At 53.3% G+C, this 56,646-nt stretch carries 52 protein-coding genes and 1 tRNA gene; 25 read left to right on the top strand and 28 right to left on the bottom strand.

Features of this window, described 5'->3' with window-relative positions; translation table 11 throughout:
- Window positions 1–27: 27 nt before the first annotated feature.
- Window positions 28–918: a LysR family transcriptional regulator gene (locus AC9UEO_RS01320; protein ID WP_509528866.1), complete on the top strand. Its 891-nt coding sequence runs from the start codon at window positions 28–30 to the stop codon at window positions 916–918.
- On the opposite strand, the gene AC9UEO_RS01315 is transcribed toward AC9UEO_RS01320, so the two are convergent.
- Window positions 908–1,342, bottom strand: a complete 435-nt coding sequence (locus tag AC9UEO_RS01315; protein ID WP_509528863.1) for a MarR family winged helix-turn-helix transcriptional regulator — start codon at window positions 1,340–1,342, stop codon at window positions 908–910. The genes AC9UEO_RS01320 and AC9UEO_RS01315 overlap by 11 nt on opposite strands.
- Window positions 1,343–1,467: 125 nt before the next feature.
- Between AC9UEO_RS01315 and AC9UEO_RS01310 the strand changes: the two genes are divergently transcribed.
- The 8 genes from AC9UEO_RS01310 (at window position 1,468) to AC9UEO_RS01275 (ending at window position 9,745) form a co-directional block, all read left to right on the top strand.
- A complete protein-coding gene (locus AC9UEO_RS01310; RefSeq protein ID WP_509528861.1) occupies window positions 1,468–2,631 on the top strand; it encodes a substrate-binding domain-containing protein in 1,164 nt (387 codons plus the stop codon).
- A gap of 135 nt (window positions 2,632–2,766) precedes the next feature.
- A complete protein-coding gene (locus AC9UEO_RS01305) occupies window positions 2,767–4,284 on the top strand; it encodes an amidase (RefSeq protein WP_509528859.1) in 1,518 nt (505 codons plus the stop codon).
- A 76-nt stretch (window positions 4,285–4,360) separates the two neighbouring features.
- On the top strand, window positions 4,361–5,587 hold the full coding sequence (locus AC9UEO_RS01300; protein ID WP_509528857.1) for an urea ABC transporter substrate-binding protein: 1,227 nt from the start codon (window positions 4,361–4,363) through the stop codon (window positions 5,585–5,587).
- A gap of 42 nt (window positions 5,588–5,629) precedes the next feature.
- Window positions 5,630–6,496, top strand: coding sequence for an ABC transporter permease subunit (locus AC9UEO_RS01295; RefSeq protein ID WP_509528855.1), 867 nt, complete (start codon window positions 5,630–5,632; stop codon window positions 6,494–6,496).
- Window positions 6,493–7,509: an ABC transporter permease subunit gene (locus AC9UEO_RS01290; protein ID WP_509528852.1), complete on the top strand. Its 1,017-nt coding sequence runs from the start codon at window positions 6,493–6,495 to the stop codon at window positions 7,507–7,509. Before AC9UEO_RS01295 ends, AC9UEO_RS01290 begins: the two co-directional genes overlap by 4 nt.
- The gene (locus AC9UEO_RS01285) at window positions 7,506–8,228 is read left to right on the top strand and encodes an ATP-binding cassette domain-containing protein (protein WP_509528849.1); all 723 of its coding nucleotides are present in this window, start codon (window positions 7,506–7,508) and stop codon (window positions 8,226–8,228) included. The genes AC9UEO_RS01290 and AC9UEO_RS01285 overlap by 4 nt, the downstream gene beginning before the upstream one ends.
- A 14-nt stretch (window positions 8,229–8,242) precedes the next feature.
- Window positions 8,243–8,953 carry an ABC transporter ATP-binding protein gene (locus AC9UEO_RS01280; protein ID WP_509528847.1) on the top strand — a complete coding sequence of 237 codons (711 nt, stop codon included), beginning with the start codon at window positions 8,243–8,245 and terminating at the stop codon, window positions 8,951–8,953.
- Window positions 8,954–8,983: 30 nt separating this feature from the next.
- Window positions 8,984–9,745 (top strand): SDR family NAD(P)-dependent oxidoreductase, encoded by a 762-nt coding sequence (locus AC9UEO_RS01275; protein WP_509528844.1) that lies wholly within the window; start codon window positions 8,984–8,986, stop codon window positions 9,743–9,745.
- Here AC9UEO_RS01275 and AC9UEO_RS01270 read toward each other — a convergent pair.
- The 13 genes from AC9UEO_RS01270 to bchF are packed head-to-tail and all read right to left on the bottom strand — an operon-like array spanning window position 9,736 to window position 22,708.
- Window positions 9,736–10,797, bottom strand: a complete 1,062-nt coding sequence (locus tag AC9UEO_RS01270) for a phytoene/squalene synthase family protein (protein ID WP_509528841.1) — start codon at window positions 10,795–10,797, stop codon at window positions 9,736–9,738. The genes AC9UEO_RS01275 and AC9UEO_RS01270 overlap by 10 nt on opposite strands.
- Window positions 10,778–12,313 carry a phytoene desaturase family protein gene (gene crtI, locus AC9UEO_RS01265; protein WP_509528838.1) on the bottom strand — a complete coding sequence of 512 codons (1,536 nt, stop codon included), beginning with the start codon at window positions 12,311–12,313 and terminating at the stop codon, window positions 10,778–10,780. The genes AC9UEO_RS01270 and crtI overlap by 20 nt, the downstream gene beginning before the upstream one ends.
- A complete protein-coding gene (gene puhE, locus AC9UEO_RS01260; protein WP_509528836.1) occupies window positions 12,310–13,146 on the bottom strand; it encodes a putative photosynthetic complex assembly protein PuhE in 837 nt (278 codons plus the stop codon). The genes crtI and puhE overlap by 4 nt, the downstream gene beginning before the upstream one ends.
- Before the next feature lie 12 nt (window positions 13,147–13,158).
- Window positions 13,159–14,271: a magnesium-protoporphyrin IX monomethyl ester (oxidative) cyclase gene (gene acsF / locus AC9UEO_RS01255; RefSeq protein WP_509528834.1), complete on the bottom strand. Its 1,113-nt coding sequence runs from the start codon at window positions 14,269–14,271 to the stop codon at window positions 13,159–13,161.
- Between the two features lie 3 nt (window positions 14,272–14,274).
- Window positions 14,275–14,751, bottom strand: coding sequence for a photosynthetic complex assembly protein PuhC (puhC, locus tag AC9UEO_RS01250; RefSeq protein WP_509528831.1), 477 nt, complete (start codon window positions 14,749–14,751; stop codon window positions 14,275–14,277).
- A complete protein-coding gene (gene puhB, locus AC9UEO_RS01245) occupies window positions 14,748–15,419 on the bottom strand; it encodes a photosynthetic complex putative assembly protein PuhB (protein WP_509528828.1) in 672 nt (223 codons plus the stop codon). The genes puhC and puhB overlap by 4 nt, the downstream gene beginning before the upstream one ends.
- Window positions 15,416–16,177, bottom strand: coding sequence for a photosynthetic reaction center subunit H (gene puhA, locus AC9UEO_RS01240; RefSeq protein ID WP_509528826.1), 762 nt, complete (start codon window positions 16,175–16,177; stop codon window positions 15,416–15,418). Before puhA ends, puhB begins: the two co-directional genes overlap by 4 nt.
- 37 nt (window positions 16,178–16,214) lie before the next feature.
- Window positions 16,215–17,633, bottom strand: a complete 1,419-nt coding sequence (locus tag AC9UEO_RS01235; RefSeq protein ID WP_509528823.1) for a BCD family MFS transporter — start codon at window positions 17,631–17,633, stop codon at window positions 16,215–16,217.
- A complete protein-coding gene (gene bchM, locus AC9UEO_RS01230; RefSeq protein WP_509528821.1) occupies window positions 17,630–18,355 on the bottom strand; it encodes a magnesium protoporphyrin IX methyltransferase in 726 nt (241 codons plus the stop codon). Before bchM ends, AC9UEO_RS01235 begins: the two co-directional genes overlap by 4 nt.
- Window position 18,356: 1 nt before the next feature.
- Window positions 18,357–19,268, bottom strand: coding sequence for a ferredoxin:protochlorophyllide reductase (ATP-dependent) iron-sulfur ATP-binding protein (gene bchL / locus AC9UEO_RS01225; protein WP_509528819.1), 912 nt, complete (start codon window positions 19,266–19,268; stop codon window positions 18,357–18,359).
- A gap of 20 nt (window positions 19,269–19,288) precedes the next feature.
- A complete protein-coding gene (gene bchB / locus AC9UEO_RS01220; RefSeq protein WP_509528817.1) occupies window positions 19,289–20,902 on the bottom strand; it encodes a ferredoxin:protochlorophyllide reductase (ATP-dependent) subunit B in 1,614 nt (537 codons plus the stop codon).
- A 10-nt stretch (window positions 20,903–20,912) separates the two neighbouring features.
- Window positions 20,913–22,199, bottom strand: coding sequence for a ferredoxin:protochlorophyllide reductase (ATP-dependent) subunit N (locus AC9UEO_RS01215; protein WP_509528815.1), 1,287 nt, complete (start codon window positions 22,197–22,199; stop codon window positions 20,913–20,915).
- The gene (gene bchF, locus AC9UEO_RS01210; protein ID WP_509528813.1) at window positions 22,196–22,708 is read right to left on the bottom strand and encodes a 2-vinyl bacteriochlorophyllide hydratase; all 513 of its coding nucleotides are present in this window, start codon (window positions 22,706–22,708) and stop codon (window positions 22,196–22,198) included. The genes AC9UEO_RS01215 and bchF overlap by 4 nt, the downstream gene beginning before the upstream one ends.
- A gap of 178 nt (window positions 22,709–22,886) precedes the next feature.
- On the opposite strand from bchF, the gene AC9UEO_RS01205 reads away from it, so the two are divergent.
- The 4 genes from AC9UEO_RS01205 to AC9UEO_RS01190 all read left to right on the top strand — a co-directional run bounded on the left by AC9UEO_RS01205 (window position 22,887) and on the right by AC9UEO_RS01190 (window position 27,429).
- The gene (locus AC9UEO_RS01205) at window positions 22,887–23,699 is read left to right on the top strand and encodes a cobalamin B12-binding domain-containing protein (protein ID WP_509528811.1); all 813 of its coding nucleotides are present in this window, start codon (window positions 22,887–22,889) and stop codon (window positions 23,697–23,699) included.
- Window positions 23,700–23,820: 121 nt separating this feature from the next.
- The gene (gene ppsR / locus AC9UEO_RS01200) at window positions 23,821–25,212 is read left to right on the top strand and encodes a transcriptional regulator PpsR (protein ID WP_509528809.1); all 1,392 of its coding nucleotides are present in this window, start codon (window positions 23,821–23,823) and stop codon (window positions 25,210–25,212) included.
- A 53-nt stretch (window positions 25,213–25,265) separates the two neighbouring features.
- A complete protein-coding gene (gene chlG, locus AC9UEO_RS01195; RefSeq protein WP_509528807.1) occupies window positions 25,266–26,246 on the top strand; it encodes a chlorophyll synthase ChlG in 981 nt (326 codons plus the stop codon).
- Window positions 26,227–27,429 (top strand): geranylgeranyl diphosphate reductase, encoded by a 1,203-nt coding sequence (locus tag AC9UEO_RS01190; RefSeq protein WP_509528804.1) that lies wholly within the window; start codon window positions 26,227–26,229, stop codon window positions 27,427–27,429. The genes chlG and AC9UEO_RS01190 overlap by 20 nt, the downstream gene beginning before the upstream one ends.
- On the opposite strand, the gene bchO is transcribed toward AC9UEO_RS01190, so the two are convergent.
- Genes bchO through AC9UEO_RS01170 form a run of 4 tightly spaced genes read right to left on the bottom strand, consistent with a single transcriptional unit; the run spans window position 27,389 to window position 35,010 of the window.
- On the bottom strand, window positions 27,389–28,270 hold the full coding sequence (gene bchO / locus AC9UEO_RS01185; protein ID WP_509528802.1) for an alpha/beta fold hydrolase BchO: 882 nt from the start codon (window positions 28,268–28,270) through the stop codon (window positions 27,389–27,391). The genes AC9UEO_RS01190 and bchO overlap by 41 nt on opposite strands.
- A 1-nt stretch (window position 28,271) precedes the next feature.
- Window positions 28,272–30,134, bottom strand: coding sequence for a magnesium chelatase subunit D (locus tag AC9UEO_RS01180; RefSeq protein ID WP_509528799.1), 1,863 nt, complete (start codon window positions 30,132–30,134; stop codon window positions 28,272–28,274).
- Entirely contained in the window at window positions 30,131–31,159 is a 1,029-nt protein-coding gene (gene bchI / locus AC9UEO_RS01175) for a magnesium chelatase ATPase subunit I (protein WP_509528796.1), read from the bottom strand. Before bchI ends, AC9UEO_RS01180 begins: the two co-directional genes overlap by 4 nt.
- A gap of 53 nt (window positions 31,160–31,212) precedes the next feature.
- Window positions 31,213–35,010: a magnesium chelatase subunit H gene (locus AC9UEO_RS01170; RefSeq protein ID WP_509528794.1), complete on the bottom strand. Its 3,798-nt coding sequence runs from the start codon at window positions 35,008–35,010 to the stop codon at window positions 31,213–31,215.
- A gap of 148 nt (window positions 35,011–35,158) precedes the next feature.
- Here AC9UEO_RS01170 and AC9UEO_RS01165 point away from each other — a divergent pair, with 148 nt between their 5' ends.
- The 6 genes from AC9UEO_RS01165 (at window position 35,159) to AC9UEO_RS01140 (ending at window position 41,155) form a co-directional block, all read left to right on the top strand.
- A complete protein-coding gene (locus AC9UEO_RS01165; protein WP_509528791.1) occupies window positions 35,159–35,719 on the top strand; it encodes a TspO/MBR family protein in 561 nt (186 codons plus the stop codon).
- Window positions 35,720–35,812: 93 nt separating this feature from the next.
- Window positions 35,813–36,118: a high-potential iron-sulfur protein gene (locus AC9UEO_RS01160; RefSeq protein WP_509528789.1), complete on the top strand. Its 306-nt coding sequence runs from the start codon at window positions 35,813–35,815 to the stop codon at window positions 36,116–36,118.
- A 201-nt stretch (window positions 36,119–36,319) separates the two neighbouring features.
- Complete coding sequence (locus AC9UEO_RS01155) at window positions 36,320–37,450, top strand: SMP-30/gluconolactonase/LRE family protein (protein ID WP_509528787.1); 1,131 nt, start codon at window positions 36,320–36,322, stop codon at window positions 37,448–37,450.
- Window positions 37,451–37,618: 168 nt separating this feature from the next.
- Window positions 37,619–39,517, top strand: a complete 1,899-nt coding sequence (dxs, locus tag AC9UEO_RS01150; protein WP_509528785.1) for a 1-deoxy-D-xylulose-5-phosphate synthase — start codon at window positions 37,619–37,621, stop codon at window positions 39,515–39,517.
- Between the two features lie 42 nt (window positions 39,518–39,559).
- Window positions 39,560–40,639, top strand: coding sequence for a TRAP transporter substrate-binding protein (locus AC9UEO_RS01145; protein WP_509528783.1), 1,080 nt, complete (start codon window positions 39,560–39,562; stop codon window positions 40,637–40,639).
- 9 nt (window positions 40,640–40,648) lie between these two features.
- Window positions 40,649–41,155 carry a DUF1993 domain-containing protein gene (locus AC9UEO_RS01140; protein WP_509528780.1) on the top strand — a complete coding sequence of 169 codons (507 nt, stop codon included), beginning with the start codon at window positions 40,649–40,651 and terminating at the stop codon, window positions 41,153–41,155.
- Window positions 41,156–41,205: 50 nt separating this feature from the next.
- On the opposite strand, the gene AC9UEO_RS01135 is transcribed toward AC9UEO_RS01140, so the two are convergent.
- The 3 genes from AC9UEO_RS01135 to AC9UEO_RS01125 form a co-directional block, all read right to left on the bottom strand.
- Complete coding sequence (locus AC9UEO_RS01135; RefSeq protein ID WP_509528777.1) at window positions 41,206–42,162, bottom strand: cyclase family protein; 957 nt, start codon at window positions 42,160–42,162, stop codon at window positions 41,206–41,208.
- Entirely contained in the window at window positions 42,159–42,818 is a 660-nt protein-coding gene (locus AC9UEO_RS01130) for a DUF1007 family protein (protein WP_509528775.1), read from the bottom strand. Before AC9UEO_RS01130 ends, AC9UEO_RS01135 begins: the two co-directional genes overlap by 4 nt.
- 115 nt (window positions 42,819–42,933) lie before the next feature.
- Window positions 42,934–43,008 (bottom strand) — tRNA-Arg (locus AC9UEO_RS01125).
- Between the two features lie 167 nt (window positions 43,009–43,175).
- Between AC9UEO_RS01125 and AC9UEO_RS01120 the strand changes: the two genes are divergently transcribed.
- Window positions 43,176–44,381: a porin gene (locus tag AC9UEO_RS01120; RefSeq protein ID WP_509528773.1), complete on the top strand. Its 1,206-nt coding sequence runs from the start codon at window positions 43,176–43,178 to the stop codon at window positions 44,379–44,381.
- Window positions 44,382–44,604: 223 nt separating this feature from the next.
- Entirely contained in the window at window positions 44,605–46,746 is a 2,142-nt protein-coding gene (locus AC9UEO_RS01115; protein ID WP_509528770.1) for a tetratricopeptide repeat protein, read from the top strand.
- Window positions 46,747–46,822: 76 nt separating this feature from the next.
- On the opposite strand, the gene AC9UEO_RS01110 is transcribed toward AC9UEO_RS01115, so the two are convergent.
- From AC9UEO_RS01110 to AC9UEO_RS01100, 3 genes are all read right to left on the bottom strand, one after another.
- A complete protein-coding gene (locus AC9UEO_RS01110) occupies window positions 46,823–48,877 on the bottom strand; it encodes an alkaline phosphatase PhoX (RefSeq protein ID WP_509528767.1) in 2,055 nt (684 codons plus the stop codon).
- 72 nt (window positions 48,878–48,949) lie between these two features.
- On the bottom strand, window positions 48,950–50,134 hold the full coding sequence (locus tag AC9UEO_RS01105) for a vWA domain-containing protein (RefSeq protein WP_509528764.1): 1,185 nt from the start codon (window positions 50,132–50,134) through the stop codon (window positions 48,950–48,952).
- Window positions 50,135–50,142: 8 nt separating this feature from the next.
- Window positions 50,143–50,997 (bottom strand): AAA family ATPase, encoded by an 855-nt coding sequence (locus AC9UEO_RS01100; protein WP_509528761.1) that lies wholly within the window; start codon window positions 50,995–50,997, stop codon window positions 50,143–50,145.
- A gap of 89 nt (window positions 50,998–51,086) precedes the next feature.
- Between AC9UEO_RS01100 and AC9UEO_RS01095 the strand changes: the two genes are divergently transcribed.
- On the top strand, window positions 51,087–51,749 hold the full coding sequence (locus tag AC9UEO_RS01095; RefSeq protein ID WP_509528758.1) for a c-type cytochrome: 663 nt from the start codon (window positions 51,087–51,089) through the stop codon (window positions 51,747–51,749).
- A gap of 51 nt (window positions 51,750–51,800) precedes the next feature.
- Here the strand turns inward: AC9UEO_RS01095 and AC9UEO_RS01090 are convergent, their stop codons facing one another.
- Window positions 51,801–52,235 (bottom strand): DUF1841 family protein, encoded by a 435-nt coding sequence (locus AC9UEO_RS01090; protein ID WP_509528756.1) that lies wholly within the window; start codon window positions 52,233–52,235, stop codon window positions 51,801–51,803.
- A gap of 27 nt (window positions 52,236–52,262) precedes the next feature.
- Here AC9UEO_RS01090 and pcaF point away from each other — a divergent pair, with 27 nt between their 5' ends.
- Complete coding sequence (pcaF, locus tag AC9UEO_RS01085) at window positions 52,263–53,465, top strand: 3-oxoadipyl-CoA thiolase (RefSeq protein ID WP_509528753.1); 1,203 nt, start codon at window positions 52,263–52,265, stop codon at window positions 53,463–53,465.
- Window positions 53,466–53,468: 3 nt separating this feature from the next.
- Here the strand turns inward: pcaF and AC9UEO_RS01080 are convergent, their stop codons facing one another.
- A complete protein-coding gene (locus AC9UEO_RS01080; protein ID WP_509528750.1) occupies window positions 53,469–54,242 on the bottom strand; it encodes a ferredoxin--NADP reductase in 774 nt (257 codons plus the stop codon).
- A gap of 110 nt (window positions 54,243–54,352) precedes the next feature.
- On the opposite strand from AC9UEO_RS01080, the gene AC9UEO_RS01075 reads away from it, so the two are divergent.
- Entirely contained in the window at window positions 54,353–54,808 is a 456-nt protein-coding gene (locus AC9UEO_RS01075; protein WP_509528747.1) for a MaoC family dehydratase, read from the top strand.
- Here AC9UEO_RS01075 and AC9UEO_RS01070 read toward each other — a convergent pair.
- Complete coding sequence (locus AC9UEO_RS01070; protein WP_509528745.1) at window positions 54,805–55,278, bottom strand: tRNA (cytidine(34)-2'-O)-methyltransferase; 474 nt, start codon at window positions 55,276–55,278, stop codon at window positions 54,805–54,807. The genes AC9UEO_RS01075 and AC9UEO_RS01070 overlap by 4 nt on opposite strands.
- 35 nt (window positions 55,279–55,313) lie before the next feature.
- On the bottom strand, window positions 55,314–55,802 hold the full coding sequence (locus AC9UEO_RS01065; RefSeq protein WP_509528742.1) for a ComF family protein: 489 nt from the start codon (window positions 55,800–55,802) through the stop codon (window positions 55,314–55,316).
- A 197-nt stretch (window positions 55,803–55,999) separates the two neighbouring features.
- On the opposite strand from AC9UEO_RS01065, the gene AC9UEO_RS01060 reads away from it, so the two are divergent.
- A partial coding sequence (locus AC9UEO_RS01060; protein ID WP_509528740.1) for a class I SAM-dependent methyltransferase occupies window positions 56,000–56,646 on the top strand: 647 nt, incomplete at its 3' end.

The raw sequence follows: 56,646 nt of genomic DNA, 5'->3' as shown, positions 1-56,646 counted from the left end.
TAAATTTGTTTGTATAGGTAAATATCTATGAATATCAGCTTTCGTCAAATGAAACTTTTCTTGGCGCTTGCTGATACGGGCAGTGTCACTGCAGCAGCGCGAGCAACGCATGTCACCCAGCCCACTGCATCTATGCAACTCAAGGAAGTAACCCAATCCGTGGGACTGCCTTTGTATGAAGTGATTTCAAAAAAGGTTTACCTGACCGATGCGGGTCTGGCCTTGGCGCAAACCGCCAGAGATATGTTGCGCAGTTGGGATGCTTTCGAGCAAACTGTCGATGGCACCAAAGGCATGACGCGAGGAAAATTGAAAGTGGCGGTTGTCAGCACCGCCAAATACTTTATGCCCAGAATGATTGGTGGATTTTGCAAAAAATACCCAGACATCGATGTGTCATTGGAGATTTTGAACCGCGATGGCGTTGTGGCTCGAATGAGAGACAACTTGGACGATCTCTACATCATGTCGCAACCGCCGTCAGACAGAGATATATCAGACGAGGTATTGATGGTTAATCCTGTGGTGTTGATTGCTTCCACCCGAGACCCCTTGTCTAAAAAGCTTTCTCAATCGCTCGCCAATCTCTCTGATCATCGATTTATTTTGAGAGAAAAAGGTTCAGGCACACGCATGTGCGTGGATCAACACTTTAAAAAGCAAAAATTCAGCCCGGATATTCGCATGGAGTTAGGAAGCAATGAAGCTATCAAGGAGGCTGTGGCTGGAGGCTTAGGAATTGGTGTGGTGTCTCAGCATGCTTTGCATGGCTTGAAAAAAGAGCATGGGGTGACCGTCATCAATATCAAAGGCTTTCCGCTGGTTTCTTATTGGCACATGGTGCATCCAGCTCAAAAGAAATTGACACCAATCGCTCTTGCATTTAAAAAGTATTTACTTAGCAGCGTCAGTGAGTAGCGCTGTCTTTGACGAAGTCGTCCAAAAGTTTTTTCAACTGCTCGGTTTTACGCAAACCCAGTACTTTGTGGATAGATTGATGGTGAGCATCGACTTGGGCTGTCAGGCGTTGCACCATGGCCAAGCCTGTGTTGGAGATAAAGACCAGCACTTTGCGACTGTCTTCTGGTGATGTTTTGCGCATGACCAAGCCGCGGCTCACAAGTTTGTCAATGTTTTTGGTGAGCGCTGGATGGTTCATCAGCACCTGTTCGGCCAATTCCCCCATGGCGCGTCCGTTTTCATCTGACAACACTTGCAAGATACGCCAGTGTTGTTCGGTCATTTTTTCTTGGGCAATGGCTTTGCCCAAACCCATGCTCATCGTACGGTTGGCAGAAGCCAGCAAGTAAGAGAGGTAATGATTGAGGTCGGGACTAGGCATATATCCTGCTTACATTCTGTTGAATTTCTGCTAGTCTAAAGAACTTCTTTTCCAAGGACAACATCTTTGTTGCATCTTGGATCATTCTTTGTTGGGTTGCACGTGAAAAGATCGACTTAGGCACCATGGGCAGACATTGGAGTGGTCAATATCGGGGAACTGATGCACGTATTTCATGCACGCATCACCCCAAAAAAGTGCGTGCATGGCAGGCGCACCGTGCTCTTGCGTTGCCCGACGATTCGCAATTCATCTCCATAGGTTTATGCATGGCGCAAGATGGGGCGGCCGGTATTTGGTCACCCTCAGCATTGGCCAGTGCCGAGTTAGCTGTTGCTGAACTTAACCAACGCAACGGCATCGCAGGGCGTCAGGTGCGCTTGGTGTGCCTAAACGCAAGTGATGAATCCTCTAACTTTGAAGATGAATTGCTGCGAGCCATCGATACTCACAGCATCGAAGCCTTGGTGGGTATGCACACCAGTGCTGTTCGCGAGCGCATTGTTCAAAGCGTGGGCGGTATGGTCCCCTATGTTTACACACCCTTGTATGAAGGGGGCGAAGTCACCCCTGGGGTTTTCACGCTTGGCGAAACGCCGGCTCAGCAGTTGCGTCCCGCCATCGATTGGCTGAGTCGCCATGAAAAAACCAAGCGCTGGCTGTTCGTGGGCAACGACTATGTGTGGCCGCGGGTCTCGCACCGCTTGGCTCAAAACTATGTTGAACAAAGTGGCGGCAGGGTCTTGGACTCTGTGTATTTACCGATTGGCACCCAAGATTTTTCAGCCGTACTCGACAGCTTGCAAAGCTTGCAAGCCGATGCGGTGTTGGTGTCTTTGGTGGGTCAAGACGCCATTACGTTCAACCGCCAGTTTGGTCATGCGGGTTTGAATCGACGTGCGGTTCGTTTGTCGTGTGCCATCGAAGAAAACGTACTCATGGGCATAGGCTCTGACAAAACCGAAGGTTTGTATGTGGCGGCCAGTTACTTTGCCAACTTGCAAACCGACGCCAACTTGTCCTTACAAGAGCGCTTCAGTGCTTGCCATGGTGTGAGGGCGCCCGTGCTCAATGCCTTGGGTCAGTCGGCATACGAAGGTATGCATTTTTTGGCTGCCATGTTCGACAACAACCTGCATCTGCCCGAACATTGGCCGCATATCGCCAAACGCAACTTGGCTTACCAAAGCGCCCGAGGTGCCAGTTATGTTGGTAACCAATTTAAAAACGCGCCTATTTATTTAGCGCGTGCTAATGGCCATCAGTTTCAAGTCGTTACAAGGTTCTAATTTTGTGTCGAGATATTCCCAACTACACTACGAAATGCGTCCCTTTTTATTTTCCAAAGCAAACAAATCCATTGACGCATTTGAATTTTGATGAAACACTGTTACATCGATTTAACAACACCCTAGGAGATATGCATGGCTGTCAAACGTCCCACCCTCGATCAGTTGCAAGAAGTTGCCTATAGCTTGGGGATACACCTCTCCGAGGAGCAAGCTGAAACTTACAACACCTTGTTGCAAGGCAACTTTGATGCCTATGACATTGTTGACGCCTTGCCCGACTATGTGCCTGAGGTCAAGTACCCCCGTACGCCTGGCACCTTCCCCTCACCTGAGGAAAATAAATACGGCGCTTGGTATGTCAAGTCCACCATCAAGGGTGCAGCATCAGGCAAATTGGCTGGCAAAACCGTTGTCTTGAAAGATAACGTCTGCGTGGCTGGCGTCCCCATGATGAACGGTGCGTCTACCTTGGAAGGCTATATGCCCAATATCGACGCTACCGTGGTCACGCGCTTGCTTGACGCTGGAGCTACCGTGATGGGTAAATCGGTGTGTGAATATTTCTGCTTCTCTGGCGGTTCACACACCAGCTCTACCGGTCCTGTTCATAACCCTCACAAACATGGTTACTCTGCAGGGGGCTCTTCTTCTGGCAGCGCGGCATTGTTGGCGGCTGGCGAAGTTGACTTGGCCATCGGTGGCGACCAAGGCGGCTCCATCCGTATGCCTGCGTCTTACTGCGGCGTGTATGGCATGAAAGCCACGCATGGTTTGGTGCCTTACACCGGCGTCATGCCCATTGAACTCACCATCGACCACACCGGCCCCATGACACGCAATGTCACCGACAACGCCGTCATGCTGGAAGTCATTGCAGGCCCTGATGGTTTGGATCCCCGCCAATACGCCGAGCAACACAGCAAAAACTACTCTGAAATCATGAAGCAAGGCATCAAAGGCTTGCGCATCGGTGTGGTCAAGGAAGGCTTTGGTTGGCCCAACTCTATGGCCGCGTCTGACGCCAAAGTCAAAGCGGCTGCAGCTGCGTTGGCCAAAGCTGGTGCTACCGTGGAAGATGTTTCCATTCCCATGCACTTGGTGGGCCCCGCCATTTGGTTGCCTATCGCGGCCGAAGGTGCAACACAGCAAATGATGAAAGACAACGGCCACGGTTTCAACTGGAAGGGCTTGTACGTCACTAGCATGGTCGACTTCCACGCAGGTTGGAAAGCCCGTGCCGACGAGTTATCTGAAACATTGAAACTGACCATGGTGTTGGGCGAGTATTTCATTCAACACTACCGTGGCCATTACTATGCCAAGGCGCAAAACCTGTCACGTCAACTGCGCAAAGCCTATGACGATGCGTTTGCGAAATACGATTTGTTGCTCATGCCCACCCTGCCATTGACTGCCACCCCACTGCCCAAGCCTGGCGCAGAAGTGGGAGAAGTGGTGCAACGTGCGTTTGAGATGCTGGCCAACACTTGCCCGTTTGACGTCACTGGCCATCCAGCCATGTCGGTGCCATGCGGCTTGGTGGACGGTTTGCCTGTTGGCATGATGCTGATAGGTAAACATTGGGATGAGGGCACTATTTACCGTGGTGCTTATGCTTTCGAGCAACTCGGCGACTGGAAAAAGATGTAGGAAAAGTCAGGGGCCTTTGAAAAGAGGTCCTCAACTGGTAAGCGTTAGTTTTTTCAACACACAAGAGGAACACAACATGGACCGCAGAAAGTTTATTCAAACCACCGCTGGTGGCATTGCAGCTGGCACCGCTGGCATGTATGGCAGTTCGGCACTGGCCGCTGACGACATCAAAGTGGGCAGCATCCACGATTTGTCTGGTGGCTTGGACATTTACGGCAAACCCATGGTCGACGCCTTGACCTTGGCCATCGAAGAGCAAAACGCTGCTGGCGGCTTGCTGGGCAAACAAGTGGCTTTGATCAACTATGACTCACAGTCCAATATGCAAAAGTACACCGAGTACGCCCAAATGGCAGCGTTGAAAGACAAAGTTGCCATGGTGCATGGTGGTATTACGTCTGCCTCACGCGAAGTGATTCGCCCCGTGCTGACCAAAAACAAAACCCTTTACTTTTACAACACACAGTATGAAGGCGGCGTTTGTGATCGCAACACTTTCTGTACCGGTGTGACACCAGCTCAGACTGTGCAAAAACTGATTCCTTACTCCATGAAAAAATGGGGCAAGAAGGTTTATGTCATCGCAGCTGACTACAACTATGGCCAAATCACTTCACAGTGGGTTAAGAAGTACGTCACTGAAGGCGGCGGCAGCGTTCAAGCCATCGAATTTTTCCCCTTGGATGTAACCAATTTTGGCCCCACCATCGCCAAAATCGAAGCAGCCAAACCCGACTTCGTGGTGTCTGCTTTGGTGGGTGGCGCACACATGTCCTTCTATCGCCAATGGGGCGCAGCAGGTATGTTGAAGAAGATCCCTATGGCTTCTTCCACCTTCGCCGTGGGTAACGAGCAAGTCGTGTTGGCGCCTGAAGAGTGCAATGGCATGGTCTTGTCTTACAACTACTTCGAAAAAATCGCCACGCCACAAAACAAAGCTTTCTTGGCTGCCTTCCACAAGCGTTTTGGCGCAGACTATCCCAACGTCACCGAGTTGGCCATGGGCACTTACCAAGGCTTCAAGTTGTGGGCCGAAGCTGTTAAGAAAGCCGGCAGCATAGACCGCATGAAAGTGATTGAAGCACTGGAGAGCGGCATCAGCATCGACGCTCCCAGTGGCAAGGTCACTGTCGATGGTGCTTCACACCACTGTATTTTGGATGTGAGCTTGGCCGAAGTGAAAAACAAAAAACTCGACATTCTGCAGACGTTTGCCCAACAAGCGCCTTCAGACACCAGCGCTGTGTGTAACCTCAAGAAAAACCCTGCTGACAACCAGCAGTACGTGATCAAGGTTTAAGCACTGCTGATTGTTTGATAGATTGAAAGAGAGAAGGCGTACATGGATCTGGCACTCATAGTTTCCGTACAGGTCCTGTACGCAGTCGCCACCCTGGTGATCATTTCATCAGGGTTGGCGGTGATTTTTGGCATGATGCGCGTCATCAATTTGGCGCACGGCGAGTTTTTGATGTTGGGCGCTTACAGCGCTATTTTTGCGACCAAAGCGGGCGTCAATCTGTGGATTGCCATGCTGGTGGTTGCGCCTATTTGTGTAGGGCTGTTTGGCATCGTGGTCGAACGGCTCATTATTCGTCACCTCTACGGCCGTATGGTTGACACCATGCTAGCTACTTGGGGCTTGTCGCTGTTGTGCGTGGGTTTGGTGACCTCTGTCATTGGCAACACCACCTCGGGCGTGTCTACCCCTGAGGGCAATTTCTCCATTGGCGCTTATTCGGTGAGTTTTTACACCACGTCCTTGATTGTCATTGCGGTGCTGTTGTTGTTTGCAATTCGTTGGGTCTTGCGCAGCACAGACTGGGGCTTGATTGCACGCGGCACCATGCAAAACCCCGCCATGGCCGATGTATTGGGTATCAGTCCCACGCGGGTTTATTCCATCACTTTTGCCGTTGGTGCGGCTTTGTCGGGCTTGGCTGGCGGTTTGCTGGCACCCGTGTCGGGTGTGGTGCCGACCATGGGCGCGTCTTTCATTGCCAAGGCCTTTATCACCGTCATTGGCGGGGGTAGTGCGATTTTGGCGGGTACAGCATCTGCCTCTGCCTTGTTTGGTCTCATCAACCAATTGGCCACCTTCATCACCACACCTGTGTTCGGTGAAGTGGCACTCTTTATCGCAGCCGTGGTGATGCTGCGCATGTTGCCCCAAGGTATTACTGGACGCTTTTTCAAAGGATCGTTGTGACCGCTTTTCGAGAATCCCCCTGGAGTGCTGTGCTGGTGATGTTGCTCGGGGTGATGGCCACTTTGGCTATCCCCAAATGGGTTGACGACTTTGCCTTGATTCAGATCACCATTTATGTGGTGATGGCCATCTTGGCCATCAGCCAAGCGTTTATTTGGGGCTTCTCGGGCATTTTGTGCTTTGGGCAAGCGTCGTTCTTTGGCCTGGGGGCCTACACCTACGCTTTGTCGGTCATCAACATGGGTGAAAGCACGCTGCCTGTGCTCTTGGCCATTGCCTTGCCTGGGCTGTTTGCCTTGTTGCTGGGCTATTTCATGTTTTATGGCCGTCTGTCTGATGTTTACATGGGGGTCATTACCCTCACCGTGAGTTTGATTTTTTTCAACTCCGTCAATTCCACGGCAGGTCCTGAATGGCGCATTGGCAATGCCCCATTAGGTGGCTTCAACGGCATACCCTCCATACCGTCGATCAACTACCCTGGCAACCCCGAGGACACGCTTGACCCAGTGGCTTTCTTCTACCTCAGTGCGTTTTCCCTTATAGCCATTTATGGCGGCCTGCGATGGCTGATTTCTTCTCGCATTGGGCATGTCATCGTTGCGATCAAAGAAAACGAGCAACGCGCTACTTTGCTGGGTTTTGATGCCCGCGCTTTCAAGCTGTTTGCTTTTACGGTGGGTGGATGTATCGCTGGCCTGTCTGGTTGCTTTTTTGCCAACTGGGGGTCTTTCACTAGCCCCACAGTGTTTAGCTTGGGGCAGTCGGCGCAAATCATTGTCTGGGTGATTGTGGGCGGCTTAGGCACTTTGGTCGGCCCCATCATTGGTTGCATGGCCATTCAATGGTTGACCACCCAAATTGGCACACAACAAACCTTTAACGCCAATTTGGTCTTGGGTGTCATTTTGGTGGTGTTTGTATTGCTGGTGCCCAAAGGCATCATCCCTAGTTTTGGCGATGTGCTGCAAAAACTCTTTGGCAAAAAAGTCGCCAAGGGAGAAGACGCATGAGCCTTACACCTTTGCTAGAAACCCGCAATTTGAATATGCGTTTTGGTGGCGTACATGCCACACGAGATGTGAACTTCAAACTCAGCGACGGTGAGTTGCGCTGCATCATCGGACCTAACGGTGCGGGCAAAAGCACGTTTTTTAAACAACTCACCGGCCAGTTGCGACCCACCTCCGGCCAAGTGCTGTTTCGGGGCCAAGACATCACGGGTTGCCAACCCCATTTGCCAGCGCGTTTGGGCATTGGTATCAAAACTCAAGTGCCCAGTTTGTTCAATGGTTTATCGGTATGGGAGAACGTGTGGTTGTCCGCTTGTCGGGTCTATCCCAAAGCCAAAGCGCTTGAAGTCACCCGAGACACGCTTGAGCGTGTGGGCTTAGCCAGTTTGCAAAAATCCACCACCGGTTTGCTGGCGCATGGCCAAAGGCAATGGGTAGAGTTGGCTGTTGTGATTGCCGCAGACCCTTCTCTCATCTTGTTGGATGAACCCGCTGCGGGTATGAGCGACCAAGAAGTGCGACGCACCGCAGACTTGATTTTGGAAATCAACAAAAGCCACGCTTTGATTGTGGTGGAGCATGACATGAGCTTCATTCGCATGATCGCCAAAATGGTGACCGTGTTTCACCAAGGCGCCATCCTGACCGAAGACTTGCCCGATGCGGTCATGAACAACCCCACGGTGCGTCAAGTCTATTTAGGCAAAAAAGCCGCTTAACTGAAAGAACCTGCATGCTCGACATTCAAAAGCTCCACGCAGGCTATGGCAGCATTCCGGTGCTGCATGGTATTGACTTGCACATCACCCAAGGCGAAGCCGTGGGCATCTTGGGACACAACGGCATGGGCAAGACCACACTGTTGCGCAGCATCATCGGTGCGCTGTTGCCGACCCAAGGCAGCATCCATTTCAATGGCACAGATGTCAGCCGCATGGCGCCCAACCAACGCGCCAAAGTGGGCATGGCTTATGTGCCTCAAGGGCGAGAAATCTTTCCCAATTTGTCGGTCACCGACAACTTGCGCATGGGCTGGGTCAAGCGTGGAAGGGCTTCTGCCCAAGACCTTGACACCTTGCTAGACAACTTCCCTCGCTTAAAGCCTTTGCTTGACCGCATGGGCGGTTCTTTGTCGGGCGGCGAGCAACAACTCTTGGCCTTGGCACGCGCCTTGGCTGGCGACCCACAGCTGTTATTGCTTGATGAACCCACCGAAGGCATTCAGCCCTCCATCATTGAAGAAATTGCTGAAACCTTGACATCGTTGCGGCAACAGCGTTCGCTCACCATTGTGTTGGTCGAGCAAAATTTAGATTTCATTGCTTCTGTGTCAGAGCGTGTAATGGTCATCAAGCGCGGGCAAATCACAGGTGAAATTCCGCGTGAACATTTGAACGATCTTGATATCGTCAGCGAGTACACCGGCGTATCCAGTAACCACTGAAAAAATTCAAACCCACCCAAGGAGACAGACATGGACATGCAACTCAAAGGCTTGCGCGCACTCGTGACAGGCGGCACCAAAGGCATTGGTCGTGCAATTGCCGAAACATTGGCCAAAGAGGGTGCAAGTGTTGCCTTTTGTGCCCGTAACGCCTCTGAAGTGGCAGATGCGGCCAAAGCCATGTCTGCTTCTGGCAGCAAAGTGATTGGTTCGGTGGCGGATGTGGGCAACGCTGACAGCCTCAAAGCATGGGTGGCCAAGTCTGCTGCAGATTTGGGTGGTATTGATATCGTGGTCGCCAATGTCAGCGCATTGGCCATTGCAGCAGACGAAGAGAGTTGGAAAAAAGGGTTTGAAGTTGACCTGATGGGCAGTGTTCGATTGGTCGACAGCGCCATGCCTTTCCTTGAGAAAAGCAAACACCCCGCTATCGTCACCATCTCTAGCGTGTCAGGCCGTGAGATTGACTTCGCGTCTGGTCCCTATGGCGCATTCAAAGCAGCCTTGGTGCACTACACCCAAGGTTTGGCTTACCACTTGGCAGGCAAGGGCATTCGTGCCAACAGCGTCTCGCCTGGCAACACCTATTTCCCAGGCGGTGTGTGGAGCCAAATTGAAAGCGGCAACCCCGATTTCTTCAAAGTGGCTTTGGGCATGAACCCCACAGGGCGTATGGGCACGCCGCAAGAAATGGCCAACGCAGTGGTGTTTTTGGCCAGTCCCGTGGCCAGCTTTATCACCGGCACCAATTTGGTGGTCGATGGCGCCTTGACCAAAGGCGTTCAGTTATAAGTTTTTTGGTTTTTTTCCAACCGGCTGTGCTCTAGGTTCTCAAACAGGGCCAGCATCCATTCGATGCGCTGGGGCATGGCGCGGTTGGGAAAACCCGTTAAAGCCAAGCGAGCTGAAGCGGTTTCTTGGCACTGCTCGACCAAGTACGCAATACCAGCCAAAGGCTGTGGCGGGTTGCGCTGGGTAAATATCCAGCCCGCTTGTAGGCGAGCTTGTGTCAGCAAAACCGCTTTGCGAAAACCGCTGACCACTGCGCGGTGGTTGACAGAGTCCAAGTCTAAGCGACGCAACTCGTTGCCGATTTCGCCGTAAATCAAGCCTGCAGCCAAGATGGCTGAGCGACAGTCACGCGGTAACTCCGCAATACCTGCCATGGACCGTTTGTAAAGCCTATCGGCTTCATCAAGGACTCGGCTGATAACGCGTTGTACGGCGGGGGTACATTCAGGGCGCAACAACCAAGCGGCGGGGTCCAAGCCCTCTTCGCGCAGCCATTCCAAAGGCAAATAAACACGCTTGTTGCGGGCATCCTCACCCACATCGCGGGCAATATTGGTCAACTGCATAGCCACGCCAAGCTCACAAGCCCGTGCCAAGGTGGAGGCCTGTTGGGGTCCCATGATCCAACACATCATGGCGCCCACACTTCCCGCCACACGAGCGGCATAGCCATGCAGGTCTTCCATGGATTCGTATTGACGCCCATGCCCGTCCCAGGCAAAACCATCGAGCAAGGCGTCAAGCAAATGGCGCGGCAATGCATGGCGATGCACCACGATGCTCAAAGCGCGGTCTTGCACCGTGTCCATGGGCGTTCCCGCGTACATCAAGTCGAGTCGGTGATGCAAGACACGCAGGCTGTCTTCTATCACGCCCCCTTGGTCGACCATGTCGTCGGCTACACGACAAAACGCATATAAAGCGATAGAGGCAGATCGAACACGAGGAGGCAAAAATCGGCTGGCAGCAAAAAAAGTTTTAGAACCACCCCGCATCATTTCGACGCAAGCGTCTAAATCGTCGTCAGCTTGGTCAGTGAACGGCAAAGGCATGGGGAACCACCTCTTCTAATAATTTGGCTGACATCAATACGCTGGGGACACCTGCACCGGGTTGGCTACTGGCGCCCACCATGAACAAATTTGTCACATCTTCGCTGCGGGTGTGCGGTCTGAACCACGCGCTTTGCGTGAGCACAGGCTCCAAGCCAAATCCCGCACCTTGGTAAGACCACAAGCGGTCTTGAAAGTCTTGGGGCGTGGTGACTTTGGAACTAACCACATGCTGCTTCAAGTTGGGCAACACCGCGTCCTGTAACACCGTGGCGATGGCGTCACGGTACTGCTCGGTGATGGCGGGCCAATCGGTGCCGCTGCTTAAGTTTGGTACCACCGACAAGGCATAAAAACTGTCGCAACCTTCAGGCGCCAAAGAAGGGTCGGTGGCGGTTGGGCGGTAGAGGTACAAGCTGAAGTCTTTGGCTAGCTTGTGGTTTTTGAAAATGTCTTGTAACAGTTCTTTGTAACGAGGACCCAGCACCATCATGTGGTGAGGCACATCGTCATACTTTCGGTTCGTGCCAAAGTACCAAACAAACAAACCTGAGGAGTACTGGCCCTTGGCAATGCGTTGGTTGGTCCAACGTTTTCTGTGCTGCGGTTCAACCAAGTGTCTGTAAGTCCAAGCAGCATCTGCATTGCTGACCACGATATCAGATGCAATGAACTCGCCGCTTGCCAATTCAACGCCCACCGCAGTGCCATCTTCAACACGTATACGCGTCACGGGGGCGTTGTAGCGAATGGGGATGTTGCGGGCTTGAATCAAATTGACTAAGGCCTGCACGATGGCTCCTGTGCCACCCATAGCGGAATGCACACCCCAGCGGTTTTCCAAAATATGGATCAGCGAATAAACGCAGGTGACTGAAAACGGGTTGCCACCGATCAACAAGGGATGAAAACTCATCACGATGCGCAACTTGGGGTGCTTGATGTATTGCGCCACCATGCTGTGAATGGAGCGCCATGCTTTCATGCGAACCAAGTTTGGCATGGCTTTGACCACTTTGGCTACCGAGTCAAAGGCGATCATGCCCATCTCTTGAAAACCCAGTTCGAAGCACTGCTCAGAAGCTTTCATGAGGTTTTGAAAACCTTGCACGTCCTCTGGACTGAACTTGGCAACTTCAGCCAACATGGCTTGCTCGTCATTGCTGTAGTCGAAGTGTGTTCCGTCATCGAAACGAATACGGTAGAAAGGCGACATTAAACGCAGATCGACATGGTCTTTCATCTCTTTGCCGCACAGCGTGAACAACTCTTCTATTAAATAGGGCAGTGTGATGATGGTGGGACCAGCATCAAAAGTGAAGCCGTCTTGCTTGTGAACATAAGCCCGCCCACCCGCCATGTCCAGCTTTTCGAAAATTTGAACTTGGTAGCCCTTGACGCTTAAGCGAATCGCAGCAGCCAAGCCACCAAAGCCGGTGCCGATGATGATGGCGCGGCGAGGTTGCTGTGGAATTTTGAAGTTGCCTCGCTCGTCCGTCGCTTTAAAAGCGTTCATGCTGGATCTCCTCGACTGGGAAGTACCACCGGCACCGGTAATTCAGCAGCAGAGCTTTCTCTGCGGTAAGGGCTGCGCACCATGGCCCAGCCCCACAGTCTTTGCAAGGGCAAGGCAAACACCATCAACAAATGCTCAATGATGGCCAATCCCAGCAAAGAAGATAACAAGACCCATGCGGCATTGACCAAGACCAAACCGCTTTGCACTTCCCATACCATCCAGCCCCAGGTCACACACGACACACCCATGGTGAGGTAAAAACACCAAGTGATGGGCGCTTGCTTGAAATAACTGCCTATATAGCGCAAATGCAAGGGTAAATATTGCTCACCAACAAAAGGCACACCAAAAAATAAATTCAACTTGGCGCTCAAACGCATACACCATAGCAGCGCAAAAGTGCACAAAGCCATGTGATTGGGGTAACCTTGCTGCATAGCCACCAACAAACCAAAATTGAATAACAAAGCCAGTTCGTGGTGCAGCAAGACTTGAGCAGATTGCACAAAGCGTTGTCGCAAATTCAAACCTGTACCTAACACCACTCGCCTTGGGCCGGTGAGCCAGCCGGTGAGAAAAGCCATTTCATGCCAACTCCACATGGCGATGACGCTCACAAAACCAATGTAGGCATTCAAAACCGTGTGCGAACGCATGCTGATGGAGGCAGTCCACAAGCTCAAGCCCAGCAAAAAACTCAGTCCAAACATGCTCCAGCGAAAACTTGCTGAAGGCAGGCGCACCAGCCACAAAATCGCTCCCGTGCCCAACCACCAGCTGAACACCGAGAACAAGGTTGCTCCCAGAATGGACGAAAAGAAGTCAGACATGCGCGGGTCGCTTTACCAAGCCGGTTGAACCCGAATTTGGGCGGGCAAGCTATGGCGCTTGACCGGCAGGAAATAAAGTCGCGCAAAGGTCCACACTGCACCCAAAGCGCTGCTGGCTTGACCGATCAAGCCCATGACACCGCCACGCTCTTTGGCCTTGGCATTGGCAATGGACAACTCGACCAAGCGGCTCATGCCGGCTCTGAAGCTGGGGTGATCGATATCGAGTTCTACAGGGAAGACTTGACGCGCAATTTCCGAAGTGATGCGAAACACCTCGTAGTCGTATTCGGTGGATTTGAAGCCCATAGCTTCATGCAGCAGGGGGCGGGTATGGTCGCGCACGTACATGGTGGCGTATACCGCCAAAATGAAGAACCGAATCCACAGCAAATTACCTCCACGCAGTAAGTGGGGTTGGGAACGCATGATCAATGCAAAAGATTCGCCATGTCGGAACTCATCATTACACCAGCGTTCAAACCAGCGAAAGATGGGGTGAAAACGCTTGTCTGGATGCTGCTCGAGTTGGCGAAAGATGGTGATGTAGCGGGCATAGCCAATTTTCTCGGACAAATAGGTAGCGTAAAAAATGTATTTGGGCTTGAAGAACGTGTAGGCCTTGGTGCGTTTGAGTTGACCTAAATCGATGCCCAAATCAAAGTCTTTCAAGGACTGGTTAATAAAACCAGCATGGCGAGACTCGTCACGCGCCATGTAGGTCATCAATTGTTTGATGTCAGGGTTGTCAATGTTTTTGCGAATCTCGTTGTACAAAATGCAGCCAGAAAATTCTGAAGTGAGGGAACTGATTAGAAAGTCCAAAAACTCTTGGCGCATCTCGGGCGAGAGCTGTGGCATCAGGGTTTTGACTTCCTCGGCAAATTGCGCGTCCCGTTGGAAGTGGTCGTGGTTGTTGTCGCCCTCGTACTCTTTCATCATGGCGTCCCACTCTGTGCGTACAGACTCGATGTTTAAGCGGTCCATGGCAGCGAAGTCGGTGGTGTAAAAGCGCGGGCTCAGCACCGTGTTGCGAACCGCCTTGGCGTTGGCGTCGGCGGCACTCTCCACACTGCCGATGAGCAGTTCTACATGGTCGAATTCCAAGGAAGCGGTGGTGGTCATGGTTTACTCCTGAGAGGCTGTGGTCACGGGGTTTGGGGCGGGCTGCAACATGGCAAAAGACGACATATTGGTCGGACCAAAAGATTCAAGGTTGATGCGTTGTCCGGTTGCAGGGTCAAGCAGCGTCAAGCGTCCATCGGTATGACCTATCAGCTCGAAGGCCGGGCCAGAACCTATGCCGCGGCGCATACGTTCGCGGGACAAGGTGCGCAAGATGCCGCGCACAAAACCCTGTTCGCCCACATAGCGGGTGATTTCCACGGTGGACAGGCCATCCATGACGGCAACATCGCCGTTAGGACGGTCTTCAAAGCGCAGTGTTCGCTGCCAACTGATGGGACCGTGGTCTTGCGGAATTTCCATGCCTTGGCCACGCAATAAAGCGATAACCAAAAAAACGCTGGATAAAAAGCCGACAAATATCCAGCCTGTCAGGGCGTGGCGACCAGGCAATCCGTTGTTGGCAAGGGTGGTGTTCATGCGGCAATTTCAGAAGAAGTGGGTACAGGCATGTGTTGCACGGAAGGGGGAACGATATCGCCCAACATGACTGGCACATGCGGATTAACGTCCTGCCAAGCTTTCATAACGAGTTCACCTACGCGGGCTACATCAGCAATACAGCGCAAACTGGGTTCGGGGTGTCGCAGTACCCAAGGACGGGCATGCGGCCACAGGTTGAGCCAAGCGATATGGTCATTGCCTGCCAGTTTGAAGGCGATGTCGCCTGTACCGTCCGCGTTGGGTTTGAGCGAGGCTGCCGCCAACATGCGCAAAGGCAAATTGAAAGTGAGCGTGAGCACAACGCCAATGCGCATCACAACTCTTTTGGAGGTGAGGGTGTACAAAGCCGTGCGCGCTGTAAGCCAAGCCATCAGGCTGAGAATGCCCAAAGACATAACACTCAGCAAAAAGCTCAGCAGCAGAGGTTTGAACATATTGCTTTCGGGCTCACCTAAGAGGTAAGTGGCTTGAAGAAGCATCATGGCAGCGAAATACCAAGCCAAGGTACGTACATGAAAAACATGCACCGCTACCAGTCGCCATTGGGGTGCGCCTTGCCATAAAAGACGTTCACCAGCAGGCAAAGGCTCAGGCAACCCAGGGGCGGCCTCAAACTCGTGTTCGTGATGAGGATTGACGTTCAAAACAGTGGCTCCTGACGTTCGGGCGTGGCGTACAAAGTGCCCGCACCGTAATAAGCAGTGATTTTTTCTTCCTCTAGCAAGGTGATTTGTTCCATACTTTTCGTTTGGGGAACATTGGCAAACTGCGCGGCCAAGATGGCACCCACGAACACGCCGCTGGACTTGATGCGAGAAAAGGTCATGGGCAAGAGCACGGTACCACCACTCTTCAAATGGACCTCCAAATAGCGGAACATCATTTCAGCGCGGTCAATCCAAAGGTCTTTAACAGTGCCAGCCAGTTGCTTGTCAGCGCCATAGACGGGCAAGCCGCGTGGATCGACGTCGGGGGACATGACGCCGTGGTCAGCGGCAATGCGCAAGGGCACGATCTTGATATGGTTGCCATGGTAGAGGTCGGGTTCATCCGCACGGGCCGCCCAAGCGCCTGGGCCCACGCCAGCCAACAAGGGGTCGCCCACGGGCTCTAGGGGTGCGCCTAAAAAACGATGCGTGGGTTGGGCCGAGTAAGTTCCGTCAACACGGTTGACGTCAGGGGCCAACACTTCACGGCCATCGGCTAACTTGAAGACTTTGGGCTCGGGTACGGGCCAGCCCACCTGAACAGGACCACCTTCGGTGCGGCCATTGTCCATGGGGTAACCCTCGCGGTGGTTTTCACGCAAGAGGTAATAAATCAAACCCGCAAAAAAAGCCCAAAACATGTAGAGCACGATTTGTGCAACATCAACATACTGGGTAATAGCACCTGTTTCCATGACATGTCTCCTTGAAGTGCGCCTGACAAAAAATCATTCAACCTGGCAGTTCTGCCAGCCCTAAGCCTCTTGACCTTGGGGCCAAAGTCGGCCGACGGCTGACCAAGGGCCCTAAAGCAACCAACACCACAAACATCATGACCATCTCGGTCTGAAAAACAAAGTTGTAGCCGGTGACATCGGAGACGAGAACCTCGCCTAGTCGGCCTTGCGTGGCCATCTGACCGACCACATCGCGCAAAACGCCGCCCAAAGCCATGGCCACGCCCGAGGCAGTCGCTTGGACTGCACCCCAAGCGCCCAGCACCATACCCGCCTGTTCTGACTGTGTCATCTCCATGGCGGTCAGCAACATGCCCACAGAGAACAAGCCACCGCCAAAGCCAATCAAGGCGGCGCCTGCTTGAAACATCAGCGCAGAGCCCAAGGGGGCAGAAAAAATCACGCAAGCAAAGGCGGGTAAACCCAGCAAAGCGCCTATGGCCGAAAGCCGTACTGCATCTATGCTGCGCAAAAACCGCGATGACATGGCAAAAGCCAGCAATGCACCGCCCGCACTCAAAGCAGTCAGTCCACTTGTCATACCCACATTCAAGCCCAAGACTTGTCCGCCATAGGGTTCAAGCACGATGTCTTGCATGCTGAATGCCGCTGAACCCAAACCCACGGTCCATAAAAAACGCTTCATATGGGGCACAGCAATAAAGGCTTTCCAATTGTGTGAAAAACCATCGGGTTGGCGAGCGCCGCGCTTGGCGCCACGCGCTTCTTGTTTCCAAAGCGAAATGAGGTTGATGAAAATAACAAGCGCTGCACAAGCTTGCACCACTTGAATCAAACGCACTGGCGAAAAATTGACCAGCAAAACACTCAGCAAGGTGCTGCCAATAATCAAGCCAACCAAGAGCATGGCGTAGAGCAAAGCCACTACGCGGGGACGCTTGTCTTCAGGGGCAACGTCGGTTGCAAGTGCTAAACCAGCAGTCTGGGTAATTTGCATGCCTGCACCCACGACCATGAACGACAAGATCGCGCCCAAGCGGCCTACCAATTCATAGCCTTCGCGGGGTTCGCTGAGATTCATCAGTGCAAATGGCATAACCGCTAAACCACCAAACATCAGCAAACTGCCCATCCACATATAAGGAATACGGCGCAAGCCCAAGGAGGAAGGATGGGTGTCACTTCTATAGCCGATCAGGGCGCGCAGCGGTGCAAACACCAAGGGCAGGGCTACCGACATAGCCACCCATGCAGCTGGAATTTCTAACTCCACGATCATCACGCGGTTCAAGGTGCCAACCAACAGCGCCATGGTCATGCCAATGGAGAGCTGGAACATGGCCAAACGGAACATACGCCCCAGCGGCAGTTCAGGCGAGGCAGCATCGGCGAAGGGCACGTACTGCATCATGATGGATTGCATCCATGCGGGGGGACGAAATTGCAACTTCATGTGCGTGTCCACTCCCAAGCTTGCGAGGTGTAAAAACCGCTGGAGACACGTTGCATCTGGGCCGGACGCCAGTCGTGCGCACGCACCGCGTGCTCGATGTACACATGCAAAGTGGTTTTGCGGATGGGGGCCAATTGCGGCGAGCGGTCAGAGCGGGGGAACAAGCGGCCCATGGCGTGCGCCACGGCCAACAGCGGCGAGTGCGGCGCAAAGGTGAACAGCACCGAACAGCGGGTGCGCTTTGTCAAGGCCTCTACGGCGTTGGCAATGGTTTGGGTGTCGTAGTGGATGAGTGAATCCATGCACACCACATGGTCGAAGTCGCCGTGCTCAGCCGAGAGCATGTCGCCAGCCAAGAAGGTGATGCTGCCGCCTTTGGCGCTGAGCGTGGGGTCGGTGAGCAGGTCTTGGGCATGGCGCTCACGCGCCAAGTTGACCAAGGTGGGCGAGAGGTCGATGGCCAGCACCTGTGCGCCACGGCGCATGGCCTCTTGGGCCAAGGCGCCCGTGCCGCAACCCGCGTCGAGCAAGCGCAGGCCGCGCATATCCTCAGGCAGCCACGACAGCAAGGTGTGGCGCATCTGGTCGCGGCCCTTGCGCACGGTGGCGCGGATGCGCCCCACCGGCGCATTGGAGGTCAGCACCTCCCAAGCCTTGGCGGCTGTGCGGTCGAAATAGTGTTCTATTTCGCCACGGCGCTCGACGTAACTGGCTTGGTTCATGTCAGTCAAATCCCAACAAATCAAAAATATCGCGGTCTTTCATTGGTATCGAGGGCAGCGGGTCGGAGCCGGCCCACAGGGCTGCAGCCAAGCGCATGTACTCGTCTTGAACGGCTTTGATGGCGGGCGTGGCTTCCAATTCAAACATGGTGCATTTCTGCAAACGGCTTTTGCGGATTTCGTCGAGCATGGGGAAATGCGCCATGTTCTTCAAACCAGTGACCGCGTTGAACTTATCCACTTGATCGGTGGCGTCGCTGCGGTTGACGATCACGCCGCCCAAACGCACGTTGTAGTTTTTGGACTTGGCACCAATGGCTTGCACGATGCGGTTCATGGCGAAGATGGAGTCAAAGTCGTTGGCGGTGACGATCAAGGCGCGGTCGGCGTGTTGCAAGGGGGCGGCAAAACCACCGCACACCACATCGCCCAGCACATCGAAGATGACCACATCGGTGTCTTCCAGTAAATGGTGCTCTTTCAAGAGCTTGACGGTTTGCCCCACCACATAGCCGCCGCAGCCAGTGCCTGCAGGCGGGCCACCAGCCTCGACGCACATCACGCCGTTGTAGCCTTCAAACACAAAGTCTTCTACGCGCAGCTCTTCGGCATGAAAGTCCACGGTTTCAAGCACATCAATCACCGTGGGCAGCATTTTCTTGGTGAGCGTGAAAGTGCTGTCGTGCTTGGGGTCACAACCGATTTGCAGCACCCGCTTGCCCAGTCTGGAAAAAGCGGCCGAGAGGTTGGAAGAGGTGGTGCTTTTGCCAATGCCGCCTTTGCCGTAAATGGCAAACACTTTGGCATTGCCGATCTTGACGCTGGGGTCGAGCTGCACTTGCACGCTGCCCTCGCCGTCGGGGCGTCCGCCGCGCTTGATTTGGCTGACGGGGATGGCTGTGGTTTCGATCATGGAGTTGCTCCTGTGTGACTTCAGCGGCTGAAATGAGCCTTGGCTTCGTACATGGTTTCCACCGTGATGCGCGAAACACCGCGTTCACGGGCAAAAGTTTCGGTATTTCGACGCGCTTTACCGCGAACAAAAAACGGGATTTTTTTCAGCTCTTTTTCGGCTTCGGGCGCCCAACTGCTTTCGTTGCTGGCAACAGTTTCTGCGCCCACACTGGTGGGCGAGGGCAATTCGATAGAGTCTGGACCCCCGCTTGTGCTTGCAATGACGGGCACTGCTGACTTGGCAGGCGTGCCATGGCCCGAACCGAGGTGCGAGGGTGCCGCGCCATCATGGAACTCAAAGTCTTCGCGGAACATGCCCAAGAGGTGCTCTTCCAAACCCATCATGAGTGGGTGTACCCAAGTGTCAAACAACACATTGGCGCCTTCAAAACCCATTTGAGGCGCGTAGCGGGCAGGAAAATCTTGCACATGCATGGGCGCAGAAATGACCGCGCAAGGCACGCCCAAGCGCTTGGCAATGTGACGCTCCATTTGGGTTCCCAAGAGCAACTCGGGGTGCATGGCTTTGACCGCGTCTTCGACTTCCAAATAGTCGTCGGTGATCAAGGCTTCAATGCCATAGAGCTTGGCTGCGTCACGTACCTCACGAGCGAATTCACGGCTATAGGTGCCCAAGCCAACCACTTCGAAACCCATCTCTTGGTGCGCCACCCGTGCGGCAGCGATGGCGTGGGTGGCGTCCCCAAACACAAACACCCGTTTGCCTGTAAGGTAGGTGGAATCGACCGATTTGGCATACCACTTGGCGCGAGAGTCTTGGCTGTAATCAGCCAAGGTTTTGCCACTGTCAACCAAGCCTGCGAGCGTGCGTACTTCTTGGATGAAATCCAAAGTGCCATTGACACCATAGGGAATGGCTTGCGTGAAGGGTTGTTCGCAGTTGCGCTGCAACCATTGGGCGGTGGTACGACCCAGTTCAGGGTAAAGCACCACGTTGAAATCAGCCTCAGCCAAGCGGCGCACATCAGCGACGCTGGCGTTCAGCGGTGCCACCACATTCACTTGAATGCCCAACTCTTGCAGCAGGGCGCATATTTCTTTCACATCGTCGCGGTGGCGAAAACCCAAAGCGGTAGGACCCAAGACATTGCAACTTGCGGTGCGCCCTGCCAAGGGCGAGCGTTGGTTGCCCGTGGGCACCAAAGCGCGTACCAAATGGTAAAAAGTTTCTGAGGCACCCCAGTTTTCCTTGCGTTGGTAGGCGGGTAGATCTAAGGGCACCACAGGAATGGGCAAGTTCAGCGCCAAAGCCAATCCACCAGGATCGTCTTGTATCAACTCGGCAGTGCAGGAAGCGCCCACCAGCATGGCATTGGGTTTGAAACGCTCATTGGCCTCACGCGCAGCGGTTTTGAACAGTTCTGCGGTGTCGCCGCCTAAGTCGCGGGCTTGGAAGGTGGTGTAAGTGACGGGCGGGCGGCGGGGCAAGCGCTCGATCATGGTGAACAGCAAGTCGGCATAAGTGTCGCCTTGCGGTGCATGCAACACGTAATGCACATCGGTCATGGCGGTAGCCACTCGCATTGCACCAATGTGAGGAGGGCCTTCGTATGTCCAGAGTGTGAGTTGCATGGTGTGTGCCTTATGCAGCCAATTTGATGCGACGACGCAAAGGGCGACTGAACAATTCCGCCAAATCAGCTGCTTGCTCATAGCCTTGGATAGGGGTGAAAACCAATTCAATGGCCCACTTGGTGGTCAGGCCTTGTGCTTCGAGGGGGTTGGCCAAGCCCAGACCACACACCACGATGTCGGGGGCGGCAGCGTGACAGCGGTCGAGTTGATTCTCAACGTGCTGACCTTCGGTGATGTGAGAGCCTGCTGGCAACAAAGCCAATTCCTCGGCCATGAGCTTGCGATGCAAGTAGGGCGTGCCGATTTCGTCAAGCACCATGCCCAACTCGCGGCTGAGAAAACGTGCAAGCGGAATTTCCAACTGAGAGTCGGGGAAGAAGAAGATTTTCTTGCCTTCCAAATGCAATTTTTGGCGAACCAACGCTGCCTCGGCGCGTTGGCGGGGTGCGCGGGTAACGGCTTCGAACTCGGCGCTGGGCACACCCCAAGCTGAGGCGGCGGCTTGTAACCACGCTGTGGTGCCCTCGGCGCCTAAAGGGAAGGGCGCAGCGAGCCGTTTTGCGCCACGCGACTCAAGCGTCAAGGCGGTGTCAGCTAAAAAAGGTTGCGCTAACAGGTAGAGGGTGTCAGACCCAATCGAGGGCAGTTCGGTGCTATTGCGGGGTGGAAAAAAATCCACCGCTGTGATGCCCATGTCTGCCAGCAAACGACGCATTTGGTCTTCGACCACATCGGCCAATGTGCCCACCACCAGCAGGCGTTTGCTACTGCCAGATGGCAATGTGGGAAGCACAGGTACCAAGGCGTTTAAGCAAGCATCCTCGCCTTGGGTGAAGGTGGTTTCAATACCGCTACCGGAATAGTTCAGTACTCGCACCATGGGGTTGTGCACACGGCTCAAACGCTCGGCGGCGCGGGACAAATCGAGTTTGATGACCTCGGAGGGGCAAGAGCCCACCAAGAACAAGGTTCGAATGTCGGGGCGACGGTTGAGCAGTTTGTCGACCACTTTGTCGAGCTCGTCGTTGCAGTCGGCCAAGCCGGCCAAATCGCGCTCGTCGATGATGGCGGTGCCAAAGCGCGGCTCGGCAAAAATCATCACGCCTGCAGCTGACTGTATGAGGTGGGCGCAGGTGCGTGAACCCACCACCAAAAAGAAGGCGTCTTGGATTTTTCGGTGCAACCAAATGATGCCAGTCAGGCCGCAAAACACCTCGCGCTGGCCTTTTTCTGTGCGTACCGTGGGTTCGGAGCAACCTGCGGCGTCATTGCGAATGGGGATGACGGCATTCATGCGGACAACTCCTTTTGCAAAGCCAAGGTGGCGCGTTCTTGGATGCGGGCAGCTTTGAGCTTCCAAAGAAACTGTCCTGCATTGATGGCGTAAGCGGCATAGGCAGCCAAAGCCAACCATAGTTGGTCGTGGGTGGACATGCTGCCCGTGAAAAGTGCCCACAGGTAGGCGGTGTGCAAACCCAGTACCAAGAAGCTGAAAACATCTTCCCAAAAGAAAGACTCGGCAAACAGCCACTTATCAAATACCACTTTTTCCCAAATGGAGCCGGTGACCATGATGGTGTAGAGCACCAAAGTCTTGAAAACCACAGACCAAACCGCTAAAGCTTCGCCTTGTCCGGTGACCATGTAGCGGGTGATTAAACACACACTGACGCCAAACACGATGAACTGAAAAGCCGCCAAAAAGCCTTGGACTGGCGTCCATATGGTGTTGTCACGGCGAATGCGTTCTTCGGGTGTGTACAAACCCGCGCTGATGACGGTGGTGGCAGAAGCTTCGTTCATGGGTACAGAGTTGTTTTCAAAGTCGATTAACTTTAGATGCCTATGCGCATAGTGTCAACTTAAATTGACGTTATTTAATACTGACAGTAACGGGGTTTTCCCTAGTATTGATGTGTCAAAAAAATATGACACTTAGGCAACTTTTGAATTGTGAATGCACCGAACCTGAAAATTCAGCATGGATCTGCAAGAAAGACAAGCCATGACCGAGCCATTAAGCTTGGCGATCAAAGCGCACGTGATTCCGCATTTGCTGAACCATTCGCCTAATGAATCTGCCGATATAGGTCTGTACAAGCAACAAAGTGAAGCTTTGGCCAAAGCCTGTTTATCTTTGCAGGCGCACGATCTTGAGACTTATGTCTTGAACATGCGTGGACAAGGCCTGGGCCTGGAAGCTTTGTTTTTGCAAACCATCCCGACGGCAGCGCGTTTGTTCCACGATTGGTGGGCGCAGGACGAAATCGACTTCATCGCCGTCACCCAAGCCAGTTACCGACTGCAAGAATTGGTCTACAGCCTCAGCGCAGAGTTTGTGTTGTCAGGACCCAAATGTGGCGGCTTGTCAAATTACAGCGCCTTGTTGGTCAACACCCCCAACTCGCAGCACTCGCTTGGACTGCTTATTCTTTCGCAATATTTCAAGCGGTATGGATGGCAAATATTGGGCGGCACCACTTGGCGGGAGCCTGATATGGTGATCATGGTGCAGTCAAGTCATTTTGATTTGATTGGTTTATCGGTGTCGGATGAAAAGCAATTTGGCTACTTGAAGCAATTGATAGCCAATTTGCGAAAAAAGTCACTCAACCCTGGTTTGTTGGTCATGGTGGGTGGGCCGATGCTGGCCAAGCACGCCCCATTGTGCGAATGGCTAGGGGCTGATTTTGCGTGCTTGCACGCCGATCAGGCGCAATTGATGGCGATGCAACGTGTCGAGCAGGCGCGTAAGTGGTTGGGAAAAGCTTCGGATTTGGCTGTTTTAAAGTGACAACTAGCTTGGACAAACTGTCTTAGAATAGGTTTATACCTAAAGCTTGCATTGTGTTTGATTTCGCCAGAAGGTTTGGCCCATGTTTTTATTGTTTTAACCAATGAATGCCTTCTGACCCTTGAAAACACCCGATTTAAATTCTTTTCATTTACAGCGCTTATTGCCAACTTTGGTTGACATCATGATGGTGTTAGACAAGCAATCGACTGTGCTTGAAGTCACAGTATTTGGCAAAGATTTACAGCGCTTAGACGGTTCGGGATTCAAAGGTCGCTCAATCCATGACTTTGTCAGCCACGACAGCAAAGATAAATTTGCACTGATGTTGGCTGCGGCGGGCGAGAAAGACGCCCCTGCGTGGCGGCATGTCAATTTTTCTCCCCTGCCTGGCCAAGATTTGCCTTTGCAAGTCAACCTTGTGCCGCAGGAGAAAGACGGCACAGTTTGGCTTTTCGGTCGCGATTTAAGCGGCTTATCGCAAATGCAAACCCGCTTGGTTGAGGCGCATCAGTCAATGGAGCGTGACTTTTTGCGTCTGCGTCACATGGAGGCACGTTACCGTTTGTTGTTTGAGTCGGTGGCTGACCCGATGTTGGTGGTCGATGTGGCGCAACGCCGTGTGATGGAGGCCAATAACGCGGCGCAAACGGTGTTCAAAGACCTCAGCCGCAAACTGCCGGGCAGCGATGTCGCGCAGTTGTTCGACCCCGATAAACGCGAGGCTTTGGACATCTTGCTTCGCCAAGCCCAAACAACGGGTCGCATGGAGTCGGGGCGGGTGCGTTACCTCAACGCAGAGCGCGACTGCAATTTGCATGTCTCGGTGTTCGTGCAAGAGGGTGGTCCGCAATACTTGTTGCGTCTGCAAGCCCTGAGCGCGCAACAAACCAGCCACACCGAGGCGCCTGTGATCAATTGGTTCCACCATGCCTTGGACCAAGCACCCGTGGGTTTTGTGGTGGCCGATCGCATGGGCACCATCCTTGCCAGCAACCCCGAGTTTTGCAGCATGGTAGGTGTTGCGTCGCACACCGTATTGGTCAACAGAAGTTTGGAAGATTGGTTGGCCAGAGGCGGTGTAGACCTTGGCGTGTTGTTGACCAATTTACGGCAGTCGCGCACTTTGCGCAGTTTTGCCACCGATCTGCGCAGCATGGTGGGCGTGCTCATTCCGGTAGATATCGCAGCTGTGACGCTCAATGGCGATGACCCCACCTACGGCTTTTTCTTCCACCAACTCTCTGGTGCCCGTGGGCGTGAGGTCATGCCCGCCACCAGTGGTGGTATGGCCGACTCGGTGGCGCAGTTGTCTCAATTGGTCGGGCGCATGCCCATGAAAGAAATCGTGGGTGAAACCAGCACCATGATTGAACGCATGTGTATTCAAGCCGCGCTTGAACTCACCCAAAATAACCGCGCATCTGCTGCCGAGATGCTGGGTTTGTCGCGGCAAAGCCTTTATGTGAAATTGCACCGCTATGGCATGGTTGCCGAAGACGAGTCAGAGTAAACCCTTAACCCTGCAAAAAAGCGTCAACTTAGATTGACATTTGTTTGTGTCAAATGAAAAATGGGGCTATGGCGCTTCCCCAACCTTCCGCTGTTTTACAACTTCTCAAGCCCGTCACCTGGTTCCCGCCCATGTGGGCGTTTGCTTGTGGTGCGGTGTCTTCTGCGCAATCGCTGGGTGAACACTGGCTATTGATCGTCAGTGGCATTGTGTTGGCAGGCCCCATGGTCTGCGCTTGCAGCCAAGCGGTGAACGACTGGTTTGACCGCCATGTAGACGCCATCAACGAGCCCCAACGGCCCATTCCCTCGGGGCGTATTCCTGGGCGCTGGGGCTTGTACATCGCTATCGTTTGGACCTTGTTGTCCATGCTGTGGGCGTGGCAACTAGGCACGTGGGCATTTCGCGCCACTTTGCTGGCGCTTGCGCTGGCGTGGGCCTACAGCGCACCCCCTTTTCGCTTCAAAAAAGATGGTTGGATTGGCAACGCCGCTTGTGCCTTGAGCTATGAAGGCTTGGCATGGATCACAGGCGCGGCCGTCATGCTGGGTGGCGCCATGCCAGACGCCCACATCATTACCTTGGCGCTGCTCTACAGCTTGGCAGCCCACGGCATCATGACCTTGAACGACTTCAAAGCCATCGAGGGCGACCGCCAAATGGGCGTGTGGTCGCTTCCCGTTCAACTTGGCGTCAAGGGTGCCGCAGGCACCGCTTGCTGGGTGATGTTGCTGCCGCAGTTTGTGGTGGTGGCTTTGTTGCTGTCTTGGGGTTTATTGCCCTACGCGGTGGCGGTGTTGCTGCTGATTTACGCGCAAACCCCTTTGATGATGCGCTTTATGCGTGACCCTGTGGGCCGGGCTTTAAGCCTCAGCGCTTTCGGTGTGCCATTGCTGGTCGCCGGCATGATGGTCAGCGCCTTTGCTTGGCGCAACGCCCCCCAACACCTGCTTACTTCTCAGGCTGATGCCATTCCCTTTTCCCTTGCGCAATCTCTTATCAGGAGCACTTCTCATGCAAAACTTGACTTATGACGTGGTGGTGGTCGGCGGAGGGCCAGCAGGTGCCACCGCAGCAGATGATTTAGCTCGCCTTGGGCGCCATGTGTTGCTGCTTGATCGGCAAGGGCGCATCAAGCCTTGCGGTGGCGCAATTCCGCCTCGCCTGATCAAAGACTTCCAGATCCCCGACGAGCTTTTGGTGGCCAAAGCACGGGCAGCTCGCATGGTCTCGCCCAAAGACAAAAAAGTTGATATCCCTATCGAGGGTGGCTTTGTGGGCATGGTCAACCGCGACCAGTTCGACGAATGGTTGCGTGTGCGAGCAGAAAACCACGGCGCGGTGCGTCAGCGCGGTATTTTTGACAAACTCAGCCGCGACGACGATGGTGTCAGCCGTGTGCATTTCACCATCCGCACTGACGACGGCTTGGAAAAAAACGCCAGTGTGCGGGGACGCTGCATCATCGGTGCCGATGGCGCTCGCTCGGAAGTGGCTCGCCAAGCCGCCGTGCCAGGTGCGGAAAAAACCAAGTATGTATTCGCCTACCACGAGATTGTCAAAACGCCCGAGAACATGGTGCAAACCGAGTCCGATCCCTCGCGTTGCGATGTGTATTACCGTGGCAGTTTGTCGCCCGACTTTTACGGCTGGGTCTTCCCCCATGGCGACACCATGAGCGTGGGGACTGGCAGCGCTGACAAAGGTTTTTCGCTGCGCGGCGCGGTAGGGCGCTTGCGCGACGCTGCAGGTTTGCAGCACGCCACGGTATTGCGCCGCGAAGGTGCGCCCTTGCCCATGAAACCCTTGCCGCGCTGGGACAACGGCCGCGATGTGGTGTTGGCGGGGGACGCAGCAGGCGTGGTCGCACCGGCTTCTGGCGAAGGCATTTACTACGCCATGCTAGGCGGTCGTCTCGCTGCGGATGCGGTTCATGCCTGCTTGACCGAGCGCAACCCTGCGGCATTGAAGCAAGCCCGCAAGCGCTTCATGAAAGACCACGGCACCGTGTTTTTGGTGCTGGGCATCATGCAGTATTTTTGGTACAGCACCGACAAACGCCGCGAAAGTTTTGTGAAGATGTGCGAAGACAAAGACGTGCAAAAACTCACCTTCGACTCTTACATGAACAAAAAGCTAGAGCGCAAAAAACCCATGGCGCATGTGAAGATTTTCTTTAAGGATATGGCGCATTTGATGGGCATGGCCAAGACCTGAGCAGGTATTCCACGCATCGCTTGGGCACTTCCTCATGCACTAAATGTCCATACCCCGCCCAATGCTCCAACTTGCCTTTGGACAGCAAAGCCAGCGCTTGCTTGCCTTGTGCGGGGGGGACGGCGCGGTCGTTGTCGCCCACCAAGATATGCACAGGGCAACGTAATAGGCGCAGCAGGGCGGGGCCCACAGACAAATCCCAAGCCGCCATCATTTTCAAAGCGCCTTGGGCATGCTCGGGGTCGGCGACCAGTCTGGCGTAAAGCGCTTTGCCTTTGTCGTCTAGCACCGACCCCGTACCCTCAAGCAATTTATCCACCATGCCCTGGCTGCTGGCTTGCTTGGCAAACCATTGCGGTACATGGTTGGTCAGGGCCAAGAGTTTGGCGGCAGGCGGAAACAGCAAACCTGCCAAGCCAGGCAAAGGCAACCAAGCGGGGTTGATCCCTACCAAGGCCTGTGGCGTTAGCCGCTGGGAGACCACCATTTGCGCCGCAATCGCAGCGCCTGCCGAGTGGCCGATAAACACATCCACAGGTACTTGCAGGGCTTGCATGAGCGTATGCAAACTGGCGGCCATGCCCGACAGCGACATGCCTTGACCCGCTGCCAACGAGCTGAACCCATGCCCAGGCAAATCCACTACCCATACCTGTGCATGTTCGGCCAAAGGCGTCAGCAAGTCTCGCCAAGTGTGTCCCGAGGCGCCGGTGCCATGGATGAGCAGCACCTTTGGTCCTTGGTGACCGGCTTGCTGCACATGCCAACGCACACCGGCGGCTTGCACAAACTGACTGCACGCCGAGTGCGGCCAATCGTGGCGATGCGCTTGCCAGTCCATGTCAGTCCTTCAGGGGGGGCAGCTTCGCCCTGTCGGGTTCACGGTGTCGGGAGGCAGCTTGCACCACTTGCGCCATGCGTTGGCTGTTGGCTTGGGGCAGCGGCACATATCGTGCACCCATGGCCAGAGCGATTTGTTCGGCTTGCGGCTCGGGTCGGGCTGAGGTGTCTATCCAAATGCTTTGCAGACCTTGCGAGCGCCATGCATTGGCCAGCGACAGCGATTCTTGGAAAGCCTGTGCCCGTCCACCACTGCCTTGCAAGCTGACATTGGCGCGGCCATCGCACAGCATCACAAGGCTAGGTGTCACTCCCAAGCGACGCTGCTGCAAGGCGAGTTCCAGCGCCAATTTCATCGCATGGGGTAAGGGGGTACCGCCGCCGCCGGGCAAACCTGCCAAGCTTCGTTTGGCACGAACCAGTGACTTGGTGGGCGGCAGCAAGACCTCGGCTTGGGTGCCGCGAAACCCCACCACACAGACCTGATCACGCCGCGCATACGACTGTGCCAGCAGCAACTCCACTGCGCCTTTGGCCTCGGCCAAGCGGTGCAGCGCGGCCGACCCCGAGGCGTCGATGGCAAAAATCAAACAGGTTTGGGTACGCTGGGCAAAGCGGTGGATATGAAAGTCTTCGGCACGAATAGCCAAGCGCGGGTTAGCACTGTGAGGCGTTGCAAGAGGCGAACGTAGCTTTTGGCGCGGCGCGGCGTGTCCCAAGGTGGCCAGCACATGCAAACGCGCACCTTGGCGCGGCAAGCCAGGGCGTGGCGGCAGCGGTGAGCCACGGCTGCGGCTTTGCCGCACATCGCCACTGCGGCTTTGGCCTCCCCCCTTGATTTGGGTGGTGCTGCTTTGTGCCAACTGGGCCAATACATCTGGCGGCAAGGTGGCCAAGGCGGCTTCCAACAGCAACTCGCCCATGTCCTGCGGCAAGCTGTCCTCTTCGGGGGGCTCGGGCGGCTCTTGGTCGGGTGGTGCAGGTTCCTCTTCGCTGGGCTCGGGAGGGTGTTCGGGCGGAGGTTCCTGAGGCTCTTCGGGTTGTTCAGGCGGTGCTTCTTGCTCGGGTGGTGCGGGCATCTGGGTGGCGCGTGGCGTCAGGCACAAACGTGCTGCACGCCCCAAGTCTGGGTCTTGCACCACATCGCTGTCGCGTAACGCAGCCAATACGCAAGCCAGTCGCACACAGGCCAAGGGGCCACGCAGGCTGGCAATGCCCATGGCCTGCGCCATCTGGGTGACGGCTTGTATTTGCTGGTCATTCAACCGCAGTGTGCGCATACGTTGCAATACCGCTTGGCGCTCTTGCTCGGCTTCACCGTCGGGGCTGCACAGCACGCCAATCAGTCCCAACACCTCGTCGCTGGCCTCTTCTTGTCGACCAAGGTGGCGTAAGTCCAGCCAGATGCCAAGACGTTCTTGCAAGGTCTCGGCCATCGCAGGTTCGTCTTCCAAGGCTTCATCCAAGGCGATCAGCCCCAGCCTTGCGTCTTGGCTGTCACCGCCGCCGTGGGGTGTTACGCGGCCGATATCGAGCACTTGCGCAAGAATAGCCGCTGCCTCACTTGCCATGCGCTCGGCCATGGGGGCGACCAACATCGATTGGTCCGATTGCGCTAGCAAACCGGCTTGGGTAACGGGGCGACCTGTGTTCAAGGTGGCGCTCAAATCCAAGCCACCCAAAAGGCGTTCGCTGTCGATGTTGTTGGGCAGGCGCCGCACGCCAGGGCGCAAGTGTTGCAGCAACGACAGCCACTCGTCGCGCACTGGCCCGTGCGGGCAACGCAGCCAAATGCCACGCAAACCCACGGGGTCGATATGCAGGGCCGCCAGCGCCCACAGCGCATCGTCCCAAGCCAGGTTCACGTGCCCAGCACCTCGGCAAGGGCGCGATCAACGCGGGTGCCCGACCCTGTGTCGTCCAAGGGGTTGCGGCGCAAGCGGTGGCGCAGTGCCATGGGTGCCACGGTGCGCAAATGCGCGGTACTGGCGGCTTTATGGCCTTGCATGGCTGCCAGCGAACGGCAAGCTCGCATGAGGGTGAGTTCGGCTCGCAAGCCATCGGTGCCCAGCGATTGGCATAACTGCGCACACAGTCGCAGCAAATCGTCGCCGACCTTGACCTTGTCGAGCAATTTACGGGCTTTCAAAATGTGTTCGCGCAAGCCTTCGTTTTGCGCTGCCCATTCATCACGAAACCCTTGCGGATCCCGCTCGAAAGCGTCACGGCGTTTGATGACGGCGATGCGTTGGTCAATGTCTTGCGGTGTGCGAACTTCCACTGACAAACCAAAACGGTCTAGCAACTGAGGGCGCAACTCGCCCTCCTCTGGGTTGCCGCTGCCCACGAGCACAAAGCGGGCGGGGTGGCGCACCGACAGGCCTTCGCGCTCGACCACGTTTTCGCCCGAGGCCGCAACATCAATCAGCAAATCGACCAAATGGTCTTCCAGTAAGTTGACCTCGTCGATGTACAAAAACCCGCGGTTGGCTTGCGCCAGTAAGCCGGGTGAAAACGCTTTGACGCCTTGGCTCAGGGCTTTTTCTAAGTCGAGCGCACCGACCACGCGGTCTTCGCTGGCACCCAGCGGCAAGTCGACCACCGGCACAGGGCGGGTTTCGGTTTTAGGGCGTTTGCCAGCCACTTTCAGGCTGGCGCAGTCGCTGCAGGTTGCGCCCGTGCTGGCGGGGTCGCAACCGTAGCGGCATCCCAGCACCACTTGCAATGGGGGGAGTAAATCGGCCAGCGCTCTGACCGCGGTGGATTTGCCGGTACCGCGATCCCCCAGCGCCAAAATGCCGCCGACTTTGGGGTCGATGGCGACGATTTGGATAGCGAGTTTCATTTCGTCTTGGCCGACGATGGCGGAGAAGGGGAAGGGGATGGCCATGGCGTGATCTTAAGCAATGCGCCGACGTCGGCGCGGTGAAAGCGTGCGGTTTTTTAGCTAGCGCTGTCTTCAAAAACACCTTCAAGCCGGTCTTCAAGCTCTTCACTGGCTTGGCGCAAGCGCTCCATCATGTCGGCATCGGGCTGCCAATAAGCGCGGTCCGAGGCTTCGATCAGGCGGTTGGCCAAGCGTGCCGAAGCGGTCGGGTTGAGTTTGGCAAGGCGGTCGCGCATCTCGGGGTTGAGTACAAAGGTTTCGGTCAATTGCTTGTACACCCAAGGTTGTACTTGGCCAGTAGTGGCTGACCAACCCATGGTGTTGGTGATGTGCACCTCAATTTGACGCACGCCCTCGTAGCCATGCGCCAACATGCCTTCGTACCACTTGGGGTTGAGCATGCGGGTGCGGGTCTCCAGAGACACTTGTTCGGACAGGCTGCGTACCAAGCCGTCACCTCGGGTTTGGTCGCCGATGTAGACGGGCGTGTCCACGCCGCCCTTGGCTTGGCGCACAGCGCGGGTGATGCCGCCCAAGGTGTCGAAATAGTTATCCACTGTGGTCACACCCAACTCGACCGAGTCAAGGTTTTGGTAGGTCAGTTGCACATCGGCCAAGGCGCTTTTGAGCAGGCCCTTGTGCTGCATGGGTTTGCCGCTCACGCCATAAGCAAAGCCTTTGCGCTGGCTGTAGGTTTTGGCGAGTTCGTCTTCGTCTTCCCAGCCGCCGTTTTCCACTAAGTTGTTCACATTCGAGCCATAAGCGCCATCGGCATTGCCAAACACCCGAAGCGCTGCGGTTTCCAAATCGCAACCATGCTCGGCTTGGTAGGCCAAGGCGTGTTTGCGCACAAAGTTGTCTTCGGGTGACTCGTCGGCTTGCGCGGCCAGCAAGGCGGCTTCGGCGATGAGTTTGATTTGCAAGGGCATCAAGTCGCGGAAGATGCCCGATAAGGTCACCACCACGTCAATGCGGGGGCGTCCCAATTCCGCCAGCGGGACAAGGCTTGCGCCCACCAGTCGGCCATAGCTGTCAAAGCGCGGTTTGGCACCGTACAGGCGCAATACCTGCGCAATTTGGCTACCCTCGGTTTTAAGGTTGTCGCTGCCCCACAGCACCATGGCCACCGACTCGGGCAAGGGGTTGCCGTCTTGTTGGTAGCGGGCGATGAGTTTGTCGGCTTGCACCGCGCCGTCTTTGACCGCGTAGGCGCTGGGAATGCGGAAGGGGTCAAAGCCGTGCAGGTTGCGACCTGTGGGCAAAACCTCGGGTGTGCGCATGATGTCGCCCCCGGGTGCTGGGCGGATGTAGCGGGCGTCCATGGCGGCGATCAAGCCATTGAGCTCGCTGTTCATCATCATTAAACGGTTGGCGTCGGCTAACTTTTCAAACAGCGCTGCATGGGCCTCTTGCCCAGCCAGACCACTTTTTGCCAGCGCTTTGGCAGGCGCAACACCTGCCACCAAGGCCTCGATGGCACTGCGCTCGGGCTTGGCTTCATAGCTGGCTTCAGCCATGGCCATGAGCATGTCCACCCGTTCGCTGTCAGAAGGTGCTTTGCCCACCACATGCAAGCCGTGGGGAATCAAGGTGTATTCCAGTTCCAAAATTTGCTCGCCTAATTTTTGGATACGTTTGGCGGCATTGAGTTCAGCAGGTGCATCCGTGGCCAAGGTCCAAGCCGGCGCCATGCTGACCAAGTCAAGCTCGGCGGCTTGGGCTTGCACCAAAGACATCAGTTCACCGCGTTCGTGATCTTGGTCCAACTCCAAACCGCGCCAGCGGTCGATGGAAGATTTAAGGTCTGCCAGACCTGCATACAAGCCTGATTCGGTCACGGGGGGCGTGAGGTAGCTGATCAGGGTGGCCGCGGCGCGGCGCTTGGCGATGGCACCCTCGGAGGGGTTGTTGGAGGCGTAAAGGTAGAAGTTGGGCAACTCGCCAATCATGCGGTCTGGCCAGCACAGCGCGGACATGCCGTTTTGTTTGCCAGGCATGAACTCCAAAGCACCGTGCGTACCAAAGTGCAGCACGGCGTTGGCGTTGAAGTCTTCTTTGAGGTAGCGGTAAAAAGCCGAAAACGCATGCGTGGGCGCAAAGCCTTTTTCGAACAGCAAGCGCATGGGGTCGCCTTCGTAGCCGAAGGACGGTTGCACCGCTACCAGCAGGTTGCCATACTGGTGCCCCATGACGAAGATGGATTGACCATTGGTGAGGTGTTTGCCCGGGGCAGGGCCCCATTGGGCTTCGATTTCAGAGAGCCATTTTTCGCGGCGAATGTGTTGCTCGGCAGGAATGAGGGTATGCACATTGGCGTCAGCACCGTATTGCTTGGCGTTGCCATACAAAATGCCCTCGCGCAGTGCGTCTACGCTGTCGGGTAAATCCACCGTGTAGCCCTGTGCCTTCATCTCCACCATGGTGTTGAACAGTGACTCGAACACCGCCAAATAAGCGGCGGTGCCGGTGTTGCCCGAGTTGGGCGGGAAGTTAAAGATGACCATGGCCACCTTGCGCTTGGCACGTTCGGAGCGTCGCAGATCGACCAATTTACCTACCCGTGCCGAGAGCATGGCGGTGCGCTCCACGCAGGTGAACATGTCTTGCTGCTTGTGTTCTTTGGTAAAGGTGCAGCGCTGTTGGCAACCAGTGCAGGTCACGCCGTCAGCCCCTGGGCGTCCGCCGTACACCATGGGTACGGTAGAGCCGTCTAGCTCGGGTATGGCAATCATGATGGTCGACTCTACCGGCAGCAAGCCGCGGTCAGAGTTGCCCCATTGGTCTAAGGTTTGGAACTCCACAGGGTGTGCCGCGATATAAGGCACATCCAGCTTAGCCAAAATTTCTTCGGCAGCGTGGGCGTCGTTGTAAGCAGGGCCGCCCACCAGCGAAAAGCCAGTCAGCGACACCACTGCATCCACCGTGGTTTGGCCGTTTTTCAAGAAAAAAGCATCGATGGCGGGTCGAGAATCCAGCCCAGAGGCGAACACTGGCACCACATTCAGGCCTTGTACTTCCATGGCTGCAATGACCGCATCGTAATGCTGGGCGTTGCCAGCGATCAGGTAGGAACGCAACAGAATAAGCCCCACGCGACCCCGCGCTTTGTCGGATGAGACCACAGTGGGCAAATCGCTCAGTTGGTCAGACAGCCGCGACTTCATGCGCGGGTGGTAAACGCCTACCTCGGGGTATTCCACCGGCGGCAAGACCTTGGCCTTAGATTTCACGCTAGCCGCACCCGCGTAGCGGTCGACCAAATAGTGCACCATGCCTTGGATGTTTTCTTGGGAGCCGCCCAGCCAATATTGCAAGGTGAGGAAATAAGCGCGCAGGTCTTGTGCAGTGCCGGGGATAAAGCGCAGCATTTGCGGGATGCGGCGCAACATTTTCATTTGCTTGGCCCCTGCAGCAGCTTTTTCGCTGTCATCTTTGGGGTTGCCACGCATTTTTTTCAAAAAAGCCATAGGTCCGCTGGCAGGCTTGGACATGTCAAGCTTGCCCAAGCGGGTGAGCTTGACCACTTCGCCCGCCGACATGGCGCAGACCATGGCGCTGCAATGGTCGCGCCTGTCTTGCAGATCAGCCAAGATGGGCAGGAAGTGATCTTCCATGAAGAGCATGGTGACGATAATGATGTCGCCTTGGGCGATATCTTGACGGCATTGCGCCAAGTGCTCGGGATTTCCGGCAAATTCAGAGGCAGAATGGATGGTCAAGCTCAGATTGGGCAGCAAACGTTTCAAGCCAACACGAGCGCGATCCACCGCACTGTTGAGGTGGGTGTCCATGGTGATAATCACCACGCGGGTGCTAACGACTTGCTGTGTGCCTTGCTTGAGTGGAAACGTCATGCAGTGTGCTCGTGGAAAAGTTCAGCGTTAATATCGGCTGACAAAACAATGTGTCAATTCACGTTGACATTATGGTTGTTTTCGGCGAGCAGACATTCGGGGAAACCCTAGGTTTGGATTATTTATCTTTGGGCACCTTTATTCTGTGATGACAAAATTTCAAACAACACCTCTTGCCAACTTTGTTACACCTTCTTGGCGAACGCATTGGCGCAGTTTGGCGCTGTGTTTTGTCATCAGTTTTGGCATTGCCGGCATTGGTAATGCTTTGACTGTGTTGGGCCCTTGGTATTACCAACTCAAGCATCCCGAGTGGAAACCACCAGACGCAGCTTTTGGCGCTATTTGGAGTTTGATATTTACCCTTTGCGCTATCAGCGCTTGGCTGGCGTGGCACCAAGCGCCCAGCGTGGTGCGTCGGGCCAAAGTCGTTGCCCTGTTTCTTTACAACGGTGCTCTCAATATTGTTTGGAGCTTTTTGTACTTTCATTTACAACGCCCAGATTGGGCGATGTGGGAATGGCTTTTCCTTTGGCTGAGCATTATTTGGCTGATTCAGGGCCTGTGGCGTGAATCGCGTTGGGCAGCTGTGCTGGTTATTCCCTATTTGATATGGGTTTCTGCGGCTGGGGTGCTCAACCATGACACCGTCATCCTGAATGGCCCATTTGTGCAGGCTTTGCCGTGGTTTATCCCAGTGTCAACCTAGGGTATGGTGACCGCGTTTTGTTAAAACATTAAAGCTAAGTCACAATTGCGGCTTTATTTTCGCCCTTAGGGGTAACTTTTATTGGAGATTTTTATGACCCGTCGTCGCGAATTCATGATCCAAGTCAGCGCAGGCAGCGCCGCTTTGTTGGCTGGCCGTTTTGCCATGGCTGCTGACATGGTTGCTGAAACCGACGCCCAGGCCGCCGCCTTGGGCTACAAGGCTGACACCAGCAAAGTCGACGCCAAGAAATTCCCCACCCACAAGGCCAGCCAAAACTGCGGCAACTGCGCATTGTTCCAAGGCAAAGCTGGTGACAAAGCCGGTATGTGTCCCTTGTTTGCAGGTAAACAAGTTGCATCAACTGGCTGGTGTAACGCCTACGCCCCCAAAGGCTAAATCGCTTTTTTCGGGGTTGCTCGTCAACCCTTAGCCCAAACCCCTGTTGCATTTGCCACAGGGGTTTTTTATTTCCTAAAACCATATTTCTGACTAAAAAAATAAACCTAGAAAATTAAGGGGTTTACGCTTATTGTGGAACCGGTTTGAAAGACAGAGGATCAGGCTTCACCTTTTTTTTACAACCCCTGAGGAGACAGTATGGATAAAAACTCAAACACCGCAGTACCCTCTGAAGCCCAAAGCGCTTCTGCCAAGCCCATGAGCCTGGCTCGTCGTGGATTTTTGGCCAGCGCCGCCGCTGGAGTGGCCGCAGCAACAGCCACTGTCACAGCCAGCGCCAATGACAAATTCCAACAAGGCCGTGACTGGACAGGTAACCACCCTGTCACTTACCCAGAGCCAGCTTTTGAAGTGATGGACAGTCGCTTCAGCGGCCGCCAAGGCAATGCCACACTGCAGCGCATTTGGCACGGTCAAGGCCACGACGCCGCACTGTGGTGTGAAGGCCCAGTGTGGATGGGCGACTGGGGCTGTTTGCTGTGGAGCGACATTCCTAACAACCGCGTGTTGCGTTGGAACGAAGAAAACGGCGCTGTCAGCACCTTCCAATCAGATTCCGGCTACTCCAATGGCCACTCACGGGACACCCAAGGTCGTTTGCTTGCCATGGAACACGACACACGTCGTGTGCGTCGTCGCAACTATGACGGCACATGGACTATTTTGTGCGACAGCTTCGGTGGCAAAAAACTCAATGCGCCTAACGATGCGGCCACCACACCTGACGGCTCCATCTACTTCACAGACCCTGGCTACGGCATCATGGGCCCCTATGAAGGCCACAAGGCAGAGTTCGAGTTGCCCACGCGCGTGTACCGCATTGCGCCCGATGGCAAGGTCACCGTGGCGGCCGAAGGCCCCATGCGCCGTCCTAACGGCATTTGCTTCTCGCCCGACTTCAAGAAGTGCTATGTGGTTGACACTGGTGCGACCGACGGCCCTGGCAACCCCGCCAACATCATCGTGTTTGATGTGAAAGACCAAAAACTCAGCAACCCCAAAGTTTTCGCCGACTTTGCCCCTGGATTCACCGACGGTATCCGTTGTGACACCGATGGCAATGTGTGGTGCGGCTGGGGTTGGGGCGGCATGGAAACCAACGGCGTTCGTGTTCATCACCCCGATGGCACTTTGTTGGCTTTCTTGCACACGCCCGAAGTGATTGCCAACCTGACGTTCGGTGGCACCAAGCGCAACCGTTTGTTCATGACCGGCTCTACCTCCATTTACGCTTTGTACGTGAATGCACAAGGTCATGCCTTAAGCTAAACTGCCCTCAACCGGCGCAGCTGGCCCCACACCGCGAAAGCGTTGTGGGGTTTTTTCATGGTGAAAGCGACCTAGTGAATACCCTTAAACGTCAACTTTAATTGACACATGGCCAAGGCTTAGGTTCACAATGTATGCCCATGAGAGGCAGGTAATAAAGGCAGTCAGATGAGTTCATTGTTAAGCAGTATTGATTCCCCCGCGGATTTGCGACGTCTGTCCACTGCGCAACTGCGCCCTTTGGCTGACGAGTTGCGTTCTTTTGTGTTGGAAAGCGTGGCTAAAACAGGCGGTCACCTCAGCTCCAACCTGGGCACGGTTGAACTCACTGTGGCGCTTCATTACGTGTTTAACACCCCCCACGACCGTTTGGTATGGGACGTGGGTCACCAAACCTATCCGCACAAAATCTTGACTGGCCGTCGTGATCGCATGAACACTTTGCGCCAGTTGAATGGCGTGGCGGGTTTTCCTAAGCGCGACGAAAGCGAATTTGATGCTTTTGGCACAGCGCATTCCTCTACCAGTATTTCAGCCGCACTGGGCATGGCCTTGGCGGCCAAGCAAAAGGGAGAGCAACGCCGCTGTGTGGCCATCATTGGCGACGGCTCTATGACGGCTGGCATGGCGTTTGAAGCGCTGAACAACGCAGGTGTGTCTGACACCAATTTGCTGGTCATTCTCAACGACAACGATATGTCTATCAGCCCACCCGTGGGTGCGCTCAACCGTTATTTGGCGCAACTCATGAGCGGGCGTTTTTACTCCGCCGCCAAAGAGGTGGGCAAGCAGGTCTTGAAAAATGCACCACCCTTGTTTGATTTGGCAAGGCGTTTCGAGCAACAAGCCAAGGGCATGGTGGTGCCCGCTACCTTGTTTGAGAAGTTTGGCTTTAACTACATTGGCCCCATCGACGGCCACGACCTCGATTCGCTCATTCCGACACTGGAAAACATCAAGCATTTAAATGGTCCACAGTTTTTGCATGTGGTCACCCGCAAAGGCCAAGGCTATAAGCTGGCCGAGGTTGACCCCATTGCCTACCACGGTCCCGGCAAATTCGACCCCAAAATCGGTTTGATCCCCCCTGCCACTGCGCCCAAACAAACCTTTAGCCAAGTATTTGGTACTTGGCTATGCGATATGGCGGCTGTGGACCCCAAATTGGTGGCCATCACACCCGCCATGCGCGAAGGGTCGGGCATGGTGGAGTTCCACCACCGCTTTCCCGACCGCTATCACGATGTGGGCATAGCCGAGCAGCATTCGCTGACTTTTGCCGCAGGCTTGGCTTGCGAGGGCTTGAAGCCGGTGGTGGCGATTTACTCCACGTTCTTGCAACGCGCCTACGACCAACTCATCCATGATGTGGCTTTGCAAAAACTTCCCATGGTGCTGGCGCTGGACCGCGCAGGCATTGTGGGCGCCGACGGCCCAACCCACGCAGGTGTGTACGACATCCCCTTTCTGCGCTGCATTCCGCAGGTCAGCATCGCCTGCCCAGCAGATGAAAACGAATGCCGCATGTTGCTCAGCACTGCACATGCACAAGACCATACCGTGGCGGTTCGCTACCCACGCGGTGCGGGTGTAGGCACCCCCATGAGCACTGGTTTGCCCACGCTGCCTTTTGGCAAAGGGGAAATACGTCGCCAAGGCAAAGGCGTGGCGATTTTGGCCTTTGGCACCATGCTGTACCCCGCTTTGCAAGCTGCTGAAACACTCAATGCCAGCGTGGCCAATATGCGCTGGGCCAAGCCTTTGGACACCGAGTTGCTGCTGCGCATTGCTGCAAGCCATGAGGCCCTGGTCACCGTGGAAGAAGGTGCGCTGATGGGCGGTGCTGGCTCAGCTGTGCTGGAGGCTTTACAAGATGCGGGCCTCACCATTCCCTTCTTGCGCATAGGCGTGCCCGATGTGTTCACAGAACACGGCGACCCGCAAAAAATTCTTTCCTCTCTAGGCTTGGATGCGCAGGGCATTGAAGCTGCCATCAAACAACGCTTTGCTCAGTTTCTAAAACCCGCAGATGTCGCAGGAAATCCCAGTTTGAAACTGGTGGGCTGATACACTCGTCCTGCAAACTATTTACTCTTTGGAGACACAAGCATGGATCGTCGTTCTGCTCTTAAAAACGCGGGTATTTTGGGTGTGCTTGCCGCTGGCACTGCCCCCGCTGTGCATGCCCAAGCCGCTATTCGTTGGCGCTTGGCTTCAAGCTTTCCCAAGTCGCTTGACACCATTTACGGTGCTGCTGAAACCTTTGTGAAAAAGGTTGGCGAACTCAGTGGTGGTAAGTTCGTTATTTCTTCCCACGCAGCGGGTGAACTCATGCCCCCGTTTGGCGTGGTCGATGGTGTGCAAAACGGCACTGTGGAAGTTGCGCACACTGCCCCCTATTACTTTTTTGGCAAAGACGAAACCTTTGCTTTGGGTTGTGCCATTCCCTTTGGCTTGAACAGCCGTCAAATGTCTTCTTGGATGTTCCAAGGCAATGGCTTGAAACTCATGCGTGAGTTTTACAAGCAATACAACATCGTCAATTTCCCTGGTGGCAACACCGGTGTGCAAATGGGTGGTTGGTACCGTAAGGAAGTTAAATCGGTGGCCGATATCAAGGGCTTGAAATTTCGCGTGGGTGGCTTTGCAGGAAGAGTCATCGAACGCATGGGCGGTGTGCCACAAAACATCCCTGGCGGCGAGATTTACCAAGCCTTAGAAAAAGGCACCATCGATGCGGCCGAGTGGATTGGCCCCTACGACGACCAAAAATTGGGCTTTAACAAAGTGGCGCCGTTTTACTACTACCCAGGTTGGTGGGAGGGTGGCCCGCAGTTGGATATCTTCATCAATGACAAGGCCTACAACAGCTTGTCGGCAGAAAACAAAGCTATTGTGGAATGTGCTGCGGCCTTCGCCCACGTGGAGTGTCAAGCCAAATACGATGCCCGCAACCCTGTGGCCTTGAAGCAATTGGTGGCCAGCAAAACCAAAGTTCTGCCGTTCCCCAAAGACTTGATGGACTTGGCATTCAAGGAGTCCATGGCTTTGTACGATGAACTCAGTACCAAAAATCCCAACTGGAAAAAAGTCTATGAAGACTATTCCTCTTTCCGACGTGAGCAAAACCTCTGGTTCCGTTTTGCCGAAGCGTCTTTCGATCGTTATATGCAAAGCGTCAAACTCTAAAAGGATGCCATGACTCTCTCTATGTACCAGGCCAGTGTGCCACGCATCGTCAATATGCTGACGAATTTAGACCATCTCTTAGACAAGGCCTTGGTGCATATAGAAAGCAAGAAGTGGAGTGAGGCTGCTTTGACGCAGTTTCGTCTTTACCCTGACATGCTTCCCATGACTCGTCAGGTACAAATTGCCTGCGATACCGCCAAGGGTGTGGTGGCACGTTTGGCAGGGGTAGACATACCTGCTTACGAAGACAATGAAGTGAGCTTTGCGGACTTGAAGCAGCGCATCGCAAAAACCATGGCTTTTGTTAATGGCTTCAGCGCCGCGCAAATCGACGGCACCGAAGACAAAGACATTGTCACCAAACGGGGTGATGTGGAAACCCATTACAAAGGCATGCAGTTTTTACTCAACCATGCCATGCCCAATATTTACTTCCATGTCACCACGGTCTACACCATACTCAGGCATAACGGCATTGAGATTGGCAAGCGAGATTACTTAGGCAAGGTATAAAAAAAGGCACCCGCGGGTGCCTTTTTAACTTTGTGCTGAAAACAGGTGTTTCAGTACACAAAAATCGGGTTCACAATGGCTTGAACCGAACCGGTGGTGCGGTGTGGGCCAACGGTGAGCATGCCTTCATAGACGCCATCTTTCAGAGCTTGCTGGGACACCACATTCTCCAAAATGAAGATGCCGAATTCAGCCAACAAGATTTGATGCACGTGGAACACTTGGCCTTCGTTCTCAAAAGGAACGACTTCCAAGCCCCAAGTGTCTGAACCGACCATGGCCACACCCAAGGAAGCCAAGTAGCGGGCACCTTGAACACCCAAGCCAGGGTGGGCTGCGCCATTGCGCTTGTCATCCACGCCCAACAGTTTGTGCCAGCCGGTATAGAAAATCACCACATCGCCTTTGTTGATTTTCATATCACCTTGGCGCTTCAAAGCAGCTTCGATTTCAGGCTGATTGAAAGGTGTTCCCTCGGGGATGATGTCTTTATCCATGAGTGCTGTCATGTCCAACAGCACAGCGCGGGTGGCTACACCTGGGAAGGTTTCAATGCCGAATTTCTTCAAGCCACTGACGCCAGTCACTTCGATGCCGGGTGTGCAGTTATAGAAGGTGTTGTCAATGCCGATGTGACCCAGTCCATCCAGCTGTGTACCAATGCCCACCCAAGTTTGCAAAATGTCATCGTGGTAGCTGAGTTTGGTGTTACCCAGTGTTTGACCGTTTTCTTGGCCTGGCCTGACGATGGTCATGGAGTAAGTGCGTGGTGGGAAAGCCGGCGTCTTGGTATTGGTCTCAATCGCCATGGCCATTTTCTTGCCTTGTTTGATCAGCTTGGTGGCCGCCAAAATATTGTCCTTGGTGATGTTGTTCAGAGCGCCGATTTGGTCGCCTGCACCCCACTTGGATTTGTGGCAACTTTCATACGCAAAGGCGCTGCCCATGGACAAAGTACCCAAGAGGGCGCTTGCCAAGAAAGCAGCAGCAATTTTTTTGATCTTCATGAATTGACTCCGTTGTTGGGCCCGTTGATGGGTGAAATCTGCACATCAGGTCGGGCCGCAGACCCTGACAGGCATTGAACAACGATACGCTGAACTTCTTGTTCGCCTTGGGTGGGCGTTTGGCGTTTTTCACGTGTGAAATTGGAATTGCAATCGCTTTCGGCCGCGAGTACTTGGCCCATGCGAGGCATAAAACCTATGTACCAAGTCGGGTCTTGCATTTGCAACTGTGCTTGGTTGTGGCTGATGGGTTGGCTCAGCTGCACATCGAATTCAAAGTAAATACCGCCTTGAAAACCGCGACCGCCATCTCTTGCAGAAAAGTTACGCACCTCGAAGGGCAAGGGCGCTGCGCTTTTGCCATCTTCAATGGTTAAAAAATAGTTGTAGGGTTGCATGAGCGGGCTGTTGCTGTCCGCGAAGGCCTGCAATTCATCGGGGTCGAGCACGCCGTTTTGGTTTAAATCGATGTTTTCGCGGACCTGAAGACTGCTAGGCGCATCCATTTGCCAGCTGATGTGAAAACCACGCAAAGCACCATTGGCCAGCAAGGGCTGGATTTGGTAGGCCAAGCGCAAATGGGGGTGGGCCATGGCCAATCCCTGCCACAGCAAGCCTGCAAGCAGGCAAAACCCATACATGGAAGAAGAACGCAAAAACACACCCTGTCTGAAGATGATTAATTAAATAATTTAAATTGACTATCAAGACTTTGCAAGCCATACAAACCCGAAAGCAGGCAGGATAAACCCGAATAGTTGCGCCACACCATGGCGCCCCCGACAGGAATCGAACCTGTATCTAGCGCTTAGGAGGCACTCGTTCTGTCCATTGAACTACGGCGGCGGGTGGCGTAGTTTAAGGTGCGCTTGGGTAATGCACTGCTATTGCCAAAACCCTTTCGGACACGGTTATTTATGACTTTCTATATCAACCACATACAAAATAAGTTAATGCGAATAGGAGTGATTCTCATTTAGAATAGAGTAGTCTTTTACTCTTCGGGATCAAAAATGCACAGTTATCGTCCTTCTCATCAGCTTATAAAGCTTGCTACTCTGGTCTTTTTTTTATCATATGGAAATGTATTCGCAGATGTAGAGGTTGCAAGTGGTGTCAGCCTTTACGGCGTTTTGGATCAAGGGTTTCAAAGTCAATCTTTAACAAACCCCTACACCAATGCGAGCTCTACCTATCAAGGTTTATTTGCTTCAAGCGGCACAAGTCGATTCGGATTTAAAGCCTCACGCGATCTGGGAGACGGTATCAAAGCCATTGCCCAAGCAGAACTCGAACTTGCACCTGACTCATCAACCCTTGTTCCAAGCAGTAATCGTCAAGCATTCGTTGGATTTGAAAAGGGGAATTTCGGGTCAGTAATTCTGGGAACCATGGAAACCACCGCCTATGAAGTGTGGGGAATGGATGCTAACGGGCGCGTTGAATACAAGCCACAAGTGTGGAGAACATTGACATCAGTCGCATTACAAGATCGAGCAAACAATTCAATTAAATTCATCTCTCCCGCGTATTCGGGTTTCACGGCACACGTCATGAAGAGTTTTGCTGAAAAATCGTCCGCCGCTTCGGTTTCAGCACCAACAGCAGGAAGTGCCAATACATTTTCAGAGATTGCTTCCATCGGAATTAAATACAAAGAGGACAAGGTGTCAGCCGTATGGGTTCATGATCGAACAAGCTATATTCATCAGGCATACAGGTTTGCTGGTGTCACCAATTCAGGTGTATCAGCGTCTAATGTTCCCAATTACGGAGATACCGATAAAACTACTTACAACACACCGCTTGTTTATGGAAGTGCAAGCCTTGCAAGCGGTTACACGGAACCAACAAAACGAAATATTTTTGCAGCCAGTTACAAGCTTGAAAATACTGTTGTCAATTACATCTATGGAAAATCCTACCAAGAGCAGGGTGGCAGCAACTCAACCTCTACGGTAGGTGTACGACAAGCATACAAAAAACTTTCATTGGCGCTGAGTTATGGCAATGGAACAATCTCCAGCCCTGCAACAATATCAAATACAAGCTATAAATATGCAGCTAGCGGAAAAACTTCCGATCTGACCTTGGGTGCATATTATTTCTTCGACAAATCTATACACGCCTACTTCATATTCAGCAACAGCACATCAAGGGTGGCATTTTATGAAGGACAAAACAAAACTGTTTCGCTGGGAGCAAGGTATAACTTTTAACGGATGAATTAATGAAGACAATAACCGATTGTGTTTGTTGACTAAGAAAGCGATAGTTCTATTCAACGAAATATGGCGGAGGGTACTGTAGTTAAGGGTTGCTTTTCAGGCTTCAGTATCGGTGCTTAGCTAAACTCTATGGCTGCTAAATGACTTATCATAGGCTCCCCATCTTCCGAACCTTTGAGTGTCAGAGGGAAAATCCAAATTTTAGAAATAAAAAATGCAAGACTTACAGTCGTTAGAACAAGCAAAATCATTTTTCATAAGCGGTTTAGAGAAATTAAATAGTAATAATTTATCTGGCGCTGAAATTGATTTTGAAACATCGCTGAAATTTGCTCCAAATAGGCTAAGTACACTAATTAATTTATCTATTGTCTTAATTAAATTAAAAAAATTTGAAAATGCTGAAAAGCTAATTAATGAAGGGTTGTTGCATCACCCCAAAAATAAAGAATTACTAATGGGTTTGGTTGAAATATATGAAAAATTATTAATTAATAAGCCAGAATTTTCGCAAGCTCACGTTAAATTAGGGAATGCATATAGTGAATTAAATATGTACGAAGAGTCACTCACGGCATATAAAACTGCACTTGCATTAGAGCCTATTTTGGCAGAAAATTATGATTACCGTGCAAATAAACTGGAAAGTTTAAAAAAATATCAAGAGGCATTGTCAGATTACGATGCTGCAATTCAAATAAATTCTGATTATTCAGACGTTTTCTCTCATAGCGCAAACACATTGGAAGAACAAAACCGTGTCTTGGCTAGCAGTTATCTCGATCATGGAAATATACTGAAAGATATAAAACGTTTAGATGAGGCATTATCTAGCTATGATCGTGCGATTAAGATAATACCTAATTATGTGGAGGCTTACACCAATCGCGGTATTGTACTAAGAGAGTTAAAGCGTTTAGATCAGGCGGTGGCCAGCTATGATCGTGCTATTGAGATAAATCCTGATTATGCGGAGGCATACTCCAATCGCGGTATTGCACTAAGAGAGTTAAAGCGTCTAGATGAGGCAGTAGCCAGCTATGACCGTGCTATTAAGATAAAACCTGATTATGCAGAGGCTTACTCTAATCGTGGAAACGCACTGAAAGATTTAAAACGATTAGACGAGGCAATCGCCAGTTATGACCGAGCTATTCAAATTAATCCAAATTATGCTGAAGCGTATTATAACCGCGGTGTTTATTTGAATGAAATAGAACAACTCGAACAGGCATTAGCCAGTTATGCTTTAGCTATTAAGATAAATCCTAGTTATGCTGAGGCATACACTAATAAAGGAGTCGTGTTACAAGAATTAATGCTAACAGATGAAGCTATGTCCAGTTATGACACGGCAATTGTTTTAGACCCAGAATATGCAGAGGCATATCATAACAAAGCAATGCTATTGTTATTGAATGAAAATTTAAATGACGGATGGTTTTTTTATAAATGGCGATGGAAAATTAAAGATAAATATTCAAGAGTATTTCATACAAAAATTCCCTACTGGGATGGGCGATCTTCTGGCAAACAAATAAAAATTCTTTTTTGGGGGGAGCAGGGCATAGGTGATGAAATATTTTATTTCGGCATGTTGAAAAACTTCACTGAAATTAATGCACAAATTTCAATTGCTGCGGATAATAGATTACATTCACTATTCAGGCGTTCAATGCCTGAGGTGGAGTTTATCGACAGTAAAAAAATTGATATTGAATGCGATGAAAACTCATTTGATTATCAAGGCCCGATGGGCGATATAGGTCTTTTATGCTCAGTTGATAAAGTTATAGAACATAAACTGCCAAAGCCCTTTTTGAATATAAATAAATTGCGAAACAGTGATATTAAAAATAAAAATAATATTTTCAACAAGAAAATTGTATGTGGTTTATCTTGGAAAAGTGCCAATCATAATATTGGGTTATCAAAAAGTATTGACTTGATTGATTTATCTCCTCTGCTTTTAATAGAGAACTTGGAATTTGTTTCTTTGCAATATGGTTCAACAAAAGATGAGATTGAATTTGTCGAAAAAAATATTGGAAAAAAAATCCATACTATTGACGGCTTAGACCTCTATAACGATATAGATGGTTTGGTGTCATTGATTGATAGTTGTAATTTCGTAGTTACTACCAGTAATATTACAGCTCATTTGGCTGGGTCAATTGGCAAAAATGGAATGGTTTTATTGCCCTTTTCGAAAGGAAAAATTTGGTATTGGCATTCTGGTGAAGGTCAAAGTGTTTGGTATCCCTCATTAGAGCTTGTATCTCAAAAACAAATGAATGACTGGACTCATCCGATTACCAAATGTAAAGAATGGACATTAGAGCAACTCTCATTTTGACCTGCCTTCCCTAAATTGCCGTAACACGCGATAGTTAAAGTTTCAAGTTGGGGTTAGAGCGAACGCAGGGAGGGTTTCAGGAGCGCACCACAGGCAAACCGCTTACGTAGCCCACAGCTGATTGTTGGTTGATGCCACCCCAGTTACTGCTGATGGCAGACATGAGTTCGACAGAAAGGGTTTTGCCGTTAAGAGTGCCCGTTCCTGTGGTGGCGTTGTAAGAGTAGTCACCGGCGTGTTGAAAAGCCGTCATCACATAGGCATGACCATTGATATTGTCTACCGCTTGCAAACCAGTGCACTCAGCACCTGCTGGTGTTGACAAAAGCTTGGAGAGCTGCTGCGTATCCACGTTGTACGCCCAAACATAGTTGTTCAAGTGTCCTGAGCCATCTTCGCCCACAAATAAAGTTCGCATAGATTCAGAAAATTTCACATTGTCGGGTTGAGCAATTTTCAGAATATTGGCGTTGTTGCCGTCTGCATCTGTGGCGATGTTCTCGCCGAGCAAGCCCTTGGGTACATAGAAGTTGGTGGGCACCCAAGCACTGGGTATGGGGCTGCCTGTGCTGTCAGCTTGACCTGCGCTTAACTGAGCGGCGTACACCGCACCTGGGCGCAGCGAAGCCAATTGAATGTCGTCTACATTGGGAAGTGTGGTGGCCGTTTGTTCTGGGCCTGCCAACATGGTGGTTTCTATGCGTGAAACTGCGAAATAAGCAATTTTGTCTTTGGCATTGACGTCCAATCCTTCTAGCTTGGTGAGCTCCATGGTCACGCCTGCAATTGCGGCATAACGATGGGTTTCCAAAAACGCGGCGGCCTTGTTTTGCTGAGGTAAAACCTTTACCCACTGGTAGCCCCAGCCATCCAAGGCCATCTTGGTGTAACTTGAATCGGTGGGGTCGGTGAAACGCACATCCAAAATATCTTTGGGTGACAGTGAATCAGCCAAGGCTTTGATGTCTTTACTGCTGGCGCTCCCCAGCTTGATCCAACTCAGTTTGAAGGTGCCGCCATAGGTGGCGCTTGTTTGTTCCATTTTGGCGCCATACAAGCTGCCAGATGACAAGTCGCCCGCAATGTCCGCGATAAACATGAACAGGGCGCCACCGGTGTAATCGTCACCCATCAACACGGTTTTTTGGTCGGGCATGACTTGCACCAACTCACGTGAGATTCTGCCTAAGCAATAGTGTTTTTGGATGCTTCCCGTGCCGTCAGGCTTGACCGTGACTTCGGGTACATGGCCATAGTGGTAAGGGTTGGCGGTGGTGCTGGCCTCGGGGGTGTTCGGCGCATCCAAGGTGTTGCGGCTGAATTCAAAGAACTTAGACAAACTGGTGTTTGCCAATGACAAATGAGAAGCTCTCCAACCGGTTAGCTCTGCTGCAGCCAAGGCAGAACCTTTGGCTTTTCTAATCATCACCAACCAAGCATCAGGTTCGTACTCTTCGCTAGAGATATGCGTATTCCAAGGGGAGAGACTGCCAGCGCAGGTGGTCCACAAACCATGAACTGCTTTGGTAGGCATAGGGTAGTGGTATTTGACGCTCAGTGCACCTGTTTGGGGGTTCTGGGTCAAGGTGGTGATGGATATCGGGCAGGGCAAGGTGCCATAAATGGCTGATCCAGCCACATTAACCGACTTGTATTCATACTGTGTAACCAAAAACAAGGTGTTGCCGTCTATGCCGGGCACCGAGGGGTTGGCGAGTTTGATCAGGGACTGGCCGTCGACGCAGTCGGAAAACATTTGCTTGCCATCGGTGTCCAAAATAGGAGTGACGCCGTCAGGGCGTGTGTAGCCAGCAGCCAGGATGTTTCCCCCGCCTGCCGCAGGCGGTTTGGTCAAGGTTTGACCTGTGCGAAACAGTTCCACAAACGACAAGGCCTGTGCTGACTTGACAGTGTTGTCACTGTAGGTAATGTCTATGGTTGCATCGGTGAACACCATCGCCTGTTGCGCCACAGTAGACGGGTTGCTTGACGAATTGAACTTGACCGCTGTTGCATAAGGTTTTGATTCAGCTGCCATGGATGGCAAGGCAAACAATGAACCACCCGCCAAAAGCGCGGGGCTGGTGCCCAACAGTTGAAGAAAATGTCTGCGGGCCAAGTGGGGGGTCATGTGATTTTTCAAGAGACTCATCCAAGGGGGTAAAAGTTGAACTGTAAATTTTCAATGTGACGGGAAAAAGAATTATTTGCTTAGCATTCGCATGGCGTCTTCCAATCCCTTGAGGGTCAGCGGAAACATGCGGTTGCTGACCATCTGCTGGATGATGCTGATGCTTTGACGGTACTGCCACACGCCCAAGGGTTCGGGGTTGATCCAAGCGAACTTAGGATAGGCGTGGGTTAAGCGTTGCAGCCATTCCGCGCCAGCTTCTTCATTGTTGTATTCCACGCTGCCACCGGGCTGCAAAATTTCATAGGGACTCATGGTGGCGTCGCCCACAAAAATCAGCTTATGGTCTTTGTTGTACTTGCGAATCACATCCCAAGTGTCAAACTTTTCGGCAAATCGACGGCGGTTGTTTTTCCACAAAAAGTCGTAGACACAGTTGTGGAAATAGAAAAACTCCAAGTGCTTGAACTCGCCTTTGACTGCTGAAAACAGCTCTTCCACCCGCGCCACATGTTCGTCCATGGTGCCGCCGACATCCATCAGCAACAGCACCTTCACATGGTTGTGGCGCTCAGGGCGCATCTTGATATCAAGGTAACCCGCATTCGCTGCCGTGCTGCGGATGGTGTTGTCCAAATCGAATTCCTCTTCAGCACCTTCACGGGCAAAGCGGCGCAAACGGCGTAGCGCTACTTTGATATTGCGCGTGCCCAGTTCAACGGCGTCGTCGTAGTCTTGGTAAGCACGCTGTTCCCATACTTTGATGGCGCTTTTATTGCCGCCCTTGCCACCAATGCGAATGCCTTGCGGGTTGTAGCCGCCGTTGCCAAAGGGCGAGGTGCCGCCTGTGCCAATCCATTTGTTGCCGCCTTGGTGGCGCTCTTTTTGTTCTTCTAAACGCTTCTTTAAGGTTTCCATCAACTCGTCCCAACCCATTTTTTCGATGGCGGCTTTTTGCTCGGGCGTGAGTTCGTTTTCCAAGGTTTTCTTCAACCACTCCAGAGGCACGTCGGCGGTGAAGTCGGTGAGCATTTCAACACCTTTGAAATACGCGCCAAAGGCTTTGTCGAACTTGTCGAAATGCTTTTCATCCTTCACCAAAATCATGCGACTGAGGTGGTAAAAATCGTCCATGCTGCTGGCGTCGCTGTTGGGCCCGACCACATTGGCCTGCAAAGCTTCCAAAAGTGTCAGGTATTCCTTGACCGACACTGGCAATTTGGCCGAGCGTAAAGTGTAAAAAAAGTCGATCAGCATGGGGGGATCTAGCGGTTACGGCTTTGCATGAACACCAGTTTTTCAAACAAGGTGACGTCTTGTTCGTTTTTCAACAAGGCGCCCACCAAGGGCGGGACGGCCACTTTGTCGTCTTGGGTTTGCAGTGCAGCCAATGGAATGTCCTCGGCCACCAGCAGTTTGAGCCAATCCAGCAGTTCTGAGGTAGAGGGTTTCTTCTTCAAGCCCGGCAAGCCGCGCACGTCGTAAAAGGTTTTCAGGGCGGCAGCCAGCAGGTTTTTTTTCAGGTTGGGGAAATGCACATCGATAATTTGCCGCATGGTGTCGGCCTCGGGAAATTTGATGTAGTGGAAAAAGCAACGGCGTAAGAAGGCGTCGGGCAGTTCTTTCTCATTGTTGGATGTGATGAACACCAGTGGGCGGGTTTGTGCCTTAATCAGTTCACGGGTTTCGTAGCAATAAAACTCCATGCGATCGAGTTCACGCAGCAAGTCGTTGGGGAACTCGATGTCCGCTTTGTCGATCTCATCGATCAGCAGTGCCACGGGTTCGGTGGCGGTAAAGGCTTGCCACAAAACGCCTTTGACAATGTAGTTTTCGATGTTTTTCACCCGCTCGCCGCCATCTAGGTCGGACATTTGGCTGTCACGCAGACGACTGACCGCATCGTATTCGTATAGACCTTGCTGCGCTTTGGTGGTGGACTTCACATGCCACTGCAGCAAAGGCATACCTAAGGATTGCGCCACTTCCTCGGCCAACATGGTTTTGCCGGTTCCTGGCTCACCTTTGACCAAAAGGGGGCGTTTCAAAGTGATGGCGGCATTGACCGCCAGCATCAGGTCTTGGGTGGCAACGTAGTTATCGGTTCCTGAAAATTTCATGGGTGAATACCTTTTATGTTTCCGACACGGAGCTTACAAACCGCATCGATATAATCTTTCGAGTTTCTTTTCATGATTGTCAGTCCAAAATGATCAAGCTCATCTCATCGGTTTTCATGGTTTTTGTCGCCTCGGCGACCTCAGTGGCTTATGCCCAAGACGCAGCAGGGGACGCCAAAGCCGGTGAAGCCAAAATTGCCATGTGCATTGGCTGTCATGGCATCAAAGGTTACCAAGCTTCTTTTCCTGAGGTCTACAAAGTTCCCAAAATTTCAGGCCAAAGCGCTGCTTACATTGTGTCAGCCCTGACTGCATACCAAAAAGGCGAACGCAAACACCCCACCATGCGCAGCATTGCAGCTTCTTTGACTGCCAAAGACATGGCTGATATTGCTGCTTATTACGAAACGCATGGAAAAGACGCTTCTGTCACCTTGCCTGAGAAAGTGACAGAGGCCTCTGCCAGCACAACTGCACTGCTGGCCAAAGGTGCTTGCACTTCTTGTCACGGTGCAAATTTGAACAAGCCCATGGTGCCTGGCTATCCCAAGATTGCTGGCCAACACAAAGACTATCTTTACGTCGCTCTCAAATCCTATAAACAAGACAGCCAAGCCACTTGGGGGCGTTCCAATGGTGTGATGGGCGGCATTGCCAAACAGTTCAGCTTGGCTGAACTCAAAGAATTGGCTGCTTACGTCAGCAGCCAGCAGGGCGAGTTGAAAACTGTTCCTCAGTCTAAGTTCCGCTGAACCCTCTAAGCGATACAGAACAGCCCACGCAAGTGGGCTTTTTTGTGCCTGTCAGTCGCTGGTGGCTCGCCTTTGTACGGCATCGATATAGGCTTGCCCATCGGGTGGACGACCACTGCGTTGGCTCTCCCACAACATGGTACCCAAACACGCCATCACCTCGTGGTGGGCGTCATGCAAGTTGTTGCGTTTGGCTGCCAGTAACTCAACCGCTTGCCGAATGCCGCGTGGTTGGTCGATAGAGCATTGCTCGCTAATGGAAACATGCATGGACAAATGCAAAAACGGGTTGGTCTTTCCATCGTCCCCCTTGAACTGCTTGGCAAGCGCAGTATCCATGTCCGATAAATCGGTGGCGTACTCGGGATGCTCGGCCACCCACAAGCCAGCCAGCGTTTCCAAAGCATCGGTCAACTGATGGCTTTGCTGCTTGGCATAGACTTGGCAGAAGAACCGCCTGACATCTTCTTGGGAAGGATTAAACATGGCTTGTATTGTTAACCAGAGACCCGCATGAACCACGCTTTCATTTGTGACGCTATCCGAACCCCTTTTGGCCGATATGGCGGTGCTTTGTCCTCGGTGCGAACCGATGATTTGGCCGCTGTGCCCTTGAAGGCCTTGATGGCGCGTAACCCCAAGGTGGACTGGGCGGCTGTAACAGATGTGCTTTTTGGTTGCGTCAACCAAGCGGGTGAGGACAACCGCAATGTGGCGCACATGGCAAGCCTTTTGGCTGGCTTGCCCTTGGAAATTCCGGGAGCCACCCTCAACCGTTTGTGTGGATCTGGCATGGACGCCTTGGGCACCGCCGCCCGTGCCATTCGTGCAGGTGAGGCCAGTTTGATGATTGCTGGTGGCGTGGAAAGCATGAGTCGAGCACCCTTTGTGATGCCCAAAGCCGAAGCCGCTTTTGGGCGCAACCCGCAAATTTTCGATACCACCATCGGCTGGCGCTTCGTCAATCCCTTGATGAAAAGCATGTACGGCGTGGACGCCATGCCCGAAACCGCCGAGAACGTCGCAACCGATTACAAGATTGAGCGAGAAGCGCAAGACCGCATGGCTTTGGCCAGCCAAATGAAAGCCGTGGCAGCGCAACAAGCGGGCATCTTGGCGCAAGAAATCACCCCCGTCACCATCCCGCAGAAAAAGGGCGACGCCGTTCTGGTGGACAAGGATGAACATCCCCGCGAAACCAGCTTGGAAGCCTTGGCCAAACTCAAAGGCGTGGTGCGACCCGATGGTTCGGTGACCGCAGGCAATGCATCGGGTGTGAACGATGGTGCTTGTGCCATTTTGTTGGCCGATGAAGCCAGTGCCGCCAAGCATGGCTTAACGCCTCGTGCCCGTGTGGTGGGCATGGCAACTGTAGGTGTACCCCCGCGCATCATGGGCATAGGCCCTGCACCCGCCACCGAAAAAGTGCTGGCGCTCACCGGTTTGACACTGGCACAAATGGATGTGATTGAACTCAACGAAGCCTTTGCCGCCCAAGGCTTGGCAGTACTGCGCCTGTTGGGTTTGCAAGACGACGACCCCCGCGTCAACCCCAACGGGGGCGCGATAGCTTTGGGGCATCCATTGGGCGCATCAGGCGCACGTTTGGTGACCACCGCAACCAACCAACTGCAGCGTAGCGGTGGACGCTATGCCCTGTGCACCATGTGTATTGGGGTGGGGCAGGGGATTGCCGTCATTATTGAGCGGGTTTAGGGCTTATTGCTCGACAAAAGCCCGCTCCACCACAAAGTCACCCGGTGTGGTGGTATTGCCTTCCTTAAAGTGGCGTTCTTCCAGCATGGTCTTGAGGTCTTTGAGCATTTGCGGGCTGCCGCATAGCATGACACGGTCGGTCTCGGGGCTGAGCGCGGGTAGACCTAAGTCGCTGAACAATTTGCCTGAAGCAATCAGATCGGTCATGCGGCCTTGGTTTCGGAAAGGTTCACGGGTGACCGTGGGGTAGTACAGCATTTGGGCGCTGACCATTTCGCCCAAAAGTTCGTGCTGAGGCAATTCTTGGGTGAGGTAGTCGTGGTAAGCCAACTCTTTCACCTCTCGTACACCATGCACCAAAATGACTTTTTCAAAGCGCTCATAGGTTTCGGGGTCGCGGATGATGGACATATAGGGCGCCATACCCGTGCCGGTGCCCAGCAAATACAGGTTTTTGCCAGGCAGCAGGTAGTCGATCAGCAAAGTGCCTGTGGGTTTGCGGCCCACCACAATTTTGTCGCCCACTTGAATATGTTGCAGCTTGGAGGTGAGGGGGCCGTCAGGTACCTTGATGCTTAAGAACTCAAGGTGCTCTTCGTAATTGGCACTGACGATGCTGTAGGCCCGCAGCAAGGGCTTGCCGTCTACACGCAAACCGATCATGGTGAAGTGGCCGTTGGAGAAGCGCAAAGCCATGTCACGGGTTGTGGTGAAGCTGAACAACCGGTCGGTCCAATGGTGAACAGATAAGACGGTTTCGTCGAGAAAGGCGCTCATAGCGGGTAAGTTAACTTTGGTAAAACCGACGATTTTAGTTGAGCCGTACTGCTCGTTTGCAACTAGGCGCTAGACTGGCCCATCTTCAGACAGACAAAGCAGGTCGTTTCATGAAAATATTCAATGATTTACAAGATTTAATGGCCTGCATCGGCCAAGACGTGGCTGTGAGCGACTGGGTGACTGTCACGCAAGAACAGATCAATTTATTTGCCCAAGCCACGGGCGACCACCAATGGATTCACACCGATGCTGACAAAGCCCAAAGCGGCCCGTTTGGCACCACCATTGCCCATGGTTTTTTAACGTTGTCTCTGTTGCCTCAATTTTTTGAGTCTTCTTTTGATATCCAAGGCTCTCGCATGGGCATCAACTATGGTTTGAACAAGGTGCGCTTTACCGCCCCCGTGCCGGTGAACAGCCGCTTGCGTGCCCATATGCATTTGCTGGCCTGTGAAGCCATCGACAACAACGGCATGCAAATGACTTGGAAAGTCAGCGTTGAGCGTGAAGGCTCGGACAAGCCTGTGTGCGTCGCGGAGTCCTTGGTACGCCGCTACCCTTAAAGCGTGGGCAAGGCAAAGCCGTTTTGCCGCCATGCCTCATAAACGGTGATGGCCACGGCGTTGGAGAGGTTCAAGCTGCGCTGCCCAGCCAACATGGGCAAACGCAATACGTTCTGCGTTAGAAAAAAAGCCCTTACCTCGGTTGCCAAACCGCTGGTTTCAGCACCAAACACCAACCAATCGCCCACTTGAAAAGCACTTTCATACAACGATGCCTTGCCGTGGGTGCTGAGGGCAAAGCAACGTGATACATCGGGTTGCTCGGCATCCACAAAGGCTTGCCAGCTGGCATGGCGTTTGACGCTGGCGTACTCGTGGTAATCCAAGCCGGCGCGGCGCATTTGCTTGTCTTGCATGGAAAAGCCCAGCGGTTCAACTAAATGCAAACTGCAACCCGTGTTCGCCGCCAAACGGATGATGTTGCCGGTATTAGGCGGAATTTCAGGTTGAACCAAAACGATGTGAAACATGAGGTCTTTCTTTGAAGTCCGCATTGTGGCTTGCACTAAGCCGGTGTTCGGGCCAGCACCACTGCTTCAACCTGCTTGACACCTACGGCCTGTAAGACCTGTGTACAAGCAAGCAGTGTGGTGCCGGTGGTCGTCACATCGTCCACCAACACCACTTTGGCGCCGCGCAACATCTGCAAAAACGCGGGGTTAACCATGAAAGCATGCTCTAGATTGATCAGTCTTTCTTGGCGAGACAAACCCGATTGGGCAGGTGTGTTGCGACAGCGAATCAGCGCTTGCCCCAAAGTACGCTCAGGGCAAAGTTGCTTGGCCAACAGCAGGGCTTGGTTAAAGCCACGCTCTCGCAAGCGTTGGGCTGACAAAGGCACAGGTACCACGAAGTCGCAATTGTTCAAACTTTGGGCTATGGCAGGGGTGGAGCGCATTTGCTGGGCCAAAAACTTCGCTAAACCCGCTTGTTCCTCGAACTTGAAAGCAGAGATGAGATCTTTCCAAGGCGAGACATACAGTCTTGCGGCCACCCAGCTTGCGCTACTTTCATTTGCCGTGTCATGACCTAAGCGGGAACAGTCAGGGCACAATGCTTGCCAAGCCCATTGGCCACAGGCTCGGCAAAGCCCTGGCAATGTGGGGCGAGGCCAAGCAAAGTGGCTGAGCCGTTTTAGGTATGCTGATGGGGCGCGAGTCATACCTGCCATCTGAACAAAGTTCTCTCTTCATGTCTGTGAAATCGTCACTTCAAAAAAGTGAGCTGCTCCCCCCGCTAGACCCTGTCGCCGCTAAGCGCTGGCAGCGACTTGTCGCGCAAAGCCCCCCTGCATGGCTGCATGAAGAAGTGGCCAAGCGCATGGCGCAGCGCTTGGTATTGATGCGCAGCCATCCCAAGCACTGGGTTCATTGGCAACCCAGTCTGGGCGGTTGGGCTGCCCAAGCCCTGGTCAGCCAGCAATACCCACAAGCCCTTTGTACGGTGGTCGAGTCGGATGTGCAAGTTTTGTCTCAAGCGCGACAAAACTTGACGCCGCCTTGGTGGAAAAGGTGGCGAACCCGTGTACCTCGCTTTGCCTTGTCGCTGGACCAGCCCGCACGAATGGTGTGGGCAAATATGGGCTTGCATATGCAGGCACGGCCTCAAGCTCTGATGGCACAGTGGCAAGGTGCGTTGGCGCCCGAAGGTTTTGTGATGTTTTCTTGTTTGGGACCAGATACATTGCGCAGCCTGAAGGGGATTTATTCACAACAGGGTTGGCCGCCTGCAGCGCATGACTTCACCGACATGCACGATTGGGGCGATATGTTGCTTGAGGCTGGCTTTGCCCAGCCCGTGATGGACATGGAGCACATCACCTTGACCTACCCCGACGC

Origin of the sequence: Limnohabitans sp., from assembly GCF_040401495.1 — a bacterium.
Lineage (GTDB): Bacteria > Pseudomonadota > Gammaproteobacteria > Burkholderiales > Burkholderiaceae_C > Limnohabitans.
The sequence above is the reverse complement of the archived record's forward strand: the minus strand, read 5'-3'. Positions and strand labels throughout refer to the sequence as shown.

What these genes read in the sequence shown, in the direction of transcription:
- AC9UEO_RS01320 (WP_509528866.1), top strand. Translation starts at nt 28, where the DNA reads ATGAATATCAGCTTTCGTCAAATGAAACTTTTCTTGGCGCTTGCTGAT.
- AC9UEO_RS01315 (WP_509528863.1), bottom strand. Translation starts at nt 1,342, where the DNA reads ATGCCTAGTCCCGACCTCAATCATTACCTCTCTTACTTGCTGGCTTCT.
- AC9UEO_RS01310 (WP_509528861.1), top strand. Translation starts at nt 1,468, where the DNA reads ATGGGCAGACATTGGAGTGGTCAATATCGGGGAACTGATGCACGTATT.
- AC9UEO_RS01305 (WP_509528859.1), top strand. Translation starts at nt 2,767, where the DNA reads ATGGCTGTCAAACGTCCCACCCTCGATCAGTTGCAAGAAGTTGCCTAT.
- AC9UEO_RS01300 (WP_509528857.1), top strand. Translation starts at nt 4,361, where the DNA reads ATGGACCGCAGAAAGTTTATTCAAACCACCGCTGGTGGCATTGCAGCT.
- AC9UEO_RS01295 (WP_509528855.1), top strand. Translation starts at nt 5,630, where the DNA reads ATGGATCTGGCACTCATAGTTTCCGTACAGGTCCTGTACGCAGTCGCC.
- AC9UEO_RS01285 (WP_509528849.1), top strand. Translation starts at nt 7,506, where the DNA reads ATGAGCCTTACACCTTTGCTAGAAACCCGCAATTTGAATATGCGTTTT.
- AC9UEO_RS01280 (WP_509528847.1), top strand. Translation starts at nt 8,243, where the DNA reads ATGCTCGACATTCAAAAGCTCCACGCAGGCTATGGCAGCATTCCGGTG.
- AC9UEO_RS01275 (WP_509528844.1), top strand. Translation starts at nt 8,984, where the DNA reads ATGGACATGCAACTCAAAGGCTTGCGCGCACTCGTGACAGGCGGCACC.
- AC9UEO_RS01270 (WP_509528841.1), bottom strand. Translation starts at nt 10,797, where the DNA reads ATGCCTTTGCCGTTCACTGACCAAGCTGACGACGATTTAGACGCTTGC.
- crtI (WP_509528838.1), bottom strand. Translation starts at nt 12,313, where the DNA reads ATGAACGCTTTTAAAGCGACGGACGAGCGAGGCAACTTCAAAATTCCA.
- puhE (WP_509528836.1), bottom strand. Translation starts at nt 13,146, where the DNA reads ATGTCTGACTTCTTTTCGTCCATTCTGGGAGCAACCTTGTTCTCGGTG.
- acsF (WP_509528834.1), bottom strand. Translation starts at nt 14,271, where the DNA reads ATGACCACCACCGCTTCCTTGGAATTCGACCATGTAGAACTGCTCATC.
- puhC (WP_509528831.1), bottom strand. Translation starts at nt 14,751, where the DNA reads ATGAACACCACCCTTGCCAACAACGGATTGCCTGGTCGCCACGCCCTG.
- puhA (WP_509528826.1), bottom strand. Translation starts at nt 16,177, where the DNA reads ATGGAAACAGGTGCTATTACCCAGTATGTTGATGTTGCACAAATCGTG.
- AC9UEO_RS01235 (WP_509528823.1), bottom strand. Translation starts at nt 17,633, where the DNA reads ATGAAGTTGCAATTTCGTCCCCCCGCATGGATGCAATCCATCATGATG.
- bchM (WP_509528821.1), bottom strand. Translation starts at nt 18,355, where the DNA reads ATGAACCAAGCCAGTTACGTCGAGCGCCGTGGCGAAATAGAACACTAT.
- bchL (WP_509528819.1), bottom strand. Translation starts at nt 19,268, where the DNA reads ATGATCGAAACCACAGCCATCCCCGTCAGCCAAATCAAGCGCGGCGGA.
- bchB (WP_509528817.1), bottom strand. Translation starts at nt 20,902, where the DNA reads ATGCAACTCACACTCTGGACATACGAAGGCCCTCCTCACATTGGTGCA.
- AC9UEO_RS01215 (WP_509528815.1), bottom strand. Translation starts at nt 22,199, where the DNA reads ATGAATGCCGTCATCCCCATTCGCAATGACGCCGCAGGTTGCTCCGAA.
- bchF (WP_509528813.1), bottom strand. Translation starts at nt 22,708, where the DNA reads ATGAACGAAGCTTCTGCCACCACCGTCATCAGCGCGGGTTTGTACACA.
- AC9UEO_RS01205 (WP_509528811.1), top strand. Translation starts at nt 22,887, where the DNA reads ATGGATCTGCAAGAAAGACAAGCCATGACCGAGCCATTAAGCTTGGCG.
- chlG (WP_509528807.1), top strand. Translation starts at nt 25,266, where the DNA reads ATGAAAAATGGGGCTATGGCGCTTCCCCAACCTTCCGCTGTTTTACAA.
- AC9UEO_RS01190 (WP_509528804.1), top strand. Translation starts at nt 26,227, where the DNA reads ATGCAAAACTTGACTTATGACGTGGTGGTGGTCGGCGGAGGGCCAGCA.
- bchO (WP_509528802.1), bottom strand. Translation starts at nt 28,270, where the DNA reads ATGGACTGGCAAGCGCATCGCCACGATTGGCCGCACTCGGCGTGCAGT.
- bchI (WP_509528796.1), bottom strand. Translation starts at nt 31,159, where the DNA reads ATGGCCATCCCCTTCCCCTTCTCCGCCATCGTCGGCCAAGACGAAATG.
- AC9UEO_RS01170 (WP_509528794.1), bottom strand. Translation starts at nt 35,010, where the DNA reads ATGACGTTTCCACTCAAGCAAGGCACACAGCAAGTCGTTAGCACCCGC.
- AC9UEO_RS01165 (WP_509528791.1), top strand. Translation starts at nt 35,159, where the DNA reads ATGACAAAATTTCAAACAACACCTCTTGCCAACTTTGTTACACCTTCT.
- AC9UEO_RS01160 (WP_509528789.1), top strand. Translation starts at nt 35,813, where the DNA reads ATGACCCGTCGTCGCGAATTCATGATCCAAGTCAGCGCAGGCAGCGCC.
- AC9UEO_RS01155 (WP_509528787.1), top strand. Translation starts at nt 36,320, where the DNA reads ATGGATAAAAACTCAAACACCGCAGTACCCTCTGAAGCCCAAAGCGCT.
- dxs (WP_509528785.1), top strand. Translation starts at nt 37,619, where the DNA reads ATGAGTTCATTGTTAAGCAGTATTGATTCCCCCGCGGATTTGCGACGT.
- AC9UEO_RS01145 (WP_509528783.1), top strand. Translation starts at nt 39,560, where the DNA reads ATGGATCGTCGTTCTGCTCTTAAAAACGCGGGTATTTTGGGTGTGCTT.
- AC9UEO_RS01140 (WP_509528780.1), top strand. Translation starts at nt 40,649, where the DNA reads ATGACTCTCTCTATGTACCAGGCCAGTGTGCCACGCATCGTCAATATG.
- AC9UEO_RS01135 (WP_509528777.1), bottom strand. Translation starts at nt 42,162, where the DNA reads ATGAAGATCAAAAAAATTGCTGCTGCTTTCTTGGCAAGCGCCCTCTTG.
- AC9UEO_RS01120 (WP_509528773.1), top strand. Translation starts at nt 43,176, where the DNA reads ATGCACAGTTATCGTCCTTCTCATCAGCTTATAAAGCTTGCTACTCTG.
- AC9UEO_RS01115 (WP_509528770.1), top strand. Translation starts at nt 44,605, where the DNA reads ATGCAAGACTTACAGTCGTTAGAACAAGCAAAATCATTTTTCATAAGC.
- AC9UEO_RS01110 (WP_509528767.1), bottom strand. Translation starts at nt 48,877, where the DNA reads ATGACCCCCCACTTGGCCCGCAGACATTTTCTTCAACTGTTGGGCACC.
- AC9UEO_RS01105 (WP_509528764.1), bottom strand. Translation starts at nt 50,134, where the DNA reads ATGCTGATCGACTTTTTTTACACTTTACGCTCGGCCAAATTGCCAGTG.
- AC9UEO_RS01100 (WP_509528761.1), bottom strand. Translation starts at nt 50,997, where the DNA reads ATGAAATTTTCAGGAACCGATAACTACGTTGCCACCCAAGACCTGATG.
- AC9UEO_RS01095 (WP_509528758.1), top strand. Translation starts at nt 51,087, where the DNA reads ATGATCAAGCTCATCTCATCGGTTTTCATGGTTTTTGTCGCCTCGGCG.
- AC9UEO_RS01090 (WP_509528756.1), bottom strand. Translation starts at nt 52,235, where the DNA reads ATGTTTAATCCTTCCCAAGAAGATGTCAGGCGGTTCTTCTGCCAAGTC.
- pcaF (WP_509528753.1), top strand. Translation starts at nt 52,263, where the DNA reads ATGAACCACGCTTTCATTTGTGACGCTATCCGAACCCCTTTTGGCCGA.
- AC9UEO_RS01080 (WP_509528750.1), bottom strand. Translation starts at nt 54,242, where the DNA reads ATGAGCGCCTTTCTCGACGAAACCGTCTTATCTGTTCACCATTGGACC.
- AC9UEO_RS01075 (WP_509528747.1), top strand. Translation starts at nt 54,353, where the DNA reads ATGAAAATATTCAATGATTTACAAGATTTAATGGCCTGCATCGGCCAA.
- AC9UEO_RS01070 (WP_509528745.1), bottom strand. Translation starts at nt 55,278, where the DNA reads ATGTTTCACATCGTTTTGGTTCAACCTGAAATTCCGCCTAATACCGGC.